This window comes from Stenotrophomonas sp. 22LJNL06-5-1 (genome assembly GCF_056861455.1).
This window is the reverse complement of the sequence record NZ_JBSPUE010000008.1, coordinates 112231-168604: the sequence shown is the minus strand read 5'-3', so window position 1 is coordinate 168604 and position 56374 is coordinate 112231. Positions and strand designations below refer to the sequence as shown.

Here is a 56374-nt window from a genome sequence, read left to right as displayed (position 1 = left end):
CGACACCTGGGCCCCGCGCATCCGAACGCGCTGATGCGCCTTTGCACACCTTGCCGGTTCCACTGCTGCTGGCGATGTTCTTCGTACTGCTGGTCGGGGCTCCGCTGTTCGCCAAGCTGGAACCGTACTTCGTCGGCCATGTGCTGCGTTCATCCCTGTGGGGGGGAGCGCTGCTGCTGGGCGGCGCACTTGGCACCCTGGCCGCACAACCACTGATGCAGCTTCTGCTGGCCCGGCAGCCGCGGTTGCCGGTGATCTTTGCGTGCAGCCTGACACTGATGCTGGTGGCCCTGGCGTGGTGGCAACTGGCACCTGCGGTGTGGGCCGCCATTGCCTGCGCGATGGCCATGGGCCTGGCGGGCGGTGTGCTCGGCATGACCTTGTGGGCGGCGTTCGCTGACGCGGTTGCGGGGCGTTCGCCCCTGCAGGCCGGGGTGGCATTCGGGCTGCTTACCGCCACCAGCAAGTCGGCGCTGGCATGTGGCGCGTGGTGGCTGGGGCATTGGCTGTCAGGATTGGACTATCGTGGTGAGGACAGCGCACAGCTGGCAACGATGATGGCAGTGGGCCCGGCCCTGGCGGCTGCGGGTTGCCTGCTGCTGGCAGGCGGCGCCTGGTGGGTGCCGCGGAAGACGGAAGGAATGCGAGCATGAGCAATCGAGATGGGGCTGTGGCCATGGCGGGCATGGAGGCGGAGGCATTGCCGATGCGCCTGCGCCTGCTGCAGGTTGCGCGGCATGAACTGGCAGGCGGAGGCACGCGGGCACTCGGGTTGCGCCGAATCGCTGCAGCGGCTGGGGTAACCCTGGCGACGCTCAGCTATCACCTGGGAAGCAAGGCGCAGCTGATGCAGGCGCTGGTCGACGCCGAACGCGAACGGGATCGGTTGTGGCATGCCGACTGGCTCGCCTGCATGGCCGCCGTGCCACGTTGGGATGCGCCGGCCCTGGCCACGATGCTGGAGCAGTATCTGCAGGCCGCCGGTGCTGATGATGCCCACGATGATGTGCGGGCGACCCGCATGGTATGGGCCGAGCTGATGCTGCATGCAGGCGTTGACCCGGCGACGGCCGCGTTGCTGCAGCCCTGGCTGCAGGACCGGCGCCGTTTCTGGCAACAGTTGCTGGCCGCTCGCATCGACGACGAGGGGCAGTGGTCCGAACTGCTGTTTGCCTATGCCAGCGACGAGGGTGTGCATGCGCTGGCGCTGGAAGCCTTGCCGGACTATCGCCTGCTGCGGCGGTTGGCCATCGAGCGGCTGTCGTATGGACTGCATCCCCTGCAAAGGGTAGGGCTGGCCAGTACCACGGCTGTCTTCGAGGTGCTTGTGCAGCGGCTGGATCCGGCGTTGTGCCTGGCCACCCCGGAAGGAACATCGCCGCTGCTGGAACCGGGGCGGCGGCGTGATATCGCGGTGGCCGCGTGCGAGTTGATCCTTGAAGAGGGCGCGCAGGCCCTGACCCATCGCGCGGTGGCCGAGCGTCTGGGCATCCCCGCCTCCAGCGTGGCCTATCACTGCCGCACTGGCGCAGACCTGCTCATTGCCGGGCAGGAAATCGTCTATCTGGTGGCGCAGGGACGCATGCCGGCGCCGCGCGACGATTCGGCAACGCAGCGGCAACGGGTCACCATGCGCGGCACGCTGTCGATCAGCCTGGCGGCTGCGCGGGACCCCGTGCTGCGCCCCCATGCGGTCGACCTGCGCCGATTGCGCGGCGAGAACCTGGCGCGCCTGCTGCGGGAGGGCAACCACCGCCTGGCGGATCGGCTGGACGCGCAGGCTGCGGCGATCGCGGGCCTGGGAGCCGCTGCCCTGACCGATGCCGAGGGTGGGGACAGGCAGCGCCCCGGGCAGTTGCTGGAGTGGCAGCTGCGGGATCTTTCGGGCTGAACAAGTGTTTTGTTCGCTCTTGGTTTACCGGGAATAGTGAGAGTTTTAGCCGTACAAGCGTAATGTTCCTGTCATTGCGCCTGCCTAGGATCGCGCCCTGAACCTACTCCCAGGGGATCCACCCATGCTGTCCCATCCGTTCCAGCCCAGAGCATTGAGCCTGGCCCTGGCGGTCGCGCTCGGTCTGTCCTGGACTGAACAAGTGTCTGCCCAGGCCGCTGATGCAACGCCTTCCCCCGTCCAGCTCGATGCGGTGACCGTCACCGCGCAGAAGCGTGAGCAGTCGATCAAGGACGTGCCCATTTCGATTGCTGCGGTCACCGGCCAGGACATCGAGAAGCAGAACTTCACCGACTTCGAACGGTTGTCCACCCGCATCCCGGGCTTCTTCGTGCAACAGCAGACCGACAGTTCCGCCAGCTTCGTCATGCGCGGCATCGAGGCAGGCAATTCGGGGGCGGTTTCGGAACCGAGCATCTCCTTCTTCCTCAACGATGTGGACACCAGCCGTTCGCGCGGCATGCTGAAGGAGCTGTTCGACATCGAGCGGGTGGAAGTCGCCAAGGGGCCGCAGGGCACGCTGTACGGCCGCGGTGCGCAGATCGGTGCGATCGCCGTCTACACGCGCAAGGCGGACCCTTCCAACGTGGAATGGCAGTTGGAAGGGCAGCTGGGCAACCATGGGTTGTACAGCGCCACGGCCATCTACAACACGCCACTGGTGAAGGATGAGCTGGGGCTGCGCATTGCCGTGCGCAAGCGCGAGCGCGATGGCTATGTGCACAACCTGGGCGGTGGCCCGGATCTGAACGATGACGACATGGGCGCTGCACGGATGTCATTGCGCTGGCAGCCGTCCGATGTGCTGTCGATGGATCTGATCGTCGATCACCAGTCCGACAACGATGGCTTCGTGATGACCAAGGCGATCAACGTCGCCTCCCCGGGCGGCGATACCAGTCCCTTCAGTGACGCTGCGCAGAGCAGCTACGATCCGCCGCAGCGCCGCCGCCAGACCGGCGTCACCCTGCTGACCGACTGGAACCTGGCAGACGCGTGGCAACTGCGCTCGATCAGTGCATGGCGCAAGGTGGAATTCTCCGAGTCATGGGACATCGATGGCACCACCTATCCATTCCTGATCGGCCGTAATCTGGCGGACAACCAGCGCATCCTCAGCCAGGAGTTCCGTCTCGGATTCGATGATGGCGGCGCTTTCCGTGCCAACGTCGGCGCGGGCTACTACCAGGACAGCACCTACAATCTGGCTGAAACGGTGATCAACGAGCAATACCTCCTGGCCGGCTTCCCGCGTGTGACCACGCCGGTCACGCGCTATCTCGGTCGTGCGGTGACCGAAGGCGTGGCCACCCGTACCTCCACCCGCAACCGGCGTGGAAGCGCCTCCGCCTATGCCAACGTATCGTGGGATCTGCAGCCGCGCCTGACCCTGGATGCTGGCGTGCGCTACACCCGCGACCAGGCCCGTGTGCGCAACTGGGCGCGGGTCTCCACCATCGACGGTGTGGCACCCATCGCAATGCCCAACGGGTTGGGCAACTCCCTGGGCCAGGAGTTCAGCACCGATGGCGACTTCAATCTGCTGCAGCCACGCGCAGCATTGACGTGGAAGCTCAGCGACCAGATCAATCTGTATGCCGGCGTATCGCGCGGATTGCGTTCGGGCTATCCGCAGATCAGTTTCGGCGCGCCGTTGAACGGGCAACCAAACCCGACTTTCGGCAAGCTCGGGACCGAAGAAGTGGTCAACTATGAGATCGGCGCCAAGGGTACGGTGGGCAAGCGCCTGTACTTCGACGCGGCTGCGTTCACCTACGACTACAAGGACTTCCAGACGCGCGCCAGCGACATCACCGTGGGCATGGTCAACGCCGGCAAGGCATCGGCGCGTGGCCTCGAGCTCAGTGGTGCGCTCCAGCTGACGCAGGACCTGACCCTGTCGGCGGCCTATGCCTACCTGCACACCCGCTATGACACCTTCAGCGAGGTGGTCAACGGCACTTTGGTGGATCGCTCGGGAAATGTATTCCGCATGGCGCCGAAGCATACGGCCAGCCTCAGCCTGGACTGGCGCGCTCCGGCCTTCGGGCGCTGGGAGGTGTTTGCCAATGGCAACTATGCGTGGCGCTCCCGCTATTTCCTCAACAACGACAACCTCGACAGCGAGAGCCAGAAGGCGTTCGGCCTGCTCGACCTGCGGGCGGGTTTCGAGCGCAACGACGGTGCGGTGATGGTCGAGGCCTACGTCGAGAACGCGCAGGATCGCGAATGGGTGCGCGACGTCGGCAATGGAGGAAAGTTCTTTGGCGTGCCAACGTCCATCCGGGCCAATCCGCGGATGTTCGGCATCAGGGTCCGGTTGCAGGGCTGGGGAGAAGCACGATGATCCGTTCGCTGACATGCGCCGCGCTGCTGTGCGCGGCGGGCACCGCCGTCCATGCGTCGGAGTTGCGCCTCAACCAGATCCAGGTCATCGGCACCCACAACAGCTACAGCCAACCGGCCGATCCACGCGTGTTCGAGGTGATGGATCCGCTGTTGAAGCCGGTCATCGATGGCATGATGAAGCAGATGCCCGAGCAGATGCGAAAAGCCTTTGCCGACGAACATCCGCATGCCTTCGACGGTGGACTGCAGCCTGCGCTGGAATACCGCTTCCCGACGCTGGACACGCAGCTGCGTTCCGGCCTGCGCAGCATCGAACTGGACCTCAACGTCGACCACGACGGCGGCCGATTCAGCGATCCGCTTCCCTACCGCCTGCTGCGCGCGAAGGGCGAGGGCAACCTGGCGCCGCTGCATGATGCCGCACTGCGTGAGCCTGGGTTGAAGACCCTGCACATGGTCGACGTCGATTTCCGCAGCAGTTGCCCGACGTTCCGCATGTGCCTGCAGCAGCTACGCAGCTGGTCCGATGCAAACCCCGGGCATTCGCCGGTGTTCGTGCTGCTGGAGCCGAAGTTCTCCAGCTTCACCACGCGGGTGGCTGGAGCCACGCCGGTGCAGCCGTTCGATGCCCGGGCGTTCGCCGAAATGGATGCCTCCATCGAGCGCATTCTCGGTCGTGAACATGTGATCACCCCGGATGATGTGCGCGGCAACGCACCGACGCTGGAAGCTGCTGCGCGCGCGGGGCACTGGCCCACGCTGTCGGCAGCCCGTGGAAGGTTCGTGTTCCTGATGATCGTGCCGGGCCTGAACCTGGAGACCTTCGCGCCCTATCTGCAGGGGCATCCGAACCTGGAGGGGCGGATGGCGTTCGTGCAGGGGCAACCGGGCATGGACCACGCCGCCTTCGTGATGATCGACAACGCCCTGACCCGGGGCAGCGAGATCCGCCGGCTGGTAAGCGAGGGCTACCTGGTGCGCAGCCGTGCCGACATCGATACCGGCGAGGCGCGCGCCAACGACACAGCGCGGCGTGAGGCGGCGCTGGCCAGCGGTGCGCAGGTCATCTCCACCGACTATCCGTTCGCACCGAACATCTTCGGCAATGACTATGTGGTCAGGCCGTTTCCCCAGGGGCTGCGGGCGAACCCGGTCAACGGCGGGACGCCCTGAGGCCGGCGGGTCCTGGCCGGTTCCTCACCATTCGCGGAAGTGGGACAGGACCCTGGGGTTCTGTCCGCACATCGGCAGCGGGCAGCCAAGCTTGAGCGCTGCCCGGCTGCGGCATTCAGCCTCGGTTTCAGCCGCGGTGCCATTCTCTGGATCGTCAGTTGGTTCCCACGACGAACTGTCCTATCGATGCCGGTAGTGACCGATGGTCGCAGTCGTAGAATCGATTTGACCGAGGCCCGGGTTGAGCGGTTGAGCCCACCTCGTTCGCGTTGCAGCACATCGTCTGCCGATCCATTCCAAGCGGCAGCCGGGTGCGCCAGACGTGCGCTGAAAGGTCTGTTCCCGGGGAGGGGGCGTATCGGAAGAGCACACTTTTTGACTTAGTGACCTGCACCAGGAAACAAGAATGAACGTCCGCGAACTCCTGCAATCCAAGAAAGAAGCTGTCATCACCATCGACGCCGAAGACACCATTGGTGCCGCCGCCCACAAGATGAGCGCGAACAAGATCGCTGCGCTGGTGGTGATGAAGGACGATGCCCCGGTCGGCATCATTTCCGAGAAGGACATCGTGCGTACCCTGGCCGACGACGGCCCGCAGGCCGGCCGCCGGGTGATCTCCAGCCTGCCGTCCACGGGTCTGGAAGGCATTGCGCCGGAAGCGACCCTGAAGCAGGCCATGTCGTTGATGACGTACTCGCGGCGCCGTCATCTGATGGTCACCGAAGGCGCCCGCCTGGTCGGCATCCTCAGCCTGGGCGACATCGTGAAGAACCTGCTGGGCGAGCTGGAACTGGAAAAGGCCGTGCTGCAGGACATCTACATGGCCGCCCACTGAGGGCTGGACCATTGGACGCAGAGAAGCCGGGCATTGCCCGGCTTCTTCGTTCACGGCTCCGGTGAAATCAGAAAGTGACCTTCACCGAATCGGCGCTGTAGTTTGCTGGGCCGTGGTAGACCACTTCGATGTTGTTGCCATCCGGATCGAGCACGAAGGCGCCGTAGTAACCCGGATGGTAGGGGCGTTCGCCCGGCGCGCCGTTGTCGGTGCCGCCGGCGGCGATGGCTGCAGTGTGGAAGGCATCGACGGTGGCGCTGTCGCGCGCCTGGAAGGCCAGGTGATGGCGACCGGTCAGCTGGCCGGCGGCAGCCTCGCTGCTGGCGCTGGAAATGAACAGCTCATCGGCCCAGAAGTAATCATCGCCTTCGCCGGCGATCGGGATGCCGATCGTATCGAACACCGCCTGGTAGAAGCGGCGGCTGGCGGCCAGGTCACGCACCACCAGCTGCAGGTGGTCGATCAGGCGGCCACGGTGCAGTTCCATCGTTTCCATACGAACCTCAAAAAGGGGACGGAGGGGATTAAGTCGCTTCCAGCCCAATAGTGCCAGAAACGGCTTAATCCCCTCCGTCCCCTTTTCGGGTCAGGCGTTGGCGATGATCTCGACCCAGTAGCCGTCCGGGTCCTTGATGAAGGCCAGGTTCTTCATGCGGCCGTCGGTCAGGCGCTTCTGGAAGGTCACGCCCAGATCCTCGAAGCGCTGGCAGGCGGCCTCGATGTCCGGCACCGACACGCAGATGTGGCCGAAGCCGCGCGGGTCGCTGTTGCCATCGTGGTAGACCGCGCCGTCCTGGCTCTCGGTACCGTGGTTGTGGGTCAGTTCCAGCACGCCCGGCAGGCCGGCCATCCACACGCGACGCTGGTTGTCGTCTTCCGGCACCACCGCGCCGGCCGGCACGTAGGCCAGGAAGTACAGGCTGAACTGGGCGTCCGGGAAGTCGCGCTTGTCGATCAGCTGGTAGCCGAGCACGCGGGTGTAGAAGTCCAGCGAGGCGGTGATGTCCTTCACCCGCAGCATGGTGTGGTTGAACACGAAGCCGGTGGTTTCGGCCGGAGCCTGGGCGGCGACGCCGGGGACATCGCGCAGGGCGGGAATGGTCATGGGGGAGGTCCTTCAGACAGGGCCGTTGCTGGCCGGATGGGGTCATTCTACCGGCCGTCACCTGACGGCACCGCGACGTACAATGGACGGATCGCACCGTTCCGTTCTGAGCATTGCCCGCCATGTCGCAGCGTGAATGGGTGGCCGCCGCCATCCGCAAGATCGAAGCCGATTTCAACCGTTCCGCCGATACCCATCTGATCCCGCTGGCGCTGCCCGGGTTCGAGGGCATCGATGTGTACCTGAAGGATGAGTCAAGCCATCCCACCGGCAGCCTCAAGCACCGGCTGGCGCGCTCGCTGTTCCTGTACGCGCTGACCAACGGCTGGTTGCGCGAAGGGCGGCCGGTGATCGAGGCGTCCAGTGGCTCGACCGCGGTGTCCGAAGCTTACTTCGCGCGCCTGCTCGGTCTGCCGTTCATCGCGGTGATCCCGGCCACGACCTCGCCGGAGAAGATCGCCGCCATCGAGTTCCACGGGGGCCGCTGCCACCTGGTCGAGCGTGCCTGCGAACTCAACGGTGAATCGGAGAAGCTGGCCCGCGAAACCGGTGGTCACTTCATGGACCAGTTCACCTACGCCGAGCGCGCCACCGACTGGCGGGCCAACAACAACATTGCCGAGTCCATCTTCAAGCAGATGGCCGAGGAGCCCAGCCCGGTTCCGGAATGGATCGTGTGCAGCCCCGGTACCGGCGGTACTGCAGCGACGCTGGGCCGCTATGTCAGCTACCGCCGGCACGACACCCGCATTCTCTGCGCGGACCCGGAAGTATCGGTGTTCTTCGACGGCTACCAGGCCGCCGTGGCTGGCGAGCCCGACTGGCGCGGCCTGACCTGCAGCGGCGGCTCGCGCGTGGAAGGCATCGGCCGGCCGCGGGTGGAGTCGAGTTTCATCCCGACCAGCGTCGATGCGATGGTGAAGGTGCCCGACGCGCTGAGCCTGGCCGCCATGCGCCATGTCAGCCGCCAGCTCGGCCGTCGTGTCGGTGGCTCCACCGGCACCAATTTCATCGGCGTGCTGCAGGCCGCGCAGTGGATGCGTGAGGCCGGCCACCAGGGCAGCATCGTCAGCATCCTGTGCGACAGCGGCGAGCGCTACGCGCAGAGCTACTACGACCCGGCGTGGTACGCGCGCCAGGGCATCGATGTCGACGGCGCCGATGCGCAGCTGGCGGCGGCAGTGGCCGGGCAGGGGCTGCCGGAACTGCCGTGGTGCAGCCTGGAAGCGCTGTAACGCTCTTGTAGCGTCGAGCCATGCTCGACGCCGCAGATTCAGTATCCCGCTGCGGTGAACGCGTCCAGCACCGCATCGCGCAGCGCATCGGGCAATGCCTCGATATCCATCGCGCGATCATCCAGATGCAGGCTCGGGTCCAGGATGCTGGCGCGTCCCTGGGCCAGCGCCTGCAGCCACAGCAGCACGCAGATCACGAACTCGCGCTCGTGGCCCAGCTGCAGCTGGCTGGCGCCGCGTTCGATCACCTCGAACGGGTACCACTCCTGGGCATCGTTGAACGTGCCGCCCTGCTGCAGCACTGCCTGCAGTTGATGCAGGTGACGCGGGGCGTCGTCGCCGGCATCGCACAATGCGGCGATCCAGGTCAGTTCGGCCGGGCTGGCGGACAATGCCAGTGACCGGGCCGGTGAGGCGGATGCAACTGCAGCCAGACCTTCCATGTAGGGCCTCGTTCGGTGCGTACCGCTGCGGACTCCCCCGCAGCCAGAGCTTCGGTGCGCGACCGTAAGGCCGACGTGAATGCCGGGCCGTGCCCCCTTGTCAGCCCCGCCTGCCAGCGCCATATCCTGCATGCTGCCCGCCTGCCGGGCCCGTACCCTGGAGATCTGCCGTGACCGTTGCCAACCCCCTGCTCGATTTTTCCGGCCTGCCGCGCTTCGAGGCCATCCGCCCCGAGCACGTGGCGCCGGCGCTGGACGTGCTGCTGGCCGAGGCCGAAGCCGCCGTCAGCACGGCCGAGCAGGTGCAGCCGGTGCGCTGGGAGACCTTCGTTGCCCCGCTGGACGATGCTACCGAGCGCCTGTGGCGCGCCTGGGGCCTGGTCGGCCACCTGCAGGGCGTGGTCAACACCCCGGAACTGCGCGAGGCCTACAACAGCAACCTGCCGCGGGTGACCCGCTTCGCCAGCGCGCTGGGCCAGAACCTGGCGCTGTACCGGCAGTACCAGGCGCTGGCCACCAGCGCCGAGGCGGCGCGCTTCGACGAGGCCCAGCGCAAGGTGCTGGACAACACCCTGCGCGATTTCCGCCTGGGCGGTGCCGAACTGGCGCCCGAGGCGCAGCAGCGCTTCGCGGCGATCAAGGAGGAACTGTCGGCGCTGTCGGCGAAGTTCTCGCAGAACGTGCTCGACGCCACCGATGCCTGGTCGCTGATCATCGAGGACGAAGCGCGCCTGAAGGGCCTGCCGGAGGACGTGAAGGCCGCCGCGCATGCCGCAGCACAGAAGGACGGCAAGACCGGCTGGAAACTGACCCTGCAGATGCCGTGCTACCTGCCGGTGCAGACCTGGGGCGAGGACCGCGACCTGCGCGAGATCCTGTACCGCGCCAGCGCACAGCGTGCGTCCGAATTCGGCGACGACGCGCTGGACAACAGCGGCAACATCGACCGCATCCTTGCCCTGCGCGCGGAACTGGCCGCACTGCTCGGCTTCGGCTCGTATGGTGATTACTCGGTGGAGACCAAGATGGCGCAGGACCCGGCCGAGGTGCTCGGTTTCCTGCGTGACCTGGCCTCGCGCGCCAAGCCGTTCGCCGCCAGGGACCGCGCCGAGCTGGAGCAGTTCGCACGCGAACAACTCGGCATCGACAGCCTGCAGGCCTGGGACCTGGCGTTCGCCGCCGACCGCCTGAAGCAGGCGCGTTACAGCTATTCCGAGCAGGAAGTGAAGCAGTACTTCACCGAGCCCAAGGTGCTGGGCGGCCTGTTCTCGGTGATCGAGCAGCTGTACGGCCTGCGCGTGCAGGAGGACAGCGCGCCGGTGTGGCACGAGGATGTGCGCTTCTTCCGGCTGGTCGATGCGCAGGGCGCGCTGGTTGGCCAGTTCTACCTGGACCTGTACGCGCGCGAAGGTAAGCGCGGTGGCGCGTGGATGGATGATTGCCGCAACCGTCGCGTGCGCGCAGACGGCAGCGTGCAGACGCCGCTGGTCTACCTGGTGTGCAACTTCGGCCGCGGTGCCAATGGCAAGCCGGCCACCTTCAGCCACAACGAAGTGACCACCCTGTTCCATGAGGTGGGCCATGGACTGCACCAGCTGCTGACCCGCATCGGCGAACTGGGTGTGGCCGGCATCAACGGCGTGGAATGGGATGCAGTGGAGCTGCCCAGCCAGTTCATGGAGAACTTCTGCTGGGAATGGGACCACCTGCAGGCGATGACCGCGCGCGTGGACAGTGGCGAGCCGCTGCCGCGCGCGCTGTACGAACGGATGCTGGCGGCGCGCAACTTCCATAGCGGCATGGCCACCGTGCGCCAGCTGGAGTTCGGCCTGTTCGACATGCTGCTGCACAGCCAGTTCGAACCGGCGCAGGACAGCGTGCTGGCGCTGCTCGATCGCGTGCGCGCGGAAGTGGCGGTGAATCACCCGCCGGTCTGGAATCGCTTCCCGCACCAGTTCAGCCACATATTTGCTGGCGGCTACGCGGCCGGTTACTACAGCTACAAGTGGGCTGAAGTGCTCAGTGCCGATGCCTATGCTGCGTTCGAGGAAGCACCGCAGGCGCTGGCAGAAACCGGCGCGCGCTTCCGCGATGAGATCCTGTCGCGTGGTGGCAGCCGTCCGGCGGCGGAAAACTTCAAGGCCTTCCGTGGGCGCGCACCGCAGATCGATGCGCTGCTGCGCCATTCGGGCATGGCGTAAACCGCTGTGGTGGGTGCCAACCTTGGTTGGCACTTCACCGCCATCCACGCATGGCGTGGATCTACCGGAATGCCGGCCAGCGGCCGGCACTACCGAAGACCGGTCATTCGGCGTAGATCATCTTCCGGCTCATGCCGCCGTCGACGATGAAATCCTGGCCGGTGCTGAAACCGGACAGCGACGACAGCAGGTACACCGCCAGTGCACCGATGTCTTCGGGGCGGCCGACCCGGCCGACCGGGTGTTGCGCCTGGTCGATGGCCGAGTATTCCGGCTCGTGGCGCCGTGAGGGTGCCTGCCACGCAGTGGTGCCGACCCAGCCGGGGCTGATGCTGTTTACCCGCACCGCCGGGCCGCTGCTGATCGCCAGCGCATGGGTGAAGGCCAGCAGCCCGCCTTTGGCTGCGGCATAGGCTTCGCTGTGCGCTTCGGATTGCCAGGCGCGGGTCGATGCGATGTTGATGATCGCGCCCGCAGCAGTTGCCGTCAGCGCGGGCAGCGCGTGCTTGCTGCACAGGAACGCGCCGTGCAGTGACGACAGCCGGCGCTGCCACTCGTCCCAGTCCATGTCCTGCAGCAGCGTGCCGTGCGGGCCGGCGATCCCCGCGTTGTTGACCAACCCGTCGATGCGGCCGAAACGCTGCAGGGCCACGGCGATGAAGTCGCGCACGCTGGCTTCGTCGGTGATGTCCAGGCGCTGGAACGCGGCGTCATCCCCGCGCTGCCATTCGTCCAGGCAGGCCTGGCCGGCCTCCCTATCGAGGTCGCCGATCAGCACGCGTCCACCGGCACCGAGCACGGCCTGGGCAATACCGCGACCGATGCCGTTGGCGCCGCCGGTGACCAGCACCACCTTGCCCGACAGTGGCGCGGCTGGCCATGCGGCAATCGGCGGCACCGTGCTCACGTCAGGTCTTCGCCGCGCAGGCGGCGATGCCAGCCGTCCACGCCGATGCGGTCCAGGGTCTGGATGTTGCGCTCGACGATCACGTCCGGGTCCGGATAGACATCCACTGCGCGCGCCACGCTGTCTTCGCGCAGCAGGTGCAGGGTGGGGAAGGGCGCGCGGTTGGTGTAGTTGCTGGCGTCGTCCGCGGCCACACCATCGAACTGGTAGTCCGGGTGGAAGCTGGCCACCTGCAGAATGCCTTGCAGGTCCAGCGCCTCGATCGCCGCGTCGGCGTTGTCGAGGAAATCGTTGTAGTCGAGGAAATCGGTCAGCACCTGCGGATGCACGATCAGCGTCGTGTCGATCTGCTCGGCCGGCGTATCGCGCAGCAGCACCAGCTCCTCGGCCAGCTGTTCAACCAGCGCTTCCGGCGTGGTCGCATCGCTGAGCACGATGCGGACCTGGTCCTTCACGTACACCGCCTTGGCGAACGGGCACAGGTTCAGGCCGATGACGATGCGCTCCAGCCACAGGCGGGTGGCGGCGATCGGGTCATCGGTGGGCAGGTGGGAATCGGTCATGGCGGGCACGTCGGCTGGCGGGGCCGCCATTGTAGGCAGTGTGCCGGTGCTGCGCTGTCCACTGTGCAGGAACTGGACACTGGCGTAGCGGGAAATCCCTGATGATTCAAGTCGTTGCGCGCTACCGATGGATGGCCGATTGCCAGCCCGGGTCGACGGGCGTGGAATGGATGCACGACACAGGAGGACACCCATGACTGCATCTTCCCCGTGGCTGCCGGACGCTCTCTGGGCCGGCGCCTTCTTTGATGGCCACTGGCAGGCTGCCCCACAACGGCACCCGGTGATTGAACCGGCCACCGGCCAGCAGCTCGGCGAGATCGGCCTGGCCGACCCGGCGCAGGTCGCGCGTTCGGCCGCCGCCGCCGCGCAGGCCCAGCAGGCGTGGGCGGCGGCGCCCTATGAACAGCGTGCCGACGTGCTGCGCAAGGCTGCGCGTCTGGCCGAAGACAACATCGACACCCTGGTCGAGTGGCTGGTGCGCGAAAGCGGTTCGACCCGCCTCAAGGCCGGCTTCGAAGCCAAGGTGACCATCAAGGCACTGCATGAAGCTGCGGCGCTGCCGTCGCGCAGCACGGGTGAGATCCTGCCATCCGAACCGGGCAAGCTGAACCTGGCGCGCCGACGCCCGCTGGGCGTGGTCGGGGTCATCTCGCCGTTCAATTTCCCGCTCTACCTGGCGATGCGCGCGGTGGCCCCGGCGATTGCGCTGGGCAACGCCGTGGTCCTCAAGCCGGACCCGCGTACGGCGGTATGTGGCGGCGCGGTGATCGCACGCTTGTTCGAGCAGGCGGGCCTGCCGGCAGGCGTGCTGCACATGCTGCCCGGCGATGGCGCGGCCGGGGCCGCACTGACCAGTGACCCGCACGTGGCGATGATCCAGTTCACCGGTTCCACCGCCGCTGGCCGCAAGGTCGGAGAGGCGGCCGGCAGGCATCTGAAGAAGGTCTCGCTGGAACTGGGCGGCAAGAATTCGTTGATCATCCTTGATGATGCAGACCTGGACCTGGCGGTGGCCAACACCGCGTGGGGCGTCTACCTGCACCAGGGCCAGATCTGCATGGCGACCGGCCGCGTGCTGGTGCACCGGAAGATCCACGACACGTTCCTGCAGAAACTGGTGGCCAAGGCCAACGCGCTGAAGGTGGGCGACCCGGCACGTGAGGACGTGGCGATCGGTCCGCTGATCAATGCCGGCCAGCGCGACCATGCCGCACGCGTGGTCGAGCAGGCTGTGCAGGCCGGTGCCACGCTGGAAGCGGGAGGCACCCATCGGGACCTGTTCTTCGCACCGACCGTGCTCGGCAACGTTGCGGCCGACAATCCGGCATTCAACGAGGAGATCTTCGCGCCGGTGGCGGTGGTGGTGCCGTTCGACGATGACGACGAAGCCGTGCGCCTGGCCAACGACAGCGAGTACGGGCTGTCGATGGCGATCGTGTCCAGCAATGTCGGCCGCGCGCTGAAGATCGGCGAGCGCCTGCGTACCGGCCTGCTGCACATCAACGACCAGACCGTGAATGACGAGGTGATCAACCCCTTCGGCGGCGTCGGCGCGTCCGGCAACGGCACCAGCATCGGTGGCCCGGCCAACGGCGAGGAGTTCACCCAGTGGCAGTGGTTGACCGTCAAGGGCGAAGCGCCCGCTTACCCGATCTGATCGAAGGAGCCATCACGATGAACGACAACAACGCAACGCGTGAGATCACTGCCGCCGTGGTACGCGGCAAGGAGCAGCCCTTCGTCATCGAGCAGGCGACGCTGCGCGGCCCGCAGGACGACGAGGTGTTGGTGAAGGTGGTGGCCACCGGCCTGTGCCATACCGACCTGATCGTGCGCGATCAGTACTATCCGGTGCCGCTTCCTGCGGTGCTGGGCCATGAGGGTGCGGGCATCGTCGAAGCGGTTGGCCCGAACGTGCGCGACCTCAAGGCGGGGGATCACGTGGTGCTGACCTATGGCGCCTGTGGTCACTGCAATCCCTGCCGTGGCGGCCACGGTGCCTATTGCAGGGACTTCTTTGCGCTGAACTTCGGTGGCGATGATGGCCGCGGCCATACCGCGATCACCGATGCGCAGGGCCAGCCGCTGCACGACCATTTCTTCGCCCAGTCCTCGTTTGCCACCTATGCGCTGGCCCGCGAGATCAATGCGATCAAGGTACCTGACGACGCGCCACTGGAACTGCTGGGCCCGCTGGGGTGCGGCATCCAGACCGGTGCCGGTGCGGTGCTCAACTCGCTGCAGGTGCGGTCGGGCAGCAGCTTTGCAAGCTATGGTGCCGGCGCGGTGGGCCTGAGCGCGGTGATGGCGGCCAAGGTGGCCGGCGCCACCACTATCATCGCCATCGATGTGGTGCCGTCGCGCCTGGAACTCGCGCTGGAACTGGGCGCCACCCACGTGGTCAACAGCCGCGAGACCGATGTGGTGGAAGCGGTGCGTGCGATCACCGGTGGCGGCGCCGATTTCGCGCTGGAATCGACCGGTCGTCCGGACGTGTTGTCCGCTGGCATCGAGGCGCTGGGGGGGCTGGGCATGATGGGCGTGGTCGGTGCGCCGAAGCTGGGCACCACCGCCAGTTTCGATGTGAACAACCTGCTGCTCGGCGGGCGCAGCATCCGCGGCATCGTTGAGGGTGACAGCGTGCCGCAGGTGTTCATTCCGCAGCTGGTGACCCTGTTCCAGCAGGGGCGCTTCCCGTTCGACAAGCTGGTGAAGTTCTATCCGCTGGAACAGATCAACCAGGCGGCCGAAGACAGCACCCGTGGCATCACCCTGAAGCCGGTGCTGCGCATCGCAGCGTAACGTCCACCGTCGGTAGCGCCGGCCGCTGGCCGGCATGGGGGCAGATCCGTTTTCCAGAAGATAACGGCTCTGCCCCTTTGTTTGAACGCGTCTTGAAACGGAAACGCTCCGTTGTGGAGACGTAACATGGTGTTGCCGCTGGCGGGTGTACGCTGCGTCCATGATGGCCACGACAGTCGGGCAGCAACAACTGGTGGCGGCACGTGCCGCTTTCGCCGAGGGCGATGCGCGCTCATTGGGCGTGTTGCCGCTGCCGCTGCAGCAGTCATGGCTGCGTTCGCGCGCGGCGGGCCTGCAACCGGGGCAGGAGCCAGACTATCGACCGCTGCTGGGGCGCGGTCAGCGTCTCCCGCATCCCGACGACCGGCGCCTGGCACGTTGCGTGCAGCCGGAGCTGGAACAGCTCTGGGCGGCCTTCGGTGGGCGTGGCTGGACGATGTTCTGCGCCAATCGCGATGGCATGGTGATCGCGCAGCAGGCCCACGGGCTGGAAGATGCTCCCTTGCTGCGGCCGATCCAGGTCGGGCGACAGCTGGGCGAGACGGAGATCGGCACCACCGCGCCGGCGGTCAGCCTGGCCGACGATGTGCCGGCACTGGTGCGCGGCAACGAACATTACCTGCAGCGTTTCGCGCCGGTGTTCTGCCTGAGCGAGCCACTGCACGATCTCGACGGCCGGGTCTGCGGGGTGATCGACATCACCGGTCTTGGCGAGCGCGATCCCGCCCTGCTGCAGGGCTATTTCCGGCAGGCTGCGCTGGCCAGCGAAAATCGCTTGTTCCACAGCCTCACCGACGTGCATCTGCTCGCCGTGCAACATGATCCGCGCTGGCTTGCATCACCGCTGCAGGGACTGCTGGCGGTGCAGGAGGATGGCCAGCTGCGTGCAGCCAACCGCGTTGCACGGCGCCTGCTGGGCCTGCCACGGCGGGGCCCGTTGCCGCTGCTGGGGCTGGAAGCGCTGTTTGCCGGTGCCAGTGCGGCGCAGCGGCGTCGCCTGCTGCAACCGGGCGCAGCGCATCGGGTGCGGCTGGGCGAGGGCAGTGCGGTCTACCTGCAGCGTCTGCAGGGGCCGCGGGGCGGGGCGCACCGGTCTACTCAGCGGAGCACCCCGGCAGATCCGGTCGCGCCACTGCTGCGTGATCAGCAGCGTGAGGCCGCGCGTCGCGCGGCCCAGGCCGCTGACGGCAACCTCAGCCTGGCCGCACGCCAGTTGGGGATCTCGCGCACAACCCTGTACAAGCTGCTGCGCGATTGACCGTGCAGTCCGCCGGGCATGGCCCGGCGGGGGCATCAGTCGCGGAAGTTGTTGAACTGCAGCGGCAGCTCGAACTTGCCGGCCTTGAGTACGGCGATGGCGTCCTGCAGGTCGTCGCGCTTCTTGCCCTGCACGCGCAGCTTGTCGCCGTTGATCTGGCTTTCCACCTTCAGCTTGGCGTCCTTCAGTGCCGCCGCGATCTTCTTGGCGATCTTCTGCTCGATGCCCTGCTTGACGGTGATCTTCTGCCGGGCCTGGGCCAGGTTGGTCTCGATGTCGCCGAACTCCAGGCTGAGCACGTCGATGCCGCGCGCGGCCAGGCGAGCACGCAGGATGTCGTTCATCTGCTTGAGCTGGAACTCGGTCGGTGCAGTCTGGTTGATGACATCGCCATCGCGCTCGAACTTGGCGTCAACGCCCTTGAAGTCGAAACGGGTGGCCAGTTCGCGGTTGGCCTGGTCGATGGCGTTGGTCAGCTCGTGGGTGTCGACTTCGGACACGACGTCGAAGGAGGGCATGGGCGATGCTCCGCAGAATTCAGTGGCGGTCATTCTATCGCGCCGGCCCGCATGCCTGCTTTGTGCAGAGTCGAGCCATGCTCGACTTCCGCCCTTCTGTAGAGCCGAGCCATGCTCGGCTGCTTTGTGAAGAGCGGTCGAGCACGGCTCGACTCTACAATCCGGTGCGGTCGGCGATAATGGGCCATGAACCTGCAACGCTCCCCCTCGCGCGCGGTGGCCTGGATGGTCGCTGCAGTCGCCTGTTTCTCGCTGATGGACGCTGGCATGAAGCAGTTGTCGGCCAGCTATCCCACGCTGGAAGTGACTTTCCTGCGTGGCGCGGCCTCGTTGCCGTTCGTGCTGGTCTGGGTGCTGGTCAGCGCTGGCCCGCGCTCGCTGATCCCGCGCCGCTGGGGCCTGCACCTGCTGCGTGGTGGGCTGGGCATGGCGATGATCGGCTGCTTCGTGTTCGCCCTGCGCGACCTGCCGCTGTCCACCGCCTATACCATCTACTTCGTTGCCCCGCTGCTGATCGCCGCGCTGTCGGTGCCGTTGCTGGGCGAGCGGGTCGGGCCGCGGCGCTGGGTTGCCATCGGCATCGGCCTGGTGGGTGTGCTGGTGGTGCTGCGGCCGGGCGTGGATGGCTTCATTTCGGTGCCCGGCCTGATGGTGCTGGCGGCGGCAACGGCCTATGCCGTGGCGGCGATCACGGTCAGCCTGCTGACCCGCACCGATACCTCGCAGTCGATGGTGGTCTGGTTCCTGGTGATCATGGCCATCGGCGCCGGCCTGCTGGCCATTCCCGGCTGGGTACCGCTGCAGCTGGCACATGCGCCTTTGATCGCCGGCATGGGCCTGGCCGGGGCGCTGGGCCAGATTGCCCTGACCAAGGCCTTCCAGCTGGGCGAGGCCTCGATGATCGCGCCGCTGGAGTACAGCGGCCTGGTCTGGGTGATCGGCTGGGATCTGGCCTTCTGGGGCCAGCTGCCGGACAGCTATACCTGGGTGGGCGCGGCGATCATCGTCGCCTCGGGGCTGTACCTGCTGCATCGTGAGCGGGTGAACCGGCAGGAACCGCCGAAGCCGCTGGATCATCCCTGAGCCGGGAGGGCGGCGGCTTAGAACCAAAAGGAATAACATTCTGGCCCATGGCGCGGGCGCGCGACCGCCTGCGCTGGTAGGCTGCACGCCCCCTTCCGTCACCCAGCCGGTGAGCCACGCCCGTGATCGAGTTCCAGCGCCTGCACAAATCCTATGCCGTTGCCGGCCGCGCAGTCAGCGCGCTGCAGCCGCTGGACCTGACCATCGAGGCCGGTGAGGTATTCGGCATCATCGGCCATTCCGGCGCCGGCAAGTCGACCCTGATCCGCATGATCAACCGCCTGGAAGAGCCCAGCGGTGGTCGCCTGCTGATCGGTGGCGAGGATGTCACCGCACTGGATGCGGACGGCCTGCGCGCGCTGCGCCGGCGCATCGGCATGATCTTCCAGCACTTCAACCTGCTGTCTTCGCGCACGGTGGCCGGCAATGTTGCCTTCCCGCTGGAGCTGGCCGGCACGCCGAAGGCGGAGATCGACGCACGCGTAGCCGAACTGCTGCAGACCGTGGGCCTGGAGGCACACGCGCAGAAGTATCCGGCACAGCTGTCAGGTGGCCAGAAGCAGCGCGTCGGCATCGCCCGTGCACTGGCAACCCGGCCGCAGATCCTGCTGTGCGATGAGGCCACCAGTGCGCTCGACCCGCAGACCACCGCCTCGGTGCTGTCGCTGCTGTCGAAGATCAACCGCGAGCTCGGCCTGACCATCGTGCTGATCACCCACGAGATGGATGTGATCCGCCGCGTCTGCGACCGCGTCGCCGTGCTCGATGCCGGGCAGATGGTCGAGACCGGACCGGTCACCCGCGTGTTCCTGCACCCGCAGCACCCGACCACACGCCGTTTCGTCAGCGAATCGGAACACATGGACGAAGGCGCGCTGCACCGCGATTTCGATGCTGTCGGTGGACGCATCGTGCGGCTGACGTTCCTCGGTGGCGACACCTACGAACCCCTGCTCGGCAGTGTCGCGCGGCAGACCGGGGTCGACTACAACATCCTGTCCGGCCGCATCGATCGGATCAAGGACACCCCGTATGGCCAGCTGGTGGTCGCCCTGGTGGGCGGCGACCAGTCCGCCGCGCAGGCCGCGTTCGTGGCTGCCGGCGTGCACGTTGAGGAGCTGCGTCGATGATCATCGCCACTGCAGGCGGATTCTTCCGCCACCTGGATGCGGGCAAGTGGGCCGACATCGGCCAGGCCACCATCGACACCCTGCTGATGCTGCTCGGTTCGCTGCCGCTGACCCTGGCCATCGGCCTGCCCCTGGGCGTGCTGCTGTACCTGTTCGGCGCGCCGCAGATGAAGCGCCGGCCGTTCGCCTATGGCGTGCTGGCGCTGGTGGTGAACCTGCTGCGCTCGGTGCCTTTCATCATCCTGATGATCGTGCTGATCCCGGTCACCCTGTTCCTGATGGGGACGTCGCTGGGGGTGCGCGGTGCGATCGTGCCGCTGGTGATCGGTGCCGCGCCGTTCTACGCGCGCCTGGTCGAGACCGCACTGCGCGAAGTGGACCGTGGCGTGATCGAAGCGACCCAGTCGATGGGTGCCACCACCTGGCAGCTGGTCACCCGCGTGCTGCTGCCGGAGGCGCGTCCGGGCCTGATCGCTGGCGCAACGGTCACCACCGTGGCGCTGATCGGCTTCACCGCGATGGGCGGTGCGATCGGCTCCGGTGGCCTTGGTGATCTGGCCTTCCGCGATGGCTACCAGCGCTCCCACACCGACGTGGCCCTGGTCACCGTGGTCCTGCTGCTGATCCTGGTGCAGCTGCTGCAGATGCTCGGCGACCGCCTGGTCGCGCATTACAGCCGCAAATGACGAGGCGCCCCGGGCGCATCATGTAGTGCCGGCCCATGGCCGGCAGACTCGCGATGCGCCCGGATGTGGTGGGTTTGCCGGCCAGCGGCCGGCACCATCGGGATGTTCGCCCGGCGGCCCTATAGCGTTCGCCTTTGGAACCGCCCAGGCCGATCAGGAATCAATATCGCCAGACTGGGACTGGCAGCACATCCCATTCCTTGGTATGTTCCGTTTAGCATAATACGCTGAACGGAATGATTCGTTCATTCCGCTGCAAGCAGACCCGTGCCCTGTTTGAAGGAACCTGCGCTCGCGCCTGGCGCCCGATACGACGCGCTGCCGAACGCAAACTCCAACTGCTCGACTCGGCGCAGACGTTGGCGTTCCTACGCAGCCCGCCCGGAAACCGGCTCGAAGCGCTGTCAGGTGACCGGAAAGGGCAGTACAGCCTTCGAATCAACGATCAGTGGCGACTCTGCTTTACCTGGACCGACAACGGCGCCGATGCCGTGGAAATTGTTGACTACCACTGAGGTGCCGCCATGAAGCATCCCCACAACGGCATGCGCGCCATTCATCCTGGCGAGATCCTGCGCGAAGAGTTCCTGCTGCCGCTTGCGTTGAGCGTGAACGCGCTGGCAAGGGCCTTGGACGTTCCCGCAACGCGGCTGCACGCAATCGTGCATGGCGAACGCGGCATCTCGGCGGACACGGCCGCGCGGCTGGCGCGGCATTTCGGTGGGGATGCCGCATCCTGGCTTGCGATGCAGGCGGCTTACGATCTCAAGACATTACCAACGCGCAACGAGATCGAGCGACGGGTGCAGCCGCGGGCAGCGTGAACACCGGCCGTGTGGATCCAATCGGCGCGCGAAGGCCCAGTCAACGCACGTTCGGTACTTCGTAGCCCAGCTTGCCGACCTGCTCCGGGTGCTGCGGCACGCGCTTGAGCTTGTCGGTGTTCACCCCGTACTCGTCACGCAGGCGCTCGGCCAGCTCCTTGTACAGGGCTTTGTCCATGTCCGGCGTACGCGAGAAGATCCAGGCCATTTCGCGGCCCGGATAGCCGATCAGCGCCCACGAGTAATCCGGCGCCACTTCCAGCACCCTCGAATGGGTAGGCACGACGCGGTAGAACCAGGTGCGCCAGCCGTGGTTGCCGCTGTCCGGGTCGACGCTGGCGCGGGCACGCACTTCCTGCAACGGTTCGCCGAAGCCATCGCGGTAGCGGTAGGTGATGCCGACCTTGTGCTCGTCGCGCAGTTCGTAGTCATTGACGCTGGCCACATGGCCTCGCTCGATGAAGTTCGGCACGCGGCCGATCACGTACCAGGTACCCATGAAGCGCTTCAGGTCGATCGGCGCATCCGGATCATCCGCGCGAGGGGCGCTGGCACGGGGCGACGGCGGCTCACTGGCGGCCACGGCGGGGCCCGCCAGGGACAGGGCCAGCAGCACGGCGCAGAGCGGGCGGATCGAAGTCATGCGGGAGCGGGCTCCAGTGGGCTTGCACGCGCATGGTCGACTGTGTGCACGCGATCCGTCAATGGTGTCGCAACCTGTGAGAAGGGCGTTGCCCAAGCTGTGTTGCATTGTCCACCGGAGAAGCCCCATGAACGCACGTTCCGTTCGTCGCCCTGCAACTGAACGCGTCATCATTGAACGCGCCGATCCACGCCTGCTGCGCAGCGTGCGGCAGGTGGCGCTGGCCGGCCTGGCGCTGGTGCTGGTCTGGCCAGCCGCGCGCGGCAGCAGCGCCTGGCTGGGTTGGTTGCCGATGTGGCTGGTGGGCATGCCGCTGGTGGCCTGGTGGGCGCTGCTGCGCTTCCCGCTGCCGGGACTGTCGTGGCTGCGGCTGGCCCGGCGTACCGGTGGACAGGCCCGTCGTCGCGCCGGCGGCACGACCCGTGGCCGGCGCAGCCCCGCCGCCACGGCCTGACCTTCGACACGGGGGAGACCGCGACATTCCGTGCTAGCGTTCCAAGGCTTATGACTGCCTGGAGCTGCAATGTCACGACTCGCTTCCGCCTGCCTGCTGGCCGGCATGATGACCGTTGCCTCGGTGGGGACCGCCGTGGCCGCTGAAGACACCGACCGTTACGCCTGGCTCGAAGACGTCACCGGCGACAAGCCGCTGACCTGGGTCAAGGAACAGAACGCCAAGTCCGAGGCGCGCCTGGCGCAGACCCCGGCCTTCAAGCAGATGGAGACCAGCATCCGCGAGGTGCTCGACTCCGATGCCAAGATCCCCGGCGTGCAGAAGATCGGCGACTACTACTACAACTTCTGGAAGGACCAGCAGCACGAGCGTGGCCTGTGGCGCCGCACCACCCTGGCCGAGTACCGCAAGGCCTCGCCGCAGTGGGAAACCGTGCTCGATCTGGATGCGCTGAACAAGGCCGAGGGCGAGAACTGGGTCTGGCACGGTGCTGACTGCCTGCGTCCGGACTACAGCCGCTGCCTGATCGCGCTGTCGCGCGGTGGCGCCGACGCCGATGTCACCCGCGAATTCGATCTGTCCAACAAGACCTGGATCAAGGACGGCTTCTTCCGGCCGGAGTCGAAGGGCGGCCTCAGCTGGATCGATCGCGATACGGTGTTCGTCTACACCGACTTCGGTGCCGGTTCGATGACCACCTCCGGCTACCCGCGCGTGGCCAAGCTGTGGAAGCGCGGCACGCCGATGGCCTCGGCAACCGTGGTGTACGAAGGCAAGCCGGAAGACATGTACATCGCGGCGATGCACGATGACACCCCGGGCTTCGAGCGCAACCTGGTCAGCCGCACGCTGGCGTTCTACAACAACGAGCTCTACCTGCGTGGCGACGACGGCACGCTGACCAAGATCGACGCGCCGAATTCGGCCGAGAAGGGCCTGCACAAGCAGTGGCTGACCCTGGAACTGCGCGATCCGTGGACCGTGGGCGGCAAGACCTATGCCTCCGGTTCGCTGCTGGCCACCAAGCTGGATGACTACCTGGCGGGCAAGCGCGACTTCGAGGTGCTGTTCACCCCGACCGCGACCACCTCGCTGGCCAGCGCCACCTGGACCAGGAGCCATCTGGTGCTGAACGTGCTGGATGACGTCAAGAACCGTCTGTCGGTGCTGACCCCGGGTGCCGATGGCTGGCAGACCAGCCGCTTCGTCGGCGCGCCGGCCTTTGGCACGCTGGCCGTGGGCGCGGTGGACAGCAATGACAGCGACGCAGTGTGGCTGACCGCCACCGACTACCTGACCCCGACCACGCTGGCCCTGGCCGAGATCGGCCAGGCGCCGGAAACGCTGAAGACCATGCCGGCCTTCTTCGACGCCAAGGGCAAGGTGATCGAGCAGCACTTCGCCACCAGCAAGGACGGCACCCGCGTGCCGTACTTCGTGGTGCACGACAGGGCGATGAAGCTCGATGGCTCCAACCCGACCCTGCTGTACGGCTACGGTGGCTTCGAGATCTCGCTGACCCCGAGCTATTCCGGTGGCATGGGCCGCGCCTGGCTGGAGAAGGGCGGCGTGTACGTGGTCGCCAACATCCGTGGCGGCGGCGAGTACGGCCCGCGCTGGCACCAGGCGGCGCTGAAGCAGAACCGCCACAAGGCCTATGAAGACATGGCCGCGGTGGCGCGCGATCTGGTCAAGCGCAAGATCACCAGCGCCAAGCACCTGGGCGTGCAGGGCGGCAGCAACGGTGGCCTGCTGACCGGCAACATGCTGACCCAGTACCCGGAGCTGTTCGGTGCGGTGGTGGTGCAGGTGCCGCTGCTGGACATGAAGCGCTACAGTCATCTGCTGGCCGGTGCCTCGTGGATGGCCGAGTACGGCAACCCGGATACCAGCGACTGGGAGTTCATCAAGACCTTCTCGCCGTACCACCTGTTCAACGCGAAGAAGAACTACCCGCCGGTGCTGTTCACCACCTCCACCCGCGATGACCGCGTGCACCCGGGCCACGCCCGCAAGATGGCGGCGAAGATGATCGACGCCGGCAAGGACGTGACCTACTACGAGAACATCGAAGGTGGCCACGGCGGTGCAGCCAACAACGCGCAGGCCGCACACATGTCGGCGCTGGCCTACAGCTTCCTGTGGGAGCGGTTGGGCGGCAAGTAAGCAGATAGGCAGAACGGAAAACGCCGCCCCAGGGCGGCGTTTTTCTTTATCCGGTAGTGCCGGCCGCTGGCCGGCAACCGCATCATTCACGCATTCCCGGGTTGCCGGCCAGCGGCCGGCACTACCGTCAACGTGATCCCTGCCAACGCTGCAACCCACGCGCAATCCGTTCCACCGCCTCCTGCAGCCGCGGCACTTCCTGGGTATAGGCCAGGCGTACATGCTGGTTGGCGCGATGGAAGCCGAAATCCAGCCCGGGGGTGAACGCCACGTGCTCGGTTTCCAGGAAGTGCGTGCAGAATGCCTGCGCGTCGTCGGTGAACGCGCTGACGTCGGCGTACAGGTAGAACGCACCCTGCGGCTCGACTTCGATGCGGAAACCCAGCTCGCGCAGCGCGGGCAACAGGAAGTCGCGGCGTTGGCGGAACGCTTCACGGCGCTGCTCGAAGATCGCCATCGACTCCTCGCTGAAGCAGGCGAGCGCGGCGTGCTGGGCGATGCTCGAGGCGCTGATGTACAGGTTCTGCGCCAGCTTCTCCAGGTCCGGTACGGCTGCTGGCGGTGCCACCAGCCAGCCCAGCCGCCAACCGGTCATGCCGAAGTATTTGGAGAAGCTGTTCAGCACGAACGCGCTGTCATCCACCTGCAGCACGCTGGGTGCATCCAGGCCATAGGTGAGGCCGTGGTAGATCTCGTCCACCACCAGGTGACCACCGCGCGCATGCAGGGTCTTCGACAGTGCCGACAGTTCGCTGGCGGAGAGCACGGTGCCGGTCGGGTTGGCCGGTGAGGCAACCAGCGCGCCGACGCTGTCGGCATTCCAATGCTGTTCCACCAGCGACGGTGTGAGCTGGTAGGCGGTGTCCGGGCCGACCGGCACCAGCTGTGCGCCGCCTTCCACCAGGCGCAGGAAATGGCGGTTGCACGGATAACCGGGGTCGGCCAGCAGCCAGTGGCGGCCGGGATCGACCAGCAGGCTGCTGGCCAGCAGCAGCGCACCGGACCCACCGGGGGTGACCAGGATGCGTTCGGGGTCGATGTCCAGCCCGTAGTGGCTGCGATAGAAGCCGCTGATCGCCTGGCGCAGGGCCGGCAGGCCACGTGCGGCGGTGTAGCGGGTATGGCCGGCGGCCAATGCGGCCTGGCCGGCACGCACGACCGGTTCGGCGGTGGTGAAGTCCGGTTCGCCGATTTCCAGGTGGATCACATCGTGGCCGGCCTGTTCCAGCGCCTGCGCGCGGGCCAGCAGGGACATCACGTGGAACGGAGCGATTTCATGGCTGCGCCGGCTGTAGCCCGGCGTGTGGGGCAGGGTACTCATGCGCCCATGGTACGCCGCGCGCCGGGGTCACGCGCTCTGGTAGTGCCGGCCGCTGGCCGGCAACCGACCCACCCGCAGGCTGTGAGGTTGCCGGCCAGCGGCCGGCACTACCGGCAGGCATGGCCACCATGACGTTCCGCAGGGTTGCCCACCGTCCTTCCGCAACCCAGACTCGAACACAAGGACGCCATTGCATTGCGGCTCAAGGAGCCTTATTTCATGAAATCCACCCTCTGCCTGTTGCTTGCCAGCCTGATGACCACCACTGCCACCGCCGCCACTCCGCCCGTTCCGCCGGATGCCGCCAAGCATCCGCATGTGGTCAAGGCGCCGTTCGGCGCGACCCGCAACGACGACTACTACTGGCTGCGCGATGACAAGCGCGAGAACAAGGACATGCTGGCCTACCTGCAGGCCGAGAATGCCTATGCCGACCAGCTTCTGGCGCCGCTGAAGCCGCTGGAAGACACCCTGTACAAGGAGATCGTCGGCCGCATCAAGCAGGACGATTCCAGCGTGCCGGCGCGCGAGCGCGGCTACTGGTACTACAGCCGTTTCGAGACCGGCCAGGACTACCCGATCCACGCGCGCCGCAAGGGCAGCATGGACGCGGCCGAAGAGATCCTGCTGGACGTCAACACGATGGCCGCTGGCAAGGGTTACTTCAGCGTCGGCTCGATGGAGGTCAGCCAGGACAACCAGCTGCTGGCCTGGGCCGATGATGATGTCGGCCGCCGCCAGTACACGATCCGCTTCAAGGACCTGGCCACCGGCAAGGTGCTGCCCGATGTGATCACCGGCAGCTCGGGCGACCTGGTCTGGGCTGACGACAACCGCACCGTGCTGTATGTCGAGAACGATCCGGAAACGCTGCTGACCGTGCGCGTGAAGAAGCACGTGCTGGGCACCCTGGCCAGCGCCGACACCGTCGTCTACGAAGAGAAGGACGACAGCTTCTACATGGGCATCGGCCGCACCCGCGACGATCGCTTCATCACCATCGGCGTGCACAGCACCGTGTCCTCGGAAGAGCGTTACGCGCCGGCCAGCGACCCGACGAACTTTACCGTGCTGGCGCCGCGCCAGCGCGATGTCGAGTACGACGCCGACCACTACGATGGTCGCTGGGTGATCCGCACCAACGACGGTGCAAAGAACTTCAAGCTGGTCACCGCACCGACCGATGCGACCTCGCGTGCGCAGTGGAAGGACTGGATCGCGCACGACGATGCGGTGTTCATCGAAGGCTTCGAACTGTTCGATGCGTATACCGCCATTGCCGAACGTTCCCAGGGCCTGGAGCGCATCCGCCTGCTGTTCAAGGATGGCCGCAGCGACTACGTGAAGGCCGATGAGCCGGCGTATTCGATGGGCCTGGGCGACAACACCGAGGCCGATACGCCGTGGCTGCGCTACGTCTACACCTCGATGACCACCCCGACCACGGTGTTCGAGCTGAACACCGCCACCGGCGAGCGCCGCCAGCTGAAGCAGCAGCCGGTGATCGGCTATGACGCCTCGAAGTACGAGACCGACCGCGTCTGGATCACCGCGCGCGATGGCGTGAAGGTGCCGGTGTCGCTGGTCTACCGCAAGGGCTACCAGAAGGATGGCAAGGGCGCGCTGTTCCAGTACGCCTATGGCAGCTACGGCATGTCGATGGACCCGTATTTCAACCAGACCGCGGTGAGCCTGCTCGACCGTGGCGTGGTGTATGCCATCGCCCACATCCGCGGCGGCCAGGAAATGGGCCGCGACTGGTACGAGAACGGCAAGCTGCTGCACAAGCAGAACACCTTCAATGACTTCATCGATGTCACTCGCGGCCTGGTGGCACAGGGCTGGGCGGCGAAGGATCGCGTCGCCGCGTCCGGTGGCAGCGCCGGTGGCCTGCTGATGGGCGCGGTGGCCAACCAGGCGCCGCAGGATTACCGGGTGATGGTGGCGCAGGTGCCGTTCGTCGACGTGGTCACCACCATGCTCGATCCGACCATTCCGCTGACCACCAACGAGTACGATGAGTGGGGCAACCCGGAGCAGAAGCCGTATTACGACTACATGCTGTCCTACTCGCCCTATGACAACGTGAAGCAGCAGGCATACCCGGCGCTGTTCGTGGGTACCGGCCTGTGGGATTCGCAGGTGCAGTACTGGGAACCGGCCAAGTGGGTGGCCAAGCTGCGTGACGACAACACCGGCCACTACCCGATCCTGTTCCGCACCAACATGGAAGCCGGTCACGGCGGCAAGTCGGGGCGCTTCCAGCGCTACCGCGAGCTGTCCGAGTCGTACGCGTTCGTGCTGCAGCAGCTGGGCATCGTCCAGCCGTAATGACGCAAGGGGTGCCGGGCGTTGCCTGGCACCCCGAACCGGTATCCTTGCGGCCATGAGCCAGCCCGAACCCCCCGCACCCCGCGATACCGTCACGCCAGCGCGCGTGGTGCGCTTCCGCTGGGCGTGGTGGCTGCTGGCCTATGTCAGCCTGGGCACCGGCATCGTCGGCATCTTCGTGCCGGGCCTGCCGACCACCGTATTCATCCTGATCTCGGCGTGGGCCGCCTCGCGCGGTTCCGAGCGCCTGCACCACTGGCTGCTGCAGCATCCGCGCTTCGGCCCGGCCATCGCCAACTGGCAGGCCCATGGTGCAGTCAGCCGCTACGGCAAGTGGATGGCTACGATCACCATGGCGGTATGCGCCGGCATCATGCTGTGGTGCGTGCCGATTGCCTGGGTGAAGTGGTTCTCGATCGGCAGCATGACCGTGGTGGCGATCTGGCTGTGGACCCGGCCGCTGCCGCCGCCGGCGGGGTAGAGTCGACCGTTGGTCGACTGCTCTCCCGGCCGCCGGCGAAAACCCCGCGCTGCGCGCGATAGTCGACCAACGGTCGACTCTACCTACCGCTCAGCCGCCAATGGCTATACTCGGGGCATGAAGAACCCCCATCGAAACGCCATCCTGATTCCGCTGGCAGCGGCTTCGCTGCTGTTCCTCGCCGCCTGCGGCAACAAGGGCCCGCTGGTGCTGCCGCAGAAGCCGGTGCCGGTGGAAGAAACCGTCGAACCGGTTGCCGAGCCCGCTACCGAAGCGACCCCGGTGGAGACCCAGGGCAGTGGCCCCCCGGCCACGACCGTGGACCCGGCTGTACCGACCACGCAACCGGCGCCTGCGCCTGCGAAGAAGGTGGGCGGCGGGAATGAGTAAGGCCGGTTCCAAGGCGCTGCGCTTCAGCAAGATGCATGGCGCAGGCAATGATTTCGTAGTGATCGACCTGCGTGACGGCACCGCGCCGCCCACGCCTGAACTGGCCGCGCGCCTGGCCGACCGCCACACAGGCGTCGGCTGCGATCAGATCCTGACCATCGAGGCACCGCGCGCGGAAGGCTCGGTGGCTTCGTACCGCATCTGGAATGCCGACGGTTCCAACTCCGAGCAGTGCGGCAACGGCGCGCGCTGCATCGCGGCCTGGCTGGTGCGCGAAGGCAGTGCACAGGGTGATCAGTTCGTCATCGACAGCCCGCTGGCCAGCCACGAAGTGAAGGTGCTGGGTGAGGGCCAGTTCGCGGTAACCATGGGCGTGCCCGCGTTCGAGCCGGCCAACGTGCCGCTGATGGGCTTTGCCCACGCGCGCGAGGAATACCTGCTGCCGCTGCAGGGCGAGAGCGTACGCTTCGCCGCGGTGTCGATGGGCAATCCGCACGCGGTGATCGAAGTGGGCCTGATCGATGCGGCACCGGTCGAGCGCGTCGGTGCGCTGCTGCAGCAGCATGCGTCGTTCCCGCGCTCGGTGAACGTGGGCTTCGCCCAGGTGATGGGCCCGGCGCATGCACGTCTGCGTGTGAATGAACGTGGCGTCGGCGAAACCCTGGCCTGCGGCAGCGGCGCCTGTGCCGCAGCGGTGACCCTGATGCAGCGCGGTCGCCTGCAGCGCGATGCGCGCATCAGCCTGCCAGGGGGTGACCTGCGCATCCAGTGGCCGGGCGATGGCCAGCCGGTGGTGATGGCCGGCCCGACCGCATTTGTCTTCGAAGGGGAGTGGATCGCATGACCGAAACCGTCGACAAGCTCGGAGCCCATGAAGTCGCTGCCTGGTTGCGGCGACATCCCGGCTTCCTCAAGCAGTTCCCGGACCTGGCCCTGACCCTGGTGGTGCCGCGCGACGACGGCCCGACCGCGTCGCTGGCCAGCTACCAGCTGGAAGTGCTGCGCGAGAAGAACCGCGAGCTGGCGCGACGGTTGGCCGACCTGGGCGCGACCGCCCAGGTCAATGAACGCCTGGCGGTGCGCACGCATCAGCTGACCCTGGCGCTGATGAAGCAGGACAACGCTGCCGATACCCTGCGTGCGATGGCTGCCTCGCTGCAGGAAGATTTCGCCGGTGATCTTGTGCGGCTGGTAGTGCACACGCCGGTGTCCGGGCTGGAGCAGGCCGACTGGCTGCAGGTGATCGCTGCGGATGATCCGCAGCTGGGCCCGTTCCGTGACTGCCTGAAGGACGGCGAGCCGATCTGTGGCCGCCTGCAGCCGGAGAAGAATGCCGTGCTGTATGGCGTGCGCAGCGAAGAAGTGCAGACCACCGCACTGCTGCCGTTGCCAGGCGTAGGCCTGATCGCGGTCGGCAGCCACGACCCGAACCGCTTCTATCCGGGCATGGGGACGCTGTTCCTGCGGATGATGGGCGACGCCCTGGTCACCGGCCTGAAGCGCTTCCCGGGCTGAGCAGGACACGACGACGATGAGCGCGGTACAGGCCTTCCTGCAGCATCTGCAGGTGGAGCGGCGGATGTCGGCGCATACGCTCGATGCCTACCGCCGTGATCTGGATGCGTTGTCGGTCTGGGCCGAGCCGCGCGGTGTTGTGGTGGAAGCACTCGATGCCGAGGCGCTGCGCCAGTTCGTCGCTGATGAGCACCGCCGTGGCCTGTCGGCCAAGAGCCTGCAGCGCCGCTTGTCCGCCTGCCGCAGCTTCTATGCCTGGCTGCTCAAGCACGGGCGCATCGAGGTCAGTCCGGCGGCGACGCTGAAGGCCCCGCGTGCGCCGCGCCGGTTGCCGCAGGTGCTGGACGCCGACGAAGCCGTGCAGCTGGTCGAGCTGGAACCGGAAGGCGAGCTTGGCCGTCGCGACAGGGCGCTGCTGGAACTGTTCTATTCCTCCGGCCTGCGCCTGAGCGAAGTCTGCGCGCTGACCTGGCGTGATCTGGATTTCGACAGCGGCCTGGTCAACGTGCTGGGCAAGGGCAATCGCCAGCGCCGCGTGCCGTTCGGCAGGCCAGCGCGCGAAGCACTGCAGGCGTGGCGCGCGGAAAGTGGTGGTGGACCGGCCTCGCCGGTATTTCCCGGCCGCAACGGGCCGATCAGCCAACGCGCGGTGCAGATCCGCATCCGCCAGCTGGCGCAGCGCCAGGGTCTGTTCAAGCACGTACATCCGCACATGCTGCGGCACAGCTTCGCCAGCCATATCCTGGAATCGTCCGGTGATCTGCGTGGCGTGCAGGAGCTGCTGGGCCATGCCGACATCGCCACCACCCAGATCTATACCCATCTCGATTTCCAGCACCTGGCCAAGGTCTACGATGCCGCGCATCCACGTGCGAAGCGCCGCAGCAGGGACGACAAGGCTGAATAGCCCGCCCTTGATCTGGATCAGGGCAGGGCGGGCGCTGCCGGCGCATCGTGGCCGCAGGCCACGAGGAACCCGCCACCATGGCGAAGCCCATTCCGCTGCACCCCAAGCATCCCGAGCGCATCTGCTGGGGCTGCGACCGCTACTGCGCGGCTGACGCACTGGCCTGTGGCAATGGCTCCGGTCGCACCCAGCATCCGATCGAGACGCAGGGCGAAGACTGGTACATCGCTTGGGGCATCGAACCCAATCCGGACCGGCCGTCGCACGCCAAGCGCTGAACGGCAGCCATCCGCACAGGCTTGATCGCACCCGGCGCTGTCCCCATGTCCCGGGAACAGCTATCGGAGGCCGCATGGACCCCAGTCAGAATCCCAACGTTTTCCACGCCACCACCATCGTCTGCGTCCGTCGCGGCGAGCACGTGGCCATTGCCGGCGACGGCCAGGTCACGCTGGGCCACACCGTGATGAAGGGCAATGCGCGCAAGGTGCGCCGCCTCGGTCGTGATGGCCAGGTGCTGGCCGGCTTCGCCGGTGCCGCCGCCGATGCCTTCACCCTGTTCGAGCTGTTCGAGGCGAAGCTGGAAAAGCACGGCCAGCTGCAGCGCGCTGCGGTCGAACTGGCCAAGGATTGGCGCACCGAGCGCCGCCTGGGCAAGCTCGAGGCCCTGCTGGCAGTGGCCGACAAGGAAACCTCGCTGATCATCAGCGGCACCGGTGATGTGATCGAACCGGAGGACGGCATCATCGCCATCGGTTCCGGTGGTTCCTATGCACTGTCGGCCGCCCGTGCGCTGATGGCGCACACCGAGCTGGACGCGCGCACCATCGCCAGCGAAGCGATCGGCATTGCCGGCGACATCTGCATCTACACCAACCGCAACGTGGTGGTCGAGGAGCTGTGAGGGGCGTGCCGGCTGCTGGCCGGCAACCTCATGAACCCCCGCACGCGTGCCTGGTTGCCGGCCAGCGGCCGGCACTACCGACAATGAATTCGTGAGCACATCCATGTCGAAGATCGAAGTTTCCTCCGCCACCATGACCCCGCGCGAGATCGTGCAGGAACTGGACCGGCATATCGTGGGCCAGCACGACGCCAAGCGCGCCGTGGCCATCGCCCTGCGCAACCGCTGGCGCCGCATGCAGCTGGTGCCTGAGCTGCGCAATGAAGTGATGCCGAAGAACATCCTGATGATCGGCCCGACCGGCGTCGGCAAGACCGAGATCGCGCGCCGCCTGGCCACGTTGGCCAACGCACCGTTCGTGAAGGTTGAAGCCACCCGCTTCACCGAAGTCGGCTACGTCGGCAAGGACGTCGAGCAGATCATCCGCGACCTGGCCGATACCGCCGTAAAGCTCTATCGCGAACAGGCCAAGGTGCGCGTGCGTACCCAGGCCGAAGAACGCGCCGAAGACCGCATCCTCGATGCGCTGCTGCCGCGCCGCAGCGGTGGCATCGGCTTCGATCCGGAAGTGGCCCGCAACGAGCCGTCGGCGCAGGACAACGAGACCCGCATCAAGTTCCGCAAGATGCTGCGCAACGGTGAGCTGGACGAGCGCGAGATCGAGCTCGACCTGGCCGCCAACGTCAGCATGGACATCATGACCCCGCCGGGCATGGAGGAAATGGGCCAGCAGCTGAAGTCGATGTTCGCCAACCTCGGCGGCGGCGCCAAGGCGCACAAGCGCACGCTGACCATCAAGGCGGCGCGTCCGCTGCTGGTGGAAGAAGAGGCCGGCAAACTGGTCAACGAGGACGATATCCGCACGGCGGCGATTGAGGCCTGCGAGCAGCACGGCATCGTCTTCATCGACGAGATCGACAAGGTCGCCAAGCGTGGTGACAACGTGGGTGGCGGCGATGTCTCCCGCGAAGGCGTGCAGCGCGACCTGCTGCCGCTGGTGGAAGGCTCCAACGTGTCCACCAAGTACGGCACGATCAAGACCGACCACATCCTGTTCATCGCCTCCGGTGCGTTCCACCTGGCCAAGCCCAGCGATCTGATTCCGGAGCTGCAGGGTCGCTTCCCGATCCGCGTTGAACTGGGTGCGCTGAGCAAGAACGATTTCGTGCGCATCCTGACCGAGCCGAAGGCCGCGCTGACCAAGCAGTACGAAGCGCTGCTGGCTACCGAGGGTGTCAAGGTCAGCTTCACCGCCGACGCCATCGATCGCCTGGCCGAGATCGCCTTCCAGGTGAACGAGCGCCAGGAGAACATCGGTGCCCGTCGCCTGCATACGGTGCTGGAGCGCCTGCTGGATTCGCTCAGCTACGAGGCACCGGACCGCGACGGCGAGACCCTGGCCATCGACAGTGCTTATGTCGATGCGCATCTGGGTGAGCTGGTGCAGGATCCGGACCTGAGCCGCTACATCCTGTAATGCCGACGCTGCAAAGCATGAGGCCGCCGAAAGGCGGCCTTTTTGTTGGCGGTCAGCGCGGGTGTAGGGCGCGGTAGGCCTGCAGTACCTGGTCGATCACCGCACTGGTGCGTGCGGCGCTGGTGCCGGTCGAGGGTGAACGTCCGTTGCCGCGCAGTTCGTCCACGAGGGCGGCGATCAACGGCTGCTGGACCGATGGCGGGTTCGGGATATCGAATGCCTGCACGCCCGCTTCGGTCTCCAGAACCACCGGAACGTCCTCGAACGTGGCAAAGCGCAGCTGCCCGTGGTCGCCGGTGATCTCGATCTCATCCTGGGGGCGGAAGGCGCAGAAACTCCATTGCGCGATGCCGTGCGCCCCCGCCCCGGTGCGGAAGCACATCGAGACGCTGTCCTCGGCGGGGTAGGCGCCAGTCAACGAACTGGCCAGGCCACGCACTTCGCTCAGAGGCCCCAGCAGATGGTCGAGCAGGTCCAGGGTATGCGAACCCAGATCGACGAACAGGCCGCCGCCGGCGATCGCCGGGTTGGTCCGCCAAAAGTCCGGCGAGGCGGCATTCGTCGAATGCGGCCGATGCAGGGTGGCGCGCACGCTGCGCGGTGTGCCGATCGCGCCGCTGTCCAGCAGCTGCTTCACCTGCGCGAAGCGGGGCAGGGCGCGGCGGTAATAGGCCACGAACACCGGCACGCCGCAGCGCGCGCTGGCCTCCAGCACGCGTTCGCATTCCGCGTGATCCATGGCCATCGGCTTTTCGATGTAGACCGGCTTGCCCGCGGCTATCGCCTGCAGCGCGTACTGCATGTGCGTCGAGGGCGGCGTTGCGACGTACACCGCGTTCACTTCCGGATCGGCGATGAGCGCATCAGCGTCCGCGTACCAGCGGGGAATGGCATGGCGCCGCGCGTAATCCTCGGCCAACGCTGCATTGCGGCGCATGACCGCTGCCACCCGTGAGCCGGGTGTGCTGGCCAGGGCGGGGCCGCTCTTCTTCTCGGTGACACTGCCGCAGCCGATGAAGCCCCACACCACGTTGTCCAGGATCATGGGTCCGTCCTCACATGGGTGCCGGGGTGGCGGCAGCGGCGCCACTCACGCTTCGGGCAGGGGCTCGGGCACGGTGCCGGGCACGAACACGCCGTCCTTCACGTAGGCGGCCAGGGTCATGTCCAGTGCGAGCATGCCGTCGCGCTTGAGGTCCATCAGGTCCGGTTCGACCATCGCCCCGTGCAGCACGCCCAGCACGGTGGCGTGCAGCATGCGCGCGGCGATCTTGGGGTCGGCGCCTTCGCGCAGCTGGCCCAGATCGCGGGCGCGGCGCAGGGCGCGCTCCATCCGGTCCAGTGCATCGCGGAATCCGGCCTGCTGCATTTCGGTCAGTACCTTGGTGTCGGCCGAGGCATCGCTGCGCAGCATGATCTCCATGGTCTTGCGCAGGCGTTCATCCTCGGACAGCTCGATGAACGAGTGGATCATCACCGCGCGCAGGTCGTGCACCGGCGTGTCGCGCTGGTCGGTGGAGGTGCGTTCCAGTTCCTGCATGAAGGGCAGGTGCACCCGTTCGACGATCGCGGCCAGCACCTCGCTCTTGTTCTTGAAGTGCCAATAGACCGCGCCACGGGTATAGCCGGCGCGGGCGCCGATCATCTCCAGCGTGGTACGGGCCACGCCGTGTTCATGGAAGCAGGCTTCGGCGGCGTCAAGGATGCCTTCCCGGGTTGCCTGGGTGTCCTCTTTGGTCTTGCGGGCCATGGGTAGGGTACGAGTGCGGGTGAAACGTGGCTGAATTGTACCGGTTTACAAACAAACAAGCATGTATGTATATTTCGTTCCCATCATTCCCGTCGTGTGCGTGGCAGGCCTGTCCGGCTCCCACTCCACCCGGGTGGGCGCTGTTCGCACGGTCTTCACCTTTGCTGGTGGAGGGTCCGCCGTATCAGCGCTGGCTGAGACCCTTTCCTCCAAGAGCCTTTCCGTCATGTTGCTGAGCCGAATCCGACCCTTTGCACTGTCGCTGGCAATCGCCGCGACCGTGGCTGCCTGCGGCGGCCAACCCCAGGCCCCCGAACAGGGCCCGGGTGACGTCACCGTGGTCACGCTGAAGTCCGAGACCGTGGGCCTGACCCGCGAACTGCCGGGCCGTACCAATGCCTTCCTGGTTGCCGAAGTGCGCCCGCAGGTCAATGGCATCGTCGCCAAGCGCCTGTTCACCGAAGGTGGCATGGTCAAGGCCGGCGAGCCGCTGTACCAGCTCGACGACGCCAGCTACCGCGCCCAGGCCAACAACGCCCGCGCTCAGCTGGCCCGTGCCGAAGCCACTGCCAATGCCGCCCGCCTGAGCGCCAAGCGCATCACCGAGCTGGCCAAGGTGGACGCGGTCAGCCAGCAGGACCTGGAAAACGCCGTGGCTGCGCAGAAGCAGGCCGAGGCTGACGTCGGTGCCGCCAAGGCCTCGCTGGATGCGGCCAACGTCACCCTCGGCTACGCCCGCATCACCGCGCCGATCAGCGGCCGCATCGGCAAGTCCAGCGTCACCCAGGGTGCGCTGGTCAACGCCGGCCAGGCCAATGCACTGGCCACCGTGCAGCAGCTGGATCCGATCTATGTCGACCTGACCCAGTCCTCGGCCGAGCTGCTGCAGCTACGCCGCGAACTGGCCGCCGGCCGCCTGCAGGACAACCAGACGCTGCCGGTCAGCATCCTGATGGAAGACGGCAGCACCTTCGAGCACAAGGGCACGCTGGAGTTCTCCGAAGTCAGCGTCGATCCGGCCACCGGCAGCTTTGGTCTGCGCGTGAAGGTGGACAACCCGGACGGTCTGCTGATGCCGGGCATGTACGTGCGCGCGGTGATCGGCGGCGGCGTGCGCAGCGATGCGGTGCTGGTACCGATGGCCGGCATCGCCCGCGATCCGAAGGGTGACACCTCCGCGATGGTGGTCGACAAGGACAACAAGGTCGAAGTGCGCCCGGTCAAGGTCAGCCGCACGGTTGGCGACAAGTGGCTGGTCGAGGACGGTCTGAAGGCCGGCGACAAGGTCATCGTCGAAGGCCTGCAGAAGATCGGCCCCGGCATGCCGGTCAAGGCCACCGAGAAGGGCGCTGCGCCGGCCAAGCCGGCCGCCGCCGCCCAGCCTGCCGCTCCGGCCGGCGACGCGAAGTAAGCGGAGAACCCCATGGCACGCTTTTTCATCGATCGACCCATCTTTGCATGGGTGATCGCCATCATCATCATGCTCGCCGGCGGCCTGGCCCTGTTCAAGCTGCCGGTCTCGATGTACCCCAACGTCGCACCGCCGGCGGTGGAAATCAGCGCCACCTACCCGGGTGCATCGGCCAAGGTGGTCGAGGACTCGGTGACGCAGATCATCGAGCAGAACATGAAGGGCCTTGATGGCCTGATCTACTTCTCCTCCAACAGCTCGTCCAACGGCCAGGCCACCATCACCCTGACCTTCGAGAGCGGCACCAACCCGGACATCGCCCAGGTGCAGGTGCAGAACAAGCTGCAGCTGGCCATGCCGCTGCTGCCGCAGGAAGTGCAGCGGCAGGGCATCAACGTGGCCAAGTCCAGCTCGGGCTTCCTGAACGTCATCGCGTTCGTGTCCGAGAACGGCAGCATGGACGCCAACGACATCGCCGACTACGTCGGTTCCAATGTCGTCGACCGTCTGAGCCGCGTGCCGGGCGTGGGCAACATCCAGGTGTTCGGTGGCAAGTACGCCATGCGCATCTGGCTGGACCCGAACAAGCTGCATACCTATGGGCTGTCGGTTGCGGAAGTGACCGCAGCGATCAAGGCACAGAACGCCCAGGTGGCCATCGGCCAGCTCGGCGGTGCGCCGTCGATCAAGGGCCAGCAGCTCAACGCCACCATCAACGCGCAGTCGCGCCTGCAGACCCCGGAACAGTTCCGCAACATCATCGTGCGCGGTGCGCAGGACGGTGCCGAGCTGCGCCTGGGTGATGTCGCCCGCGTCGAGCTGGGTGCGGAATCGTACGACTTCGTCACCCGCTACAACGGCCAGCCGGCCAGCGGCCTGGCGGTCACCCTGGCCACCGGCGCCAACGCGCTGGATACCGCCGCCGGCGTGGATGCCGCGCTGCAGGACATGAAGAGCTTCTTCCCGGCCGGCCTGAAGGCAGAGATCCCGTACGACACGACCCCGTTCGTGCGCGTGTCGATCAAGGGCGTGGTGCAGACCCTGATCGAAGCGATCGTGCTGGTGTTCGTGGTGATGTACCTGTTCCTGCAGAACTTCCGCGCCACCCTGATCCCGACCATCGCCGTGCCGGTGGTGCTGCTGGGTACCTTCGGCGTGCTGGCGATGCTGGGCTTCTCGGTGAACATGCTGACCATGTTCGCGATGGTGCTGGCCATCGGCCTGCTGGTGGACGATGCCATCGTGGTGGTGGAGAACGTCGAGCGCATCATGTCCGAGGAAGGACTGTCGCCGCTCGAGGCGACCCGCAAGTCGATGGGCCAGATCACCGGCGCGCTGGTGGGTATCGGACTGGTGCTGTCGGCGGTGTTCGTGCCGATGGCCTTCATGAGCGGCTCCACCGGCGTGATCTATCGCCAGTTCTCGGCCACGATCGTTTCGGCGATGGCGCTGTCGGTGCTGGTCGCGATCGTGCTGACCCCGGCGCTGTGCGCGACCATGCTCAAGCCGCTGAAGAAGGGTGAGCATCACGTCGCACACAAGGGCTGGTCCGGTCGTTTCTTCAACGGCTTCAACCGTGGCTTCGACCGCACCAGCGAAAGCTACCAGCGCGGCGTGCGCGGCATCATCCACCGCCCGTGGCGCTTCATGGGCATCGTGGCGGCACTGTTCGTGCTGATGGGCGTGCTGTTCGTGCGCCTGCCCAGCTCGTTCCTGCCCAACGAAGATCAGGGCGTGCTGATGGCGCTGGTGCAGGCACCGGTGGGTGCCACCCAGGAACGTACGCTGGAATCGATCGCGGCACTGGAAAACCACTTCCTGCAGAACGAAAAGGATGCGGTGGACTCGGTGTTCTCGGTGCAGGGCTTCAGCTTCGCCGGCATGGGCCAGAACGCCGGCATGGCGTTCGTCAAGCTGAAGGACTGGAGCGAGCGTGATGCCGACAACGGCGTGATGCCGATCACCGGGCGCGCGATGGCGGCCCTGGGCCAGATCAAGGATGCCTTCATCTTCGCCTTCCCGCCGCCGGCCATTCCGGAACTGGGTACCGCCTCGGGTTACACCTTCTTCCTGAAGGACAACAGCGGCCAGGGCCACGAGGCACTGGTGGCCGCGCGCAACCAGCTGCTCGGCCTCGCTGCGGGCAGCAAGAAGCTGGCCAACGTGCGCCCGAACGGCCAGGAAGACACGCCGCAGTTCCGCATCGACATCGACGCGGCCAAGGCGACCTCGCTGGGGCTGTCGATCGACCAGGTCAACGGCACGCTGGCCGCCGCATGGGGCAGCTCGTACATCGACGACTTCGTCGATCGTGGCCGCGTCAAGCGCGTGTTCGTGCAGGCCGACCAGCCGTTCCGCATGGTGCCGGAGGACTTCGATCTCTGGTCCGTGAAGAACGACAAGGGCGAGATGGTGCCGTTCAGCGCGTTCGCCACCAAGCACTGGGACTACGGTTCGCCGCGTCTTGAGCGCTACAACGGTGTGTCGGCAATGGAAATCCAGGGCGAACCGGCCCCGGGTGTCGCCTCCGGTGATGCCATGGCCGAGATCGAGCAGCTGGCCAAGCAGTTGCCGCAGGGCTTCGGCATCGAGTGGACGGCGATGTCCTACCAGGAACGCCAGGCCGGCTCGCAGACGCCGCTGCTGTACACGCTGTCGCTGATGATCGTGTTCCTGTGCCTGGCCGCGATGTACGAAAGCTGGAGCGTGCCGACCGCAGTGCTGCTGGCGGCCCCGCTGGGCATCCTCGGCGCGGTGCTGGCCAACACCTTCAAGGGCCTGGAGCGCGACATCTACTTCCAGGTGGCGATGCTGACCACGGTGGGCCTGACCAGCAAGAACGCGATCCTGATCGTCGAGTTCGCCAAGGAGAACCTGGAGAAGGGCGCAGGCCTGATCGAATCGATCATGCATGCCGTGCGCGACCGCTTGCGTCCGATCGTGATGACCTCGCTGGCCTTCGGCATGGGCGTGGTACCGCTGGCGATCTCCACCGGTGCGGGTTCCGGCGCCAAGCAGGCGATCGGCACCGGCGTGCTCGGCGGCATGATCGTCGGCACCGTGCTCGGCGTGTTCTTCGTGCCGCTGTTCTTCGTGGTGGTGCAGCGCGTGTTCAAGCGCAAATCCACGACGTAAGCGAAACGGTAGTGCCGGCCGCTGGCCGGCATTACCTCCTGCCATCCGGCAGTACCGATGGAAGTCATTCCCATGAAAAGTGCATCCCTGTTCCTTTCCATTGCCGCCGCGCTCGCGCTCGCCGGCTGCTCCACCCTGGTGCCGAAGAACACTGCTGTCGCTCCGGCGATTCCGGCGCAGTGGCCGGCCGAGGCCACGCAGGGCGAAGTGGCCGATGTCGCCGCCGTCGGCTGGCGCGACTTCTTCACCGATGCGCGCCTGCAGCAGGTGATCGACCAGTCGCTGCAGAACAACCGCGACCTGCGCGTGGCCGTACTCAACGTTGAACGCGCGCGCGGCCAGTACCGCGTACAGCGCGCCGACCGCGTGCCCGGCGTGGCCGTCACCGGCCAGATGGATCGCCGTGGCACCGACGCCGGCGTCACCGAGCAGTTCACCGCCGGTGTCGGCGTGGCCGAGTTCGAGCTGGACCTGTTCGGGCGCGTGCGCAATCTCAGCGAAGCGGCGCTGCAGCAGTACTTCGCCGTGGCCGCCAACCGCCGCAACGCGCAGTTGAGCCTGGTGGCCGAGACGGCCACCGCATGGTTGACCTACGGTGCTGATGCGCAGCGGCTGAAGATCGCCGATGCCACGCTGAAGACCTATGAGGATTCGCTGCGCCTGGCCGAGGCCCGCCACGAACGTGGTGGCAGTTCGGCGCTGGAGCTGACCCAGACCCGTACCCTGGTCGAGACCGCACGTACGGACGCTGCACGCCTGCGTGGCCAGCTGGCCCAGGACCGCAATGCGCTGGCGCTGCTGGCCGGTGGCCAGCTGGATCCGGCACTGCTGCCGGACAGCATCGAACCGCAGCTGCTGGCACTGGCACCGCCGCCGGCCGGCCTGCCCAGCGACGTGCTGCTGCAGCGCCCGGACATCATGGCCGCCGAACACCAGCTGCTGGCCGCCAACGCCAACATCGGTGCTGCACGCGCAGCGTTCTTCCCGAGCATCTCGCTGACCGGCAGCATCGGCAGTGGCTCGAGCGAACTGTCCAACCTGTTCGACAGCGGAACGCGGGTGTGGAGTTTCCTGCCAAAGATCACCCTGCCGATCTTCCAGGGCGGCAAGCTGCGCGCCAACCTGGCCATTGCCAACGCCGATCGTGATATCGCACTGGCGCAGTACGAGAAGTCGATCCAGGTGGGGTTCCGCGAAACCGCCGATGCGCTGGCATTGAATGTCAGCCTGGATGAGCAGGTGAGTTCACAGCAGCGCCTGGTGGACGCGGCCGAACAGGCCAACCGCCTGTCGCAGGCACGTTACGACGCAGGCCTGGACAGCTTCGTCACCCTGCTCGATGCGCGGCGTACCGCCTACAACGCGCAACAGACCCAGCTGCAGGCGCAGCTGGCGCAGCAGGCCAACCGCATCACCCTGTACAAGGTGCTGGGCGGCGGCTGGCACGAGCGCAGCTGAAGGACAGCCGGCCAGCGGCCGGCTCTACCTTGATGATCGATGGTAGTGCCGGCCGCTGGCCGGCATTGTCATTTCAGGACCTGCTACACCGCTTCATCGTCGCGCCGCGCTGCATGGCAGGCGCGCACCCGCGCCAGCGCGTCGCCGGCTTCGCGCGCCATCTGCTCGTACTCGCGACGGATCTCTTCCAGCCGCTCCTCGTCCAGTTCTTCCAGATCCAACAGTTCGTTGTTGGCTTCGGCCGTCGCCCGGATCAGCTCGTCCAGCTTGATCTGCATCGCGGCGGTGTCCGCGTTCTGCGTGTGCTGGATCAGGAACACCATCAGGAAGGTGATGATGGTGGTGCCGGTATTGATCACCAGCTGCCAGGTGTCGTTGAAACCGAACACCGGGCCACTGATGCCCCAGATCACCACGATCGCTACCGCGGCCAGGAAGGTCCACGGCGAGCCGGTGGCGGCCGCGGCCTTCTTGGCGATCGTATTGAACAGGTTGCGTGCTTTCATCGTCGTCGTCCCACTCAGGTGACGAGGATGATCGGCAGTGGCTCGTGCAGGGGCCGTGCAGCCGTCAGGCGCGCAGGCGTGGCGCGTCCTGCAGGCGCACCGGGCTGGTCTGGTAGACGTGCTGCCAGCAACGATCAACGAATTCGCGGGCCTGGGCTTCGCTCAGGCGCGGCATGATCTGCAGGGCGTACTGGGTCTGGAACATCTCGTCGCGCTGCGCATTGCTGGCGCGCGGCTGGGTGATCAGCGAATCACAGGCGAACTTGATCCACGGTACGTAGGAGCCGAACGAGTTGTGCGGCAGTGCGCCGTCGGCATGCTGGCGGCGCCAGTGGTCAAGCTCGGCGTCAACGTTGATGACCGGGGGAATGGTGGGGACTTCGGCGTGCATGACAATCCAGTTCGGTTGAGTGGAAAGGGAGTGGGGGTTCATCCGAGTGTGGCCGATGAGGCAGTGGATGCCGCGTCAGCGCGATGTGCAGCTGGCGTTGCGATTGCCTATCAGTTGCGCGTGCTCGACCACGCCGAGTTCTTCGGCCATGTCGGCCATCGCATTGCACAGGCGCTCATGATCGAGCGGGTGGCCGCGTACCAGTTCCAGCTGCATGCTCTGGTAGGCGGTCCAGAACAGCGCGCCACGCTGGTGCAGCGCATACTGCTGCTGCAGGCGCCTGCGGATGGCGTCGAGGATCGGGTCGGGCGTGGGGCGTACGGCGTGCGCGCACATGGCTGGCTCCGCCGGGGAAAGGAGTCCCGGTAACCCCACCCTAGGCGCGGCGGCCGGGTGGGGTGTTACCGCAGCGTGTGCACGTTGCGCAGCTGACTGTGCACGGGTTCACGCCAATGGCCGCAAACGCTGCCGGCACTAGGGCGTGCCGGCACTGAAGCGTTCATTAAGCGGGTTCAACAGGACACTGCGTGGTGATCATTCACCGATGTCTTCGTTCCAGATCTCCGGGTGCTGCGCAATGAAGCCACCCAGCAGGTCCACGCATTCCTGGCTGTCCAGGTCGATCACGTTGACGCCGTTTTCCCGCAACCAGTCGATGCCGCCCTGGAAGGTGCGCGATTCGCCCACCACCACGGTGCCGATGTTGAACTGGCGCACCAGCCCCGAGCAGTACCAGCACGGGGCCAGGGTGGTGACCATGATGGTGTCCTGGTAGCGGCGCTGGCGGCCGGCCTTGCGGAACGCATCGGTTTCGCCGTGCACCGACGGGTCGCCTTCCTGCACGCGGCGGTTATGGCCGCAGCCGAGCAGGCGGCCGTCGTTGTGGTACAGCGCCGCGCCGATCGGCACGCCGCCTTCGGCCAGGCCCTGGCGGGCTTCGGCGATGGCGGTCTGCAGCAGGGCCTGGTAGTCGGGCGTGGTGATCATGCGGGGCTCCGGTAAGTCGTGGCCCGCCATGATACGGGCAGGGGGTGCCGCTGGCCCCCGGCGGTGCGATAATCGGGGCCATGAGCGAATCCCCCTACAAAGCCGGTACCACCCATTTCGGGTTCCGCGACGTCGACGCCAAGGACAAGCAGAAGCTGGTCGGCCAGGTGTTCACCTCGGTCGCGCGCAACTACGACCTGATGAACGACCTGATGAGCCTGGGCGTGCACCGGGCGTGGAAGCGCTACTACGTGGCCACCGCGCAGGTGAAGCCGGGCGACCGCGTGCTTGACCTGGCGGGCGGCACCGGCGACATCGCCGCCCTGCTGAAGGAGCGCGTCGGCGCCGAGGGCTCGGTGGTGCTGGGCGACATCAACGCCGGCATGCTGTCGGTCGGCCGTGACCGCCTGACCAACCGCGGCCTGGTGCTCGGCCTGGACTACGTGCAGTGCAACGCCGAAGCCCTGCCGTTCCCGGACAACAGCTTCGACCTGGTCACCATCGCCTTCGGCCTGCGCAACGTGACCGACAAGGACGCTGGCCTGCGCGAGATGTACCGCGTGCTGAAGGTGGGCGGCCAGGCCCGCGTGCTGGAATTCTCCGAAGTCACCGCGGACTGGTTCAAGCCGATCTACGACTTCCACTCGTTCAAGATCCTGCCCAAGCTGGGCAAGCTGTTCGCCAACGATTCGGACAGCTACCAGTACCTGGCCGAGAGCATCCGCAAGCACCCGCCGCAGGATGAACTGAAGGCGATGATGGGGCAGGCCGGTTTCGAGCGCTGCCACTACAAGAACCTGACCGGCGGCATCGTTTCGATCCACTCCGGCTACAAGCTGTAACTCCTGCTCTGGTGGGGGCCAACCTTGGTTGGCACTGGCCCGCTGCGGTGATCCGCTCTGGTGGGTGCCGACCTTGGTCGGCACGGGCCTGCTGCATGCGTTGATGGATCCGTGCCAACCAAAATTGGCACCTGCCTGTAGATGCCAACCTTGGTTGGCATGCGCCCGGGGCGCAGGATCGGCCTTGCCCGCCATTACCCCGCACCGCGCAACGCCTGCCGGGCCGGAGGGAGGTACCATTGGGGTTTAATCCCTGTAACGGTCCCGATTCATGCGTAATCCGCTGATGCTCCTTCCGCTGGCCGTGGCCCTGGCCGCCGGCTGCTCCCAGGAGGCGGCCGCGCCCGCCGCCGCCCCGACTGCCGAAAAGGCCCCCGCCGCCCCCGTGAACGCCGAGAACCGCAGCCACGACGAAAGCTCGTACGCCGAGCCGGACAAGGTCGTCATCAAGGACATCGCGCTGGATCTGAAGCTGGACTTCGACCAGAAGCAGATCGGCGGCACCGCCACCTACACCCTGGAATGGAAGCAGAAGGACGCCAAGCAGCTGGTGCTCGACACCCGCGAGCTGACTGTGTCCAAGGTCGAGGCCGTCGGTGCCGATGGCGCGCGCAGCGCGCTGAAGTTTGAACTGGCCCCGGTCGACAAGGTGTTCGGCAGCAAGCTGACCATCGAGACCCCGGAACAGCCGGCCAAGGTGGAAGTGACCTACCACACCGCACCGACCGCCTCGGGCCTGCAGTGGCTGGCGCCGTCGATGACCGAAGGCAAGAAGCTGCCCTTCATGTTCAGCCAGTCGCAGGCCATCCATGCCCGTTCCTGGGTGCCGCTGCAGGACACCCCGAGCGTGCGCTTCACCTACAGCGCGCACGTGGTCTCGCGCCCGGACGTGATGGTGCTGATGAGCGCCGACAACGATCCGAAGGCCGCGCGTGACGGTGACTACACCTTCAAGATGCCGCAGCCGATTCCGTCCTACCTGCTGGCCATCGCCGCCGGCGACCTGGTGTTCGAGCCGATCTCCGGCCGCTCCGGCGTCTGGGCCGAGCCGACCATGGTCAACAAGGCCGCCAAGGAATTCGAAGACACCGAGAAGATGATCGGTGCCGCCGAAAAGCTGTACGGCGAATACCGCTGGGGCCGCTACGACATGCTGGTGCTGCCGCCGTCGTTCCCGTTCGGCGGCATGGAAAACCCGCGCCTGACCTTCGCCACCCCGACCGTGATCGTCGGCGACAAGTCGCTGGTCTCGCTGGTCGCTCACGAACTGGCGCACAGCTGGTCGGGCAACCTGGTGACCAACGCCAGCTGGAAGGACATCTGGCTCAATGAAGGCTTCACCACCTACGTCCAGGGCCGCATCACCGAAGCCCTGTACGGCAAGGAAATGGCCGAGATGGAGAAGCAGATCGACCAGACCGACCTGCTGGCCGAAGTGAAGGACATGAGCCCGGCCGACCAGGCGCTGGCGCTGCCGCCGCTGAACGAGCGTGACCCCGATGAAGCCCTCAGCCAGGTCGCCTACGTCAAGGGTTCGTGGTTCCTGGAATTCCTGGAGCAGCGTTTCGGCCGCGAGACCTTCGATCCGTTCCTGCGTGGCTGGTTCGATGATCACGCCTTCCAGAGCGCGAACACCGACCAGTTCGTCGAGTACCTGAAGAAGAACCTGCTGCCGAAGAATCCGTCGGCCGTGACCGAGGCCGAACTGAAGGCATGGCTGGACGAGCCGGGCATCCCGGCGTTCGCAGCCAAGGCGCAGTCGCGCAACTTCAGCAGCGTCGATACCGCGCGCATCGCCTTCGCCAGCGCCGGCACCGTGCCCAGCAGCCAGGTCATCGCCGACTGGAGCACGCAGGAATGGGTGCGCTTCATCGACGGCCTGGGCGCCACCCAGCCGCTGGACAAGCTGGCCACGCTGGACAAGGCCTTCCACTTCACCGGCACCCCGAATGGCGAGATCGCCATGCGCTGGTACCCGCTGGCGATCCGCAGCGGCTACGAGCAGGCCAATGAAGGCGCGGCTGCATTCATCGAGCGCGTCGGCCGTCGCAAGCTGATCATGCCGATCTACGCCGAACTGGTGAAGACCCCGAAGGGGCTGGAGCTGGCCAAGCAGGCCTTCGAAAAGGCCAAGCCGGGCTACCACCCGATCACCACCGCCTCGGTCCAGGACATGCTGGCCAAGGCTGAAGCCAAGTAAGAAAACGCGCCGGGAATCCCCCGGCGCTTTTTTTGTAGAGTCGAGCTTGCTCGACTGGCTCTTCAACAGCAGTCGAGCAAGCTCGACTCTACAGATATGCGAAAACACGAAGGACCTCCGCCATGAAACGACTGATCCTGCTCACTGCCTGCACCTTGGCCCTGGCCGCCTGCAGCAACCCCGAGGAAGAGCGCAAGGCGCAGGAAGCCGCCGCGGCCGCCGTGCAGGCGCAGAAGGAAGCCAAGGCCGAAGACGTGGCCAAGCAGTACGACATGGCCGTGGCCGCGCAGGACTGGGAACGCGCGCGCCTGCATGGCGCCTCGCTGCTGGACCAGTACAAGGACACCGCCGCCGCCGAGCGCATCGCCGCAGGCTTCGACGAGGTCAAGGCCAAGGGCGATGCCGCGCGCGACCTGCGCCGCATGCAGGCGCTATGGCAGTACAACCAGATTCCGGTGGGCAACAAGGGCAACCAGGTTTCGGCGCAGATCTACAGCAAGGAACGGGTGGACGTGGATGGCAGCGGCGCCAAGCCGGTGCAGCTGGTGTTCCGCGATCATCCGGAGTGGAAGCGGCATGCCTACCTGGTGCTGCAGGCCGGCGATTTCCGTTGCCCGCAGTGCACGGTGAAAGTGACCGTGGACGACGGCAAGCCGATTTCCATGGCAGCGTGGCGGCCGAAGACCGATGAAGCGATTGCCCTGTTCATCACCGACCAGAAGGCGCTGTGGAAGCTGGCGCGCAAGGGCAAGTCGATCAGCATCGAGTTCCCGGTCAAGGCCGGCGGCACCCGCACCGCTGTGTTTGAAACCGGTGGCGTCGACGCCAGCCGCATGCCGCAGTGGTGGCAGTGATGGTTGCGGCGGGCAGCGCAGTGCACGCGTTGTCCGCGATCCGGCACTGGGTCTTCGACATGGATGGCACGCTGACCGTCGCTGTGCATGATTTCGCCGCGATCCGCCACGCGCTGGAGATCGCCGCGGAGGAAGACATCCTCGACCATATCGCGGCGCTGCCGGACGCACCGGCGCAGGCCAAGCGCGAATGGCTGCTGGATCACGAGCGTGCGCTGGCCGAGGAGGCGTTGCCGGCACCGGGTGCGGTGAAGCTGCTGCGCGCGCTGTCGGCGGCGGGCTGCCGGCTGGGCATCCTGACCCGCAACGATCATGCGCTGGCGAAGCTGACGCTGGAGGCGATCGGGGTCGGGGCGTTGTTCGACGATGCCGACATCATCGGCCGCGATGAAGCAGTGCCCAAGCCGTCGCCGGATGGCCTGCAGCAGCATCTTCGTCGCTGGGGAATCGGGGCTGCGGAGGCGGTGATGGTCGGTGACCACGCCTACGACCTGGAGTGCGGGCGCGCCGCGGGCGTCCATACCGTGCTGGTCAACCTGCCGGAGAACCCGTGGCCAGGCAGTGCCGACTGGCATTTTGCCGATTGCCGCGCACTGCTGGCGGCCTGGCAGCAGAAGGGGTAGTGCCGGCCGCTGGCCGGCAGTGTCGACCAAGGTCGACACCTACCGGGGCACAGCGTGTCGACCAAGGTCGACACCTACCGGGGCACAGCGTGTCGACCAAGGTCGACACCTACCGGGGCACAGCGTGTCGACCAAGGTCGACACCTACCAACAGCATTCCCAGCAGTGCATCGGGTGGAGAGCCCCCTTGTTGTTCAAGAGGGCGCGCCGAAGGCGCGGGGATAAGGTGGGATGCGCGGGCAGTTCGGTTTACGCGCCCAGCGCGTAACCGAACTGCTGCTTGAACTGCTCGTTGAACTCATCGAAGGTGAAACGCTGGTTCTGCGTGCCCGGGTGCTCGACCTTCAGCGCGCCCATCAGGTTGCCCATGCGGCCGATGGTCAGCCAGTCGTAGCCCTTCTGGATGCCGTAGATCAGGCCGGCGCGGAAAGCGTCGCCACAGCCGGTCGGGTCGACCACGCGGCGCTCGTGCGCCGGCGGGATGTCGTAGCTCTTTTCCGGGGTGTGGATGACCGCGCCCTTCGGGCCGCGGGTGGTGATGTAGGCCTTGACCCGGCTGACGATCTCTTTCTCGTCCCAGCCGGTGCGTTCCTGCAGCAGGTTCGACTCGTAGTCGTTGACCACCACGTAGTCGGCCTGCTCGATGAACTCGCGCAGTTCCGGGCCGTTGAACAGCGGCATGGCCTGGCCCGGGTCGAAGATGAACGGGATGCCGTCTTCGTGGAACTCCTGCGCATTCTGGATCATGCCTTCGCGGCCGTCCGGGCCGACCAGGCCCAGGGTCACGCCCGGTACGCCACGCACGTGGTTTTCGTAGGAGCGCATCATCGCGCCCGGGTGGAAGGCGGTGATCTGGTTGTTGTCGTGGTCGGTGGTGATGAACGCCTGCGGAGTGAACAGCTCATCGATCACGCGCACGCGCGACAGGTCGATGCCCAGCCCGTCGAAGTACTCGCGGTACGGACCGAAGTCCGAACCCACGGTGCCCATCGGGATCGGCTGGCCGCCCAGCAGGTGCAGGTTGTAGGCGATGTTGCCGGCGCAGCCGCCGAACTCGCGGCGCATGCGCGGGACCAGGAAGGACACGTTCAGGATGTGCACCTTGTCCGGCAGGATGTGATTCTTGAACTGGTCCGGGAACACCATGATGGTGTCGAAGGCAAGAGAACCACAGATCAGAGCGGACATCGATGTAAGCCTATGCGGTGAATTTTGGGGTGGGCCGGCCCGGTTCGGCGGGCAAGCAAACGGCGCCCTTGGGCGCCCGACGGCGCAAAGGTTACCCGCTGGTGCCGCTCAGGGCCAGAACCGGGTGAGACCCGATCAGGCCGAAAGCCTGTGAAGACGCGGGTTCAGCTAGTTTTTTCCTTGCTCGGCGGCAGGCGGGTTGCTAGGCTTGTCGGCCTCGATTTCTGCCCATTTTTTCGCCATCCCGCGGCGGGCACGACACCCCTCAGGACTCCTTCCTCAGATGTTCAAGAAACTCCGTGGCATGTTCTCCAACGACCTGTCCATCGACCTGGGCACGGCCAACACCCTCATCTACGTGCGCGGGCAGGGGATCGTGCTGAACGAGCCATCGGTCGTGGCCGTGCGTCAGGACCGTGCCATCGGTGGCACCCGCTCGGTGGCAGCCGTAGGCGCCGAAGCCAAGCAGATGCTTGGCCGTACCCCGGGCCACATCACCACCATCCGCCCGATGAAGGACGGCGTCATCGCCGACTTCACCTACACCGAGGCGATGCTCAAGCACTTCATCAAGAAGGTGCACAAGTCGCGCGTGCTGCGCCCGAGCCCGCGCGTGCTGGTCTGCGTGCCTGCCGGTTCGACCCAGGTCGAGCGCCGCGCGATCAAGGAATCGGCCGAGGAAGCCGGTGCCCGTGACGTGTTCCTGATCGAAGAGCCGATGGCGGCCGCGATCGGTGCCGGCATGCCGGTTACCGAAGCGCGTGGCTCGATGGTCATCGACATCGGCGGCGGCACCACCGAAGTGGCAGTGATCTCGCTCAACGGCATCGTCTATTCGGCGTCGGTCCGCATCGGTGGCGACCGCTTCGACGAGTCGATCACCAACTACGTGCGCCGCAACCACGGCATGCTGATCGGTGAAGCCACCGCCGAGCGCATCAAGGTCGAGCTGGGCTGCGCCTACCCGCAGGCGGAAGTGATCGAGATGGAAATCTCCGGCCGCAACCTCGCCGAGGGTGTGCCGAAGATGATCAAGATCAGCTCCAATGAGGTGCTTGAAGCCCTGCACGAGCCGCTGTCGGGCATCGTCAGCGCGGTCAAGCTGGCGCTGGAGCAGACCCCGCCGGAACTGTGCGCCGACGTCGCCGAGCGCGGCATCGTGCTCACCGGTGGTGGCGCCCTGCTGCGTGACCTGGACCGCCTGATTTCCGAGGAGACCGGCCTGCACGTGCAGGTGGCGGACGATCCGCTGACCTGCGTGGCCCGCGGCGGTGGCCGTGCGCTGGAACTGGTCGACATGCACGGCAACGAGTTCTTTGCGCCGGAATAAGCCGTCCCGGCTGCCTGCGCCCGCAGCGCCCCTCCGGGGTGCGGCCCACTACGAGGGTGGGCCGGCACCGGCGGGGCGCCCGCGTGTTTCCCTTCCGCCTTCTGCCAGTTGAATCGTTGCCGTGCCGCCCTACGCCGGACCTCCCGTTGCTTCCCGATCCGGTGATGCCGCCAGCCCGCTGCGTCTGCTGGCTTATCTCGCACTGGCCATCACCCTGATCGTGCTTGACGACCAGGCCGGCTGGCTCGCGCAGCTGCGCGGGCAGGCCAACAGCCTGGTGCAGCCGGTATGGGCACTGGCGGGCCTGCCGGGCAAGCTCGGCAACCAGGTCAAGGACTCGGCGGCCAGCCACGGCCAGCTGGTCAACGAGAACCGTGAACTGCGCAACCAGCTGTTGCTGGCCAACGCGCGCCTGACCCGCCTGCAGACCGCCGCGCTGGACAACGCCCAGCTGCGCGAACTGCTGAACGTGGCCGAGCGCAGTGGCCTGGACGTGCAGCTGGCGCCGATCCTGGACATCGACCTGGACCCGGTGAAGCAGCGCCTGGTGCTCGACGCCGGCAGCCGCGAAGGCGTGCACGTCGGCCAGGCGGTGATCGATGCTGGCGGCCTGATGGGCCAGGTGATCAGCGTCACCGGCGGTTCCTCCACCGTGCTGCTGCTGACCGACCCCGACCATGCCGTGCCGGTGACTGTGGCCCGCAACGGCGTGCGCCTGATCGTCTACGGGCGCGGCGATAAGCTGGAACTGCGCGACATCCCGCTCAGCGCCGGCGTGGAAGTGGGCGATGAGATCGTCACCTCCGGCCTCGGTGGCCGCTTCCCGGCCGGCTTCCCGGTCGGCACCATCACCGGTCTGCGCCCGGACGATACCCATGCCTTCCTGGTCGGCGAACTGAAGCCGGCGGCCCAGCTCGACCGCGGTCGTGATGTGCTGCTGCTGCGCCCGGGTGCAGCAATTCGCTTGCCTGCGGCCAGCGAATTGCTTCAGCCAAGTTTGCCTTCGGCAAACCAGGCTGCCGGGGGGGCATCCCACCTTACCCCCGCGCCTTCGGCGCGCCCCCCTCAGCCGACTGCACCTTCGGCGCAACCGGCCCGCGCATCCTTCCTTACCCCCGCGCCTTCGGCGCGCCCCCCTCAACAAGAGGGGGGCTCTCCCCCAGCTGGATCCACGGTAGTGCCGGCCGCTGGCCGGCAACCGACCACGCCGGAGGCCCAACGATGAGCCGCCTGCGCGACAACCCGTGGGTGCTGCCGGCCAGCCTGGTGGTGGCGCTGCTGCTGGGCCTGCTGCCGCTGCCGGCGCTGCTGCAGCCGCTGCGCCCGTACTGGCTGGCGCTGGTGCTGGCCTATTGGGTGATCGAAGCCCCCGAGCGCGTCGGTCTGGGCATCGCCTTCGCCAGCGGCGTGGTGGCCGACCTGCTGTACGGCGGCGTGCTCGGCGAACAGGCACTGCGGCTGGTGATGCTGGCCTTCATCCTGCAACGCTTCCGCGCCCGCATCCGCTTCTTCCCGATGTCGCAGCAGATGCTGGCCATCGGCGGCCTGCTGTTCAACGACCGCATTGTCAGCGCGCTGGTGCACATCCTGGTGGGTGAACCCACCCTGCCGTGGTCGTACTGGTGGGCACCGCTGCTGGGCATGGGCCTGTGGCCGCTGGTGTTCGTGCTGCTGGACGCGGTGCGCTTCGGCAAGCGCGGGCGCTGAGCCATGATCCCGCGCCGCCAGGTCAAGAATCCGCACGCCGAAGCCGAACAGTTCCGCCGCCGCGCGGCGCTGGGTTTCCTGGGCGTGCTGGTCTGCCTGCTGGGCCTGGGCGGCTGGTACTTCAAGCTGCAGGTGCTGGACCACGACGTCTACGCCACGCGTTCGGAAGCCAACCGTATCAAGCCGCGGCCGGTGGTGCCCGGGCGCGGCATGATCTACGACCGCAACGGTCGCCTGCTGGCCGAGAACGTGCCAGCCTTCCGCCTGGATGTGACCCCGGACAAGGTCAAGGACATGGACGCCACCCTGGAAGGGCTGGCGAAGATCATCAGCATCAGCCCGGAAGAGCTGGAAGCGTTCAACAAGTCGCGCAAGGCGCGCCGCAAGTTCCTGCCGGTCACGCTGAAGCTGCGCATGAGCGACGAGGAGATGGCACGCTTCGCCGTCGATCGCTGGCGTTTCCCCGGTGTCGAGCTGGAACCCTACCTGACCCGTCGCTACCCGTATGGCGATCTGTTCGCGCACATCATCGGCTACGTCGGCCGCGTCGATGACAAGGATCTGGAAATCCTGGGCGAGGGCAATGCCGCGCTGACCCACATCGGCAAGTCCGGCCTGGAGCGCTATTACGAGCAGCAGCTGCGCGGCAAGGTCGGCTACGAGCAGGTCGAGACCAACGTGCAGGGCCGTGCGATCCGCACCATCGGCCGCGTTGCCGCGCAGTCCGGCGCCGATCTGCGGCTGTCGATCGACGCCGACCTGCAGCGCGCCATGGTGGCCGCTTTCGGTGACCAGGAAGGTTCGGCGGTGGCGATGGACCCGCGCACCGGCGAAGTGCTGGCGATGGTCAGCCTGCCGTCCTACGACCCCAACCTGTTCGTCAACGGCATTTCCCATGCCGACTTCAAGGCACTGAACGACAACCCGTCGCGGCCACAGTTCAACCGCCTGGTACTCGGTGGCGTCGCGCCCGGTTCCACCCTGAAGCCGCTGATCGGCCTGGCCGGCCTGGATTCCGGCGTGCGCCGCCCGGAAGACAAGGTGTTGTCCACCGGCATGTTCTACCTGCCCGGCACCTCGCGTGGCTGGGGTGACTCGCACCGCGGCGGCCATGGCTGGACCGACCTGCGCAAATCCATCGCGCAGTCGGTCAACACCTACTACTACAAGCTGGCGCTGGACCTGGGCATCGAGCGCTTCGACCATTACATGGAGTACTACGGCTTCGGCCAGCCGACCGGTATCGACCTGACCGGCGAGATCGGCGGCATCCTGCCGTCGCCGGCCTACAAGCGGAAGAGCCGCAAGGAAGCCTGGTACCCGGGCGATACAGTCAACATCAGCATCGGCCAGGGTGACTGGAAGGTCACCCCGCTGCAGCTGGCACGGGGTGTCAGTGGGCTGGCCAACGGGCAGCTGCGCACGCCCCATCTGGTCATCCAGCAGCGTGCCGGGTTCGACCATGACTGGATGGCGACCGACCCGGGCGAGAGCAAACCGGTCAGTCCGAACCCGAACAACCTGCAGGCGGTGCGCGAAGGCATGATGGCCACCATGCTGCCTGGCGGCAGCGCGGCACGCATGGCGGCTGGCGCGCCGTACACGATGGCCGGCAAGACCGGTACCGCGCAGGTCATCAGCCGCAAGGGCACCGCCGCGGTGAATCCGAAGAGCCTGCCGATGCACCTGCGCCATCGCGCGCTGTTCGTCGGTTTCGCGCCGGTTGAACAGCCGGTGATCGCGCTGGCGATCGCGGTGGAGGGCGGCGGCTACGGCGGTGCGGCGGCCGCGCCGATCGCACGCAAGGTGTTCGACGCCTATCTGCTGGGCAAGATGCCTGAAGGCATGCAGCCGCTGGACAGCGAACGCGGTACCACCGCGATCGGCGCGACCGCATTCGACAACGAAGATGTGGGCGCACGCCAGGCCGGTGATCTTGCTGCAGCACAGTTGGGCGAACACCCGGTGCTGGTCGGCGTGCCCGCGCCGGAACCGGCACCCGCACCCGCACCACAGCCGGGGACGCCGGCTGCGGCCGCGTTGCCGGCCACGCCGCGTCCGACCACCGCGGAGCCCGCACGATGAGAGTGTTCCTGCGTTGGGCCGGCGACATGCTGCGCCGCTTCTTCAGCACGCTGGACTGGGTGCTGTGCCTGGCCCTGGGCGCGCTGATGGTGATCGGCCTGGCCACGCTGAAGAGTGCCGGTGGCGACGGCCTGGTGATGGCCCAGGGCGCGCGCTTCGCAGTGGGCATGGCCGCGTTGTGGGGCATCTCGCGGGTACCGATCCTGCGCATCCGCTCGGCCACGCCGATGATCTACGCGATCTCGATGATCCCGTTGCTGGCGGTGTTCGTGCTGGGCACCGGCAAATACGGCCGGCAGTGGCTGGACCTGAAATTCTTCTACCTGCAGCCGGCCGAACTGCTGAAGGTCAGCCTGCCGATGATGGTGGCCTGGTACCTGCACAAGATGCCGCTGCCGCCGCGCTTCAACACCGTGCTCGTGGCGCTGGTCATCATCGGCGTGCCAACCGGCCTGGTGATGCTGCAGCCGGACTTCGGTACCGGTGTGCTGATCGCCGCCAGTGGTGTGTTCGTGCTGTTGCTGGCGGGCCTGCCGTGGTGGTGGGTCGGGCTGGGCGTGGGCGGCGTGGCCGCGGTCGCGCCGGTGGCCTGGTTCTGGCTGCTGCGGCCGTACCAGAAGGACCGCATCATGATGTTCCTGGACCCCGAGATGGATGCGCTGGGGGCCGGCTGGAACATCATCCAGTCGAAGATCGCGATCGGTTCCGGCGGCTTCGATGGCAAGGGCTGGGGCGAGGGCTCGCAGTCGCACCTGAACTTCATTCCCGAACAGACCACCGACTTCGCGTTCTCGGTGCTGAGCGAGGAATTCGGCTGGATCGGCGTAGCGACCGTTCTGGCGCTGTATCTGGTGGTGATCGGGCGCTGCCTGTGGATCGCCAGCCAGTCGCGGGATTCCTATTCGCGCCTGCTGGCCGGCGCTACCGGCCTGGCGTTCTTCGTCTATGTGCTGGTGAACGGCGGGATGATTTCCGGCCTGCTGCCGGTGGTGGGCGTGCCGATGCCGCTGATCAGCTACGGCGGTACCTCGGCGGTGTCACTGCTGGCCGGCTTCGGATTGGTGATGGCCGTGCGTAGCCACAACCCCGTACACGGCGGCTACGGCTGAGCCCGGAATCGGGGTCGGATCCCTTTTCCATGGGAAAAGGGCTCTGACCCCATCTGGCGGCCCGCAGCCGGGCATGGCCCGGCGCTACCTCAGGCGGTCGAGCATGGCTCGACGCTGCAAACGCAGAAGCACCCTGACAGCTTCACGCAAGCGCCCGTTGCTACCGTGGCGCACGTGGAATGGAAACGAATGCTTGGCGGCTGCCGTGAGGCGGTGCGCACGATCGACCTGCCGTTGCTGGTCGCGTTGTTGTTCCTGATGGGCGTGGGCCTGGCGGTGCTGCACAGCGTGTCCGGCCCGGTAGCCGGGCAGGCGGCGCGCTTTGCCGGTGGCCTGGTGGCGATGTGGCTGCTGTCGCGTGTATCGCTGCTGCGCCTGCGCGCGTGGACACCGGCGTTGTATGCGTTGTCGATGCTGCCGCTGATGGCGGTGTATGTGATCGGTACCGGCAAGTACGGGCAGCGCTGGCTCAATCTGGGCATCTTCTACCTGCAGCCATCGGAGCTGCTCAAGCTCAGCCTGCCGTTGATGATGGCCTGGTACCTGCACCGGCAGCCGTTGCCGCCCTCACCACGTACGGTGCTGACGGCCGCAGTGCTGATCGGCGTTCCCGCCGTGCTGATCCTGATGCAGCCGAACCTCGGCACCGCCACCTTGGTCACTGCCAGTGGCGTGTTCGCGTTGTTGCTGGCAGGCCTGCACTGGGGCTGGGTGGCGACCGGCGCAACAGGATTGGCAGTGGCCGCACCACTGGCGTGGTTCGGTCTGTTGCGTCAGTACCAGAAGGATCGCGTGCTGACCTTCCTCGACCCGGCGGCAGACCCGCTCGGCACCGGCTGGAACATCCTGCAGTCACGCATCGCGATCGGTTCCGGTGGCTGGCAGGGGCGTGGCTGGGGGCAGGGCACCCAGGCCACGCTGGATTTCCTGCCCGAGTACACGACCGACTTTGCGTTTTCGGTGCTGGCCGAGGAATTCGGCTGGATCGGTGTGGCGACGCTGTTCGCGCTGTACCTGTTCGTGGTCGGACGCTGCCTGTGGATCGCAGTGCATGCGCGCGACACGCATGCACGATTGCTGGCCGGCAGCCTGGGGCTGGCGTTCTTCGTCTACGTATTGGTGAACGGTGGAATGATTTCC

54 protein-coding genes (2 of these 54 running past the window's edge) are annotated in these 56374 nt (G+C 66.6%); 39 read left to right on the top strand and 15 right to left on the bottom strand.

What is annotated here, in order from left to right:
* From AC13GF_RS17265 to AC13GF_RS17245, 5 genes are all read left to right on the top strand, one after another.
* On the top strand, positions 1-653 hold the 3' portion of the coding sequence (locus AC13GF_RS17265) for an MFS transporter (protein WP_483005426.1). Its footprint begins 640 nt before the window's first position; 653 of the gene's 1293 nt are visible here — the last part of the coding sequence; its start codon lies off the left edge, out of view; the stop codon is at positions 651-653.
* A complete protein-coding gene (locus tag AC13GF_RS17260) occupies positions 650-1891 on the top strand; it encodes a TetR family transcriptional regulator (RefSeq protein WP_483005425.1) in 1242 nt (413 codons plus the stop codon). Before AC13GF_RS17265 ends, AC13GF_RS17260 begins: the two co-directional genes overlap by 4 nt.
* Before the next feature lie 124 nt (positions 1892-2015).
* Positions 2016-4298, top strand: a complete 2283-nt coding sequence (locus tag AC13GF_RS17255) for a TonB-dependent receptor (RefSeq protein WP_483005424.1) — start codon at positions 2016-2018, stop codon at positions 4296-4298.
* Complete coding sequence (locus AC13GF_RS17250) at positions 4295-5473, top strand: Ca2+-dependent phosphoinositide-specific phospholipase C (protein ID WP_483005423.1); 1179 nt, start codon at positions 4295-4297, stop codon at positions 5471-5473. The genes AC13GF_RS17255 and AC13GF_RS17250 overlap by 4 nt, the downstream gene beginning before the upstream one ends.
* Before the next feature lie 406 nt (positions 5474-5879).
* Positions 5880-6311, top strand: a complete 432-nt coding sequence (locus tag AC13GF_RS17245; RefSeq protein ID WP_049421412.1) for a CBS domain-containing protein — start codon at positions 5880-5882, stop codon at positions 6309-6311.
* Positions 6312-6378: 67 nt separating this feature from the next.
* On the opposite strand, the gene AC13GF_RS17240 is transcribed toward AC13GF_RS17245, so the two are convergent.
* Together AC13GF_RS17240 and gloA are read right to left on the bottom strand one after the other, a co-directional pair.
* Positions 6379-6807: a VOC family protein gene (locus tag AC13GF_RS17240; RefSeq protein WP_032961230.1), complete on the bottom strand. Its 429-nt coding sequence runs from the start codon at positions 6805-6807 to the stop codon at positions 6379-6381.
* A 90-nt stretch (positions 6808-6897) separates the two neighbouring features.
* Positions 6898-7416 carry a lactoylglutathione lyase gene (gene gloA / locus AC13GF_RS17235; protein ID WP_483005422.1) on the bottom strand — a complete coding sequence of 173 codons (519 nt, stop codon included), beginning with the start codon at positions 7414-7416 and terminating at the stop codon, positions 6898-6900.
* A gap of 122 nt (positions 7417-7538) precedes the next feature.
* On the opposite strand from gloA, the gene AC13GF_RS17230 reads away from it, so the two are divergent.
* Positions 7539-8651, top strand: coding sequence for a PLP-dependent cysteine synthase family protein (locus tag AC13GF_RS17230; RefSeq protein ID WP_483005421.1), 1113 nt, complete (start codon positions 7539-7541; stop codon positions 8649-8651).
* A gap of 38 nt (positions 8652-8689) precedes the next feature.
* Here the strand turns inward: AC13GF_RS17230 and AC13GF_RS17225 are convergent, their stop codons facing one another.
* A complete protein-coding gene (locus AC13GF_RS17225; protein WP_483005420.1) occupies positions 8690-9094 on the bottom strand; it encodes a hypothetical protein in 405 nt (134 codons plus the stop codon).
* A 170-nt stretch (positions 9095-9264) separates the two neighbouring features.
* Between AC13GF_RS17225 and AC13GF_RS17220 the strand changes: the two genes are divergently transcribed.
* Entirely contained in the window at positions 9265-11295 is a 2031-nt protein-coding gene (locus AC13GF_RS17220; RefSeq protein ID WP_483005419.1) for a M3 family metallopeptidase, read from the top strand.
* A gap of 103 nt (positions 11296-11398) precedes the next feature.
* On the opposite strand, the gene AC13GF_RS17215 is transcribed toward AC13GF_RS17220, so the two are convergent.
* Positions 11399-12202 (bottom strand): SDR family oxidoreductase, encoded by an 804-nt coding sequence (locus AC13GF_RS17215; protein ID WP_483005418.1) that lies wholly within the window; start codon positions 12200-12202, stop codon positions 11399-11401.
* Positions 12199-12765: a DUF1415 domain-containing protein gene (locus AC13GF_RS17210; protein ID WP_032129027.1), complete on the bottom strand. Its 567-nt coding sequence runs from the start codon at positions 12763-12765 to the stop codon at positions 12199-12201. Before AC13GF_RS17210 ends, AC13GF_RS17215 begins: the two co-directional genes overlap by 4 nt.
* A 193-nt stretch (positions 12766-12958) precedes the next feature.
* Here AC13GF_RS17210 and AC13GF_RS17205 point away from each other — a divergent pair, with 193 nt between their 5' ends.
* From AC13GF_RS17205 to AC13GF_RS17195, 3 genes are all read left to right on the top strand, one after another.
* A complete protein-coding gene (locus tag AC13GF_RS17205) occupies positions 12959-14425 on the top strand; it encodes a benzaldehyde dehydrogenase (protein WP_483005417.1) in 1467 nt (488 codons plus the stop codon).
* 17 nt (positions 14426-14442) lie between these two features.
* A complete protein-coding gene (locus AC13GF_RS17200) occupies positions 14443-15570 on the top strand; it encodes an NAD(P)-dependent alcohol dehydrogenase (protein WP_483005416.1) in 1128 nt (375 codons plus the stop codon).
* A gap of 163 nt (positions 15571-15733) precedes the next feature.
* Positions 15734-16828: a helix-turn-helix domain-containing protein gene (locus tag AC13GF_RS17195; RefSeq protein ID WP_483005415.1), complete on the top strand. Its 1095-nt coding sequence runs from the start codon at positions 15734-15736 to the stop codon at positions 16826-16828.
* A gap of 35 nt (positions 16829-16863) precedes the next feature.
* Here AC13GF_RS17195 and AC13GF_RS17190 read toward each other — a convergent pair whose 3' ends face one another.
* A complete protein-coding gene (locus tag AC13GF_RS17190; RefSeq protein WP_006471121.1) occupies positions 16864-17346 on the bottom strand; it encodes a YajQ family cyclic di-GMP-binding protein in 483 nt (160 codons plus the stop codon).
* Between the two features lie 186 nt (positions 17347-17532).
* On the opposite strand from AC13GF_RS17190, the gene AC13GF_RS17185 reads away from it, so the two are divergent.
* From AC13GF_RS17185 to AC13GF_RS17165, 5 genes are all read left to right on the top strand, one after another.
* Positions 17533-18429 (top strand): DMT family transporter, encoded by an 897-nt coding sequence (locus tag AC13GF_RS17185; protein WP_126930151.1) that lies wholly within the window; start codon positions 17533-17535, stop codon positions 18427-18429.
* Positions 18430-18551: 122 nt separating this feature from the next.
* Positions 18552-19559: a methionine ABC transporter ATP-binding protein gene (locus AC13GF_RS17180; protein ID WP_126930150.1), complete on the top strand. Its 1008-nt coding sequence runs from the start codon at positions 18552-18554 to the stop codon at positions 19557-19559.
* Complete coding sequence (locus AC13GF_RS17175; RefSeq protein WP_049399224.1) at positions 19556-20245, top strand: methionine ABC transporter permease; 690 nt, start codon at positions 19556-19558, stop codon at positions 20243-20245. Before AC13GF_RS17180 ends, AC13GF_RS17175 begins: the two co-directional genes overlap by 4 nt.
* A 236-nt stretch (positions 20246-20481) precedes the next feature.
* Positions 20482-20760 (top strand): type II toxin-antitoxin system RelE/ParE family toxin, encoded by a 279-nt coding sequence (locus AC13GF_RS17170; protein ID WP_080354792.1) that lies wholly within the window; start codon positions 20482-20484, stop codon positions 20758-20760.
* Between the two features lie 9 nt (positions 20761-20769).
* On the top strand, positions 20770-21069 hold the full coding sequence (locus tag AC13GF_RS17165; protein WP_049443949.1) for a HigA family addiction module antitoxin: 300 nt from the start codon (positions 20770-20772) through the stop codon (positions 21067-21069).
* Between the two features lie 40 nt (positions 21070-21109).
* Here the strand turns inward: AC13GF_RS17165 and AC13GF_RS17160 are convergent, their stop codons facing one another.
* Positions 21110-21712 carry a lipocalin family protein gene (locus tag AC13GF_RS17160; RefSeq protein WP_483005414.1) on the bottom strand — a complete coding sequence of 201 codons (603 nt, stop codon included), beginning with the start codon at positions 21710-21712 and terminating at the stop codon, positions 21110-21112.
* A 127-nt stretch (positions 21713-21839) separates the two neighbouring features.
* On the opposite strand from AC13GF_RS17160, the gene AC13GF_RS17155 reads away from it, so the two are divergent.
* Together AC13GF_RS17155 and AC13GF_RS17150 are read left to right on the top strand one after the other, a co-directional pair.
* Positions 21840-22166 (top strand): hypothetical protein, encoded by a 327-nt coding sequence (locus AC13GF_RS17155; RefSeq protein WP_126930148.1) that lies wholly within the window; start codon positions 21840-21842, stop codon positions 22164-22166.
* A 69-nt stretch (positions 22167-22235) separates the two neighbouring features.
* Positions 22236-24332, top strand: a complete 2097-nt coding sequence (locus tag AC13GF_RS17150) for a prolyl oligopeptidase family serine peptidase (protein WP_483005413.1) — start codon at positions 22236-22238, stop codon at positions 24330-24332.
* Positions 24333-24459: 127 nt separating this feature from the next.
* Here the strand turns inward: AC13GF_RS17150 and AC13GF_RS17145 are convergent, their stop codons facing one another.
* Positions 24460-25653: a pyridoxal phosphate-dependent aminotransferase gene (locus tag AC13GF_RS17145; RefSeq protein ID WP_483005412.1), complete on the bottom strand. Its 1194-nt coding sequence runs from the start codon at positions 25651-25653 to the stop codon at positions 24460-24462.
* 219 nt (positions 25654-25872) lie between these two features.
* Between AC13GF_RS17145 and AC13GF_RS17140 the strand changes: the two genes are divergently transcribed.
* The 9 genes from AC13GF_RS17140 to hslU all read left to right on the top strand — a co-directional run bounded on the left by AC13GF_RS17140 (position 25873) and on the right by hslU (position 33658).
* On the top strand, positions 25873-27984 hold the full coding sequence (locus tag AC13GF_RS17140; protein ID WP_483005411.1) for a S9 family peptidase: 2112 nt from the start codon (positions 25873-25875) through the stop codon (positions 27982-27984).
* 55 nt (positions 27985-28039) lie between these two features.
* Positions 28040-28465: a YbaN family protein gene (locus AC13GF_RS17135; RefSeq protein ID WP_483005410.1), complete on the top strand. Its 426-nt coding sequence runs from the start codon at positions 28040-28042 to the stop codon at positions 28463-28465.
* Positions 28466-28582: 117 nt separating this feature from the next.
* On the top strand, positions 28583-28855 hold the full coding sequence (gene lptM / locus AC13GF_RS17130; RefSeq protein ID WP_483005409.1) for an LPS translocon maturation chaperone LptM: 273 nt from the start codon (positions 28583-28585) through the stop codon (positions 28853-28855).
* Positions 28848-29699 carry a diaminopimelate epimerase gene (gene dapF, locus AC13GF_RS17125; RefSeq protein ID WP_483005408.1) on the top strand — a complete coding sequence of 284 codons (852 nt, stop codon included), beginning with the start codon at positions 28848-28850 and terminating at the stop codon, positions 29697-29699. Before lptM ends, dapF begins: the two co-directional genes overlap by 8 nt.
* The gene (locus tag AC13GF_RS17120; protein ID WP_483005407.1) at positions 29696-30370 is read left to right on the top strand and encodes a DUF484 family protein; all 675 of its coding nucleotides are present in this window, start codon (positions 29696-29698) and stop codon (positions 30368-30370) included. The genes dapF and AC13GF_RS17120 overlap by 4 nt, the downstream gene beginning before the upstream one ends.
* 16 nt (positions 30371-30386) lie before the next feature.
* Positions 30387-31277 (top strand): tyrosine recombinase XerC, encoded by an 891-nt coding sequence (gene xerC / locus AC13GF_RS17115; protein WP_483005406.1) that lies wholly within the window; start codon positions 30387-30389, stop codon positions 31275-31277.
* A gap of 77 nt (positions 31278-31354) precedes the next feature.
* Positions 31355-31555 (top strand): DUF3079 domain-containing protein, encoded by a 201-nt coding sequence (locus tag AC13GF_RS17110; protein ID WP_024957056.1) that lies wholly within the window; start codon positions 31355-31357, stop codon positions 31553-31555.
* Between the two features lie 74 nt (positions 31556-31629).
* The gene (gene hslV, locus AC13GF_RS17105) at positions 31630-32181 is read left to right on the top strand and encodes an ATP-dependent protease subunit HslV (RefSeq protein ID WP_005411093.1); all 552 of its coding nucleotides are present in this window, start codon (positions 31630-31632) and stop codon (positions 32179-32181) included.
* Between the two features lie 103 nt (positions 32182-32284).
* Complete coding sequence (gene hslU / locus AC13GF_RS17100) at positions 32285-33658, top strand: ATP-dependent protease ATPase subunit HslU (RefSeq protein WP_019337671.1); 1374 nt, start codon at positions 32285-32287, stop codon at positions 33656-33658.
* 52 nt (positions 33659-33710) lie between these two features.
* Here hslU and AC13GF_RS17095 read toward each other — a convergent pair whose 3' ends face one another.
* Both AC13GF_RS17095 and smeT read right to left on the bottom strand, forming a co-directional pair.
* Positions 33711-34703, bottom strand: a complete 993-nt coding sequence (locus tag AC13GF_RS17095) for a Gfo/Idh/MocA family protein (RefSeq protein ID WP_483005405.1) — start codon at positions 34701-34703, stop codon at positions 33711-33713.
* Positions 34704-34748: 45 nt separating this feature from the next.
* A complete protein-coding gene (gene smeT, locus AC13GF_RS17090) occupies positions 34749-35408 on the bottom strand; it encodes an efflux transporter SmeDEF transcriptional repressor SmeT (RefSeq protein ID WP_126930139.1) in 660 nt (219 codons plus the stop codon).
* A 226-nt stretch (positions 35409-35634) separates the two neighbouring features.
* Between smeT and smeD the strand changes: the two genes are divergently transcribed.
* Genes smeD through smeF form a run of 3 tightly spaced genes read left to right on the top strand, consistent with a single transcriptional unit; the run spans position 35635 to position 41412 of the window.
* Positions 35635-36819, top strand: a complete 1185-nt coding sequence (gene smeD / locus AC13GF_RS17085; RefSeq protein ID WP_094002391.1) for a multidrug efflux RND transporter periplasmic adaptor subunit SmeD — start codon at positions 35635-35637, stop codon at positions 36817-36819.
* 12 nt (positions 36820-36831) lie between these two features.
* A complete protein-coding gene (gene smeE, locus AC13GF_RS17080; protein ID WP_483005404.1) occupies positions 36832-39954 on the top strand; it encodes a multidrug efflux RND transporter permease subunit SmeE in 3123 nt (1040 codons plus the stop codon).
* A gap of 57 nt (positions 39955-40011) precedes the next feature.
* A complete protein-coding gene (gene smeF, locus AC13GF_RS17075) occupies positions 40012-41412 on the top strand; it encodes a multidrug efflux RND transporter outer membrane subunit SmeF (protein ID WP_483005403.1) in 1401 nt (466 codons plus the stop codon).
* A gap of 83 nt (positions 41413-41495) precedes the next feature.
* Here smeF and AC13GF_RS17070 read toward each other — a convergent pair whose 3' ends face one another.
* The 4 genes from AC13GF_RS17070 to AC13GF_RS17055 form a co-directional block, all read right to left on the bottom strand.
* Positions 41496-41918 (bottom strand): low affinity iron permease family protein, encoded by a 423-nt coding sequence (locus AC13GF_RS17070; protein WP_032129005.1) that lies wholly within the window; start codon positions 41916-41918, stop codon positions 41496-41498.
* Positions 41919-41982: 64 nt separating this feature from the next.
* Entirely contained in the window at positions 41983-42309 is a 327-nt protein-coding gene (locus AC13GF_RS17065) for a hypothetical protein (RefSeq protein WP_014038526.1), read from the bottom strand.
* Positions 42310-42384: 75 nt separating this feature from the next.
* Positions 42385-42645, bottom strand: a complete 261-nt coding sequence (locus AC13GF_RS17060; protein ID WP_483005402.1) for a hypothetical protein — start codon at positions 42643-42645, stop codon at positions 42385-42387.
* A gap of 198 nt (positions 42646-42843) precedes the next feature.
* Positions 42844-43296 (bottom strand): nucleoside deaminase, encoded by a 453-nt coding sequence (locus tag AC13GF_RS17055; RefSeq protein WP_005411083.1) that lies wholly within the window; start codon positions 43294-43296, stop codon positions 42844-42846.
* Between the two features lie 80 nt (positions 43297-43376).
* On the opposite strand from AC13GF_RS17055, the gene ubiE reads away from it, so the two are divergent.
* The 4 genes from ubiE (at position 43377) to AC13GF_RS17035 (ending at position 47815) form a co-directional block, all read left to right on the top strand.
* The gene (gene ubiE, locus AC13GF_RS17050; RefSeq protein WP_483005401.1) at positions 43377-44138 is read left to right on the top strand and encodes a bifunctional demethylmenaquinone methyltransferase/2-methoxy-6-polyprenyl-1,4-benzoquinol methylase UbiE; all 762 of its coding nucleotides are present in this window, start codon (positions 43377-43379) and stop codon (positions 44136-44138) included.
* A 271-nt stretch (positions 44139-44409) separates the two neighbouring features.
* Positions 44410-46338: a M1 family metallopeptidase gene (locus tag AC13GF_RS17045; protein WP_483005400.1), complete on the top strand. Its 1929-nt coding sequence runs from the start codon at positions 44410-44412 to the stop codon at positions 46336-46338.
* Positions 46339-46460: 122 nt separating this feature from the next.
* Complete coding sequence (locus AC13GF_RS17040; protein ID WP_019337678.1) at positions 46461-47192, top strand: hypothetical protein; 732 nt, start codon at positions 46461-46463, stop codon at positions 47190-47192.
* A complete protein-coding gene (locus AC13GF_RS17035) occupies positions 47192-47815 on the top strand; it encodes an HAD family hydrolase (protein WP_483005508.1) in 624 nt (207 codons plus the stop codon). The genes AC13GF_RS17040 and AC13GF_RS17035 overlap by 1 nt, the downstream gene beginning before the upstream one ends.
* A gap of 249 nt (positions 47816-48064) precedes the next feature.
* Here AC13GF_RS17035 and AC13GF_RS17030 read toward each other — a convergent pair whose 3' ends face one another.
* Positions 48065-49003, bottom strand: coding sequence for a carbohydrate kinase family protein (locus AC13GF_RS17030; protein WP_049421386.1), 939 nt, complete (start codon positions 49001-49003; stop codon positions 48065-48067).
* A 283-nt stretch (positions 49004-49286) separates the two neighbouring features.
* On the opposite strand from AC13GF_RS17030, the gene AC13GF_RS17025 reads away from it, so the two are divergent.
* The 6 genes from AC13GF_RS17025 to rodA (AC13GF_RS17000) form a co-directional block, all read left to right on the top strand.
* On the top strand, positions 49287-50333 hold the full coding sequence (locus AC13GF_RS17025) for a rod shape-determining protein (protein ID WP_005419402.1): 1047 nt from the start codon (positions 49287-49289) through the stop codon (positions 50331-50333).
* Positions 50334-50454: 121 nt separating this feature from the next.
* The gene (gene mreC / locus AC13GF_RS17020; RefSeq protein WP_483005399.1) at positions 50455-51558 is read left to right on the top strand and encodes a rod shape-determining protein MreC; all 1104 of its coding nucleotides are present in this window, start codon (positions 50455-50457) and stop codon (positions 51556-51558) included.
* Positions 51555-52040, top strand: a complete 486-nt coding sequence (gene mreD, locus AC13GF_RS17015; protein ID WP_049470244.1) for a rod shape-determining protein MreD — start codon at positions 51555-51557, stop codon at positions 52038-52040. Before mreC ends, mreD begins: the two co-directional genes overlap by 4 nt.
* 3 nt (positions 52041-52043) lie before the next feature.
* On the top strand, positions 52044-54125 hold the full coding sequence (gene mrdA, locus AC13GF_RS17010; RefSeq protein ID WP_483005398.1) for a penicillin-binding protein 2: 2082 nt from the start codon (positions 52044-52046) through the stop codon (positions 54123-54125).
* A complete protein-coding gene (gene rodA / locus AC13GF_RS17005; RefSeq protein ID WP_010481418.1) occupies positions 54122-55234 on the top strand; it encodes a rod shape-determining protein RodA in 1113 nt (370 codons plus the stop codon). The genes mrdA and rodA (AC13GF_RS17005) overlap by 4 nt, the downstream gene beginning before the upstream one ends.
* A 189-nt stretch (positions 55235-55423) precedes the next feature.
* Positions 55424-56374, top strand: partial view of a rod shape-determining protein RodA gene (gene rodA / locus AC13GF_RS17000; RefSeq protein ID WP_483005397.1) — the 5' portion only. 129 nt of this gene lie beyond the right edge of the window; only the first 951 of its 1080 coding nucleotides appear in the window; the start codon lies at positions 55424-55426; its stop codon lies off the right edge, out of view.

Bases quoted from the DNA above. Each gene is read 5' to 3' on its own strand.
- AC13GF_RS17160 (WP_483005414.1), bottom strand. From the start codon at position 21,712: ATGACTTCGATCCGCCCGCTCTGCGCCGTGCTGCTGGCCCTGTCCCTG.
- smeT (WP_126930139.1), bottom strand. From the start codon at position 35,408: ATGGCCCGCAAGACCAAAGAGGACACCCAGGCAACCCGGGAAGGCATC.
- AC13GF_RS17260 (WP_483005425.1), top strand. From the start codon at position 650: ATGAGCAATCGAGATGGGGCTGTGGCCATGGCGGGCATGGAGGCGGAG.
- rodA (WP_010481418.1), top strand. From the start codon at position 54,122: ATGAGAGTGTTCCTGCGTTGGGCCGGCGACATGCTGCGCCGCTTCTTC.
- AC13GF_RS17245 (WP_049421412.1), top strand. From the start codon at position 5,880: ATGAACGTCCGCGAACTCCTGCAATCCAAGAAAGAAGCTGTCATCACC.
- AC13GF_RS17120 (WP_483005407.1), top strand. From the start codon at position 29,696: ATGACCGAAACCGTCGACAAGCTCGGAGCCCATGAAGTCGCTGCCTGG.
- AC13GF_RS17150 (WP_483005413.1), top strand. From the start codon at position 22,236: ATGTCACGACTCGCTTCCGCCTGCCTGCTGGCCGGCATGATGACCGTT.
- xerC (WP_483005406.1), top strand. From the start codon at position 30,387: ATGAGCGCGGTACAGGCCTTCCTGCAGCATCTGCAGGTGGAGCGGCGG.
- hslU (WP_019337671.1), top strand. From the start codon at position 32,285: ATGTCGAAGATCGAAGTTTCCTCCGCCACCATGACCCCGCGCGAGATC.
- AC13GF_RS17135 (WP_483005410.1), top strand. From the start codon at position 28,040: ATGAGCCAGCCCGAACCCCCCGCACCCCGCGATACCGTCACGCCAGCG.
- lptM (WP_483005409.1), top strand. From the start codon at position 28,583: ATGAAGAACCCCCATCGAAACGCCATCCTGATTCCGCTGGCAGCGGCT.
- AC13GF_RS17045 (WP_483005400.1), top strand. From the start codon at position 44,410: ATGCGTAATCCGCTGATGCTCCTTCCGCTGGCCGTGGCCCTGGCCGCC.
- AC13GF_RS17025 (WP_005419402.1), top strand. From the start codon at position 49,287: ATGTTCAAGAAACTCCGTGGCATGTTCTCCAACGACCTGTCCATCGAC.
- AC13GF_RS17175 (WP_049399224.1), top strand. From the start codon at position 19,556: ATGATCATCGCCACTGCAGGCGGATTCTTCCGCCACCTGGATGCGGGC.
- AC13GF_RS17170 (WP_080354792.1), top strand. From the start codon at position 20,482: ATGATTCGTTCATTCCGCTGCAAGCAGACCCGTGCCCTGTTTGAAGGA.
- AC13GF_RS17155 (WP_126930148.1), top strand. From the start codon at position 21,840: ATGAACGCACGTTCCGTTCGTCGCCCTGCAACTGAACGCGTCATCATT.
- AC13GF_RS17195 (WP_483005415.1), top strand. From the start codon at position 15,734: ATGGCCACGACAGTCGGGCAGCAACAACTGGTGGCGGCACGTGCCGCT.
- AC13GF_RS17060 (WP_483005402.1), bottom strand. From the start codon at position 42,645: ATGTGCGCGCACGCCGTACGCCCCACGCCCGACCCGATCCTCGACGCC.
- smeE (WP_483005404.1), top strand. From the start codon at position 36,832: ATGGCACGCTTTTTCATCGATCGACCCATCTTTGCATGGGTGATCGCC.
- AC13GF_RS17040 (WP_019337678.1), top strand. From the start codon at position 46,461: ATGAAACGACTGATCCTGCTCACTGCCTGCACCTTGGCCCTGGCCGCC.
- mreD (WP_049470244.1), top strand. From the start codon at position 51,555: ATGAGCCGCCTGCGCGACAACCCGTGGGTGCTGCCGGCCAGCCTGGTG.
- ubiE (WP_483005401.1), top strand. From the start codon at position 43,377: ATGAGCGAATCCCCCTACAAAGCCGGTACCACCCATTTCGGGTTCCGC.
- AC13GF_RS17205 (WP_483005417.1), top strand. From the start codon at position 12,959: ATGACTGCATCTTCCCCGTGGCTGCCGGACGCTCTCTGGGCCGGCGCC.
- AC13GF_RS17035 (WP_483005508.1), top strand. From the start codon at position 47,192: ATGGTTGCGGCGGGCAGCGCAGTGCACGCGTTGTCCGCGATCCGGCAC.
- AC13GF_RS17055 (WP_005411083.1), bottom strand. From the start codon at position 43,296: ATGATCACCACGCCCGACTACCAGGCCCTGCTGCAGACCGCCATCGCC.
- AC13GF_RS17210 (WP_032129027.1), bottom strand. From the start codon at position 12,765: ATGACCGATTCCCACCTGCCCACCGATGACCCGATCGCCGCCACCCGC.
- AC13GF_RS17165 (WP_049443949.1), top strand. From the start codon at position 20,770: ATGAAGCATCCCCACAACGGCATGCGCGCCATTCATCCTGGCGAGATC.
- AC13GF_RS17255 (WP_483005424.1), top strand. From the start codon at position 2,016: ATGCTGTCCCATCCGTTCCAGCCCAGAGCATTGAGCCTGGCCCTGGCG.
- AC13GF_RS17190 (WP_006471121.1), bottom strand. From the start codon at position 17,346: ATGCCCTCCTTCGACGTCGTGTCCGAAGTCGACACCCACGAGCTGACC.
- AC13GF_RS17065 (WP_014038526.1), bottom strand. From the start codon at position 42,309: ATGCACGCCGAAGTCCCCACCATTCCCCCGGTCATCAACGTTGACGCC.
- AC13GF_RS17070 (WP_032129005.1), bottom strand. From the start codon at position 41,918: ATGAAAGCACGCAACCTGTTCAATACGATCGCCAAGAAGGCCGCGGCC.
- dapF (WP_483005408.1), top strand. From the start codon at position 28,848: ATGAGTAAGGCCGGTTCCAAGGCGCTGCGCTTCAGCAAGATGCATGGC.
- gloA (WP_483005422.1), bottom strand. From the start codon at position 7,416: ATGACCATTCCCGCCCTGCGCGATGTCCCCGGCGTCGCCGCCCAGGCT.
- AC13GF_RS17030 (WP_049421386.1), bottom strand. From the start codon at position 49,003: ATGTCCGCTCTGATCTGTGGTTCTCTTGCCTTCGACACCATCATGGTG.
- smeD (WP_094002391.1), top strand. From the start codon at position 35,635: ATGTTGCTGAGCCGAATCCGACCCTTTGCACTGTCGCTGGCAATCGCC.
- AC13GF_RS17110 (WP_024957056.1), top strand. From the start codon at position 31,355: ATGGCGAAGCCCATTCCGCTGCACCCCAAGCATCCCGAGCGCATCTGC.
- AC13GF_RS17230 (WP_483005421.1), top strand. From the start codon at position 7,539: ATGTCGCAGCGTGAATGGGTGGCCGCCGCCATCCGCAAGATCGAAGCC.
- AC13GF_RS17240 (WP_032961230.1), bottom strand. From the start codon at position 6,807: ATGGAAACGATGGAACTGCACCGTGGCCGCCTGATCGACCACCTGCAG.
- AC13GF_RS17185 (WP_126930151.1), top strand. From the start codon at position 17,533: ATGAACCTGCAACGCTCCCCCTCGCGCGCGGTGGCCTGGATGGTCGCT.
- hslV (WP_005411093.1), top strand. From the start codon at position 31,630: ATGGACCCCAGTCAGAATCCCAACGTTTTCCACGCCACCACCATCGTC.
- AC13GF_RS17145 (WP_483005412.1), bottom strand. From the start codon at position 25,653: ATGAGTACCCTGCCCCACACGCCGGGCTACAGCCGGCGCAGCCATGAA.
- AC13GF_RS17095 (WP_483005405.1), bottom strand. From the start codon at position 34,703: ATGATCCTGGACAACGTGGTGTGGGGCTTCATCGGCTGCGGCAGTGTC.
- AC13GF_RS17225 (WP_483005420.1), bottom strand. From the start codon at position 9,094: ATGGAAGGTCTGGCTGCAGTTGCATCCGCCTCACCGGCCCGGTCACTG.
- AC13GF_RS17200 (WP_483005416.1), top strand. From the start codon at position 14,443: ATGAACGACAACAACGCAACGCGTGAGATCACTGCCGCCGTGGTACGC.
- mrdA (WP_483005398.1), top strand. From the start codon at position 52,044: ATGATCCCGCGCCGCCAGGTCAAGAATCCGCACGCCGAAGCCGAACAG.
- AC13GF_RS17140 (WP_483005411.1), top strand. From the start codon at position 25,873: ATGAAATCCACCCTCTGCCTGTTGCTTGCCAGCCTGATGACCACCACT.
- AC13GF_RS17250 (WP_483005423.1), top strand. From the start codon at position 4,295: ATGATCCGTTCGCTGACATGCGCCGCGCTGCTGTGCGCGGCGGGCACC.
- smeF (WP_483005403.1), top strand. From the start codon at position 40,012: ATGGAAGTCATTCCCATGAAAAGTGCATCCCTGTTCCTTTCCATTGCC.